The organism is Larkinella soli (assembly GCF_003703975.1).
GTDB classification, from domain to species: Bacteria; Bacteroidota; Bacteroidia; order Cytophagales; family Spirosomataceae; genus Larkinella; species Larkinella soli.
The window spans coordinates 167,344-224,486 of the sequence record NZ_QTJY01000005.1 but is presented as its reverse complement, the minus strand read 5'-3'; the positions used below and the strand labels follow the sequence as shown (position 1 = coordinate 224,486).

Genomic DNA, 57,143 nt, shown 5'->3' with positions numbered 1-57,143 from the left:
TCCACGTTGGTGACGCCCCGCTTCTTCATGGCTTCGACGGTATTCGTCGTGTTGAAGGGGAAAACCAGATTGTCGGCGTCGCCGTGGTACAGGCGCATCCGGGCTTTGGGCGCCCAGTCGTGGATGTCGTTGTCTTTGACCGCATCCAGGAAGCCTTTGTCCGTGCCGTCGTTGACGGCTTTCCTGAACGAATCCGTAAAGATGTCGCTGATGCTGACGTTGATGTCGACGTTACGGCCTTTCTCCTGCACCTGGGTGGCATAAGGCTCCTTCAGGTAGTAGCTCATCGGCCGGTTCAGCTTATACAGGTCGTTATAGGTGAGCATGGTCCACAGATACAGGCGGTTATAGCTGCTGATGCCGTGGGTCTTCTCGTTGATGATGTATTTCATGAAGGCCGGCTTGTCGTAGGCCCCCGAACCGATGCTCGACCCCCGCAGATTGAACTCGGCCGGAAATTCCTCCTCGATCTTTTTGTGCAGGGCCATCGTCGCGAAACCGCCTTCCGAGTAACCGGTCAGAAACAGCCGATCGTCGGTTTTGACGCCGGTTTCTTTCATAAATTCTTTGGCGGCCCGGATCATGTCCAGCGAAGCCGTCGCCAGACCTTCGCGGTGTTCGTAGGTATGCGGCAGATTTTTGGATTCGCCGTAACCGATGTAGTCGGGGCAGATCAGGATGAAGCCGAGTGAGGCAAACAGGGTGCCGGCATAAGCCGCATCGCTGTTAGGACCGAAGTTCGAGGGGGCGTCGGCATCGCTGGAGATGGTGCCGTGCTGCTGGCTCACCATCGGGAGCGCCGTCGGAGCATCCGGCACCAGGAGGACGCCGGATGCCTTGATGGCCGTGCCGTCCGGGTGTTTCGTATTGTAAACGATTTTATGAACCTTGATTCCGTACCGAACCAGAAACGACAGGGCCGGGTTGATCTGCTGGACCTGTTGAGCCATCTGGTCCCGTGTGAAGGTCCTGATCGTCGTATGACTGACGAGGTAAGGGTCCTGCTGCTGAGGATCGGGGTCTTGCCCGGCTTTCTGACAACCGGACAAAAAAGCCGTCGTCGACATGATCAGCGACAACAGAAACTCCTTGCGAGTAAACTTCATGAATTCGTTGGAAATTAGATTTCTGGAAGAAAACCGGCCCTGTCGGAACAGACGCGGCTATTTTTCTAACAACGTTGAAGCCGGCTAAGTTCGTGTTCGTTAAAGCCTTTCTTCAAACAATTTTAAAATTCGTTTATACTCATCCATCCAGCTCGTAGGCTCGACAAATCCATGATCCTCCAGCGGGTAGGAAGCCAGCTCCCAGTTCTCCTTTTTCAACTCGATCAGCCGCTGCGTGAGCCGCACCACATCCTGGTAATGCACGTTCACGTCGACCATACCGTGGCAGATGAGGAGGTGCCCCTTCAGGCCGTCGGCGAAGTAAATCGGTGAACTCCGGCGGTAGGCCAGACTGTCGGTGAAAGGCTCGTTCAGGATGCTGCTCGTGTAGCCGTGGTTGTAGGCGGCCCAGTCCGTGACGGGGCGCAGGGCGGCACCGGCGGCAAATACCGGGTCGCCCGAAGGCAGCTTCTGCGTGAACATCGCCATCAGCGTAATAAAGCCGCCGTAGGAGCCGCCGTAAATCCCGATGCGTTTCTCGTCCACACCCTGCGTCTGCACCAGCCAGCGGGCCGCGTCGACGTTATCGGTCAGGTCCTTGCCGCCCATGTGCCGGTAGATGCCCGTCCGCCAGTCGCGGCCGTAGCCGGAGCTGGCCCGGTAGTCGATGTCCAGCACGGTATAGCCCTTGTCGGCCAGCAGGTTATGGAACATATATTCCCGGAAATACTGGCTCCACCATTTGTGGGCGTTCTGAAGATAACCAGCCCCGTGGACAAACACGACGGCTTTGCCGTTCGGCCGGGCGGGTTTGTACAGCCGCCCGTAGATGGTCTGTCCGTCGCGGGCCGGGATGGTCACCACGGCGGGGTCGCGCCAGGGGTAGGCCAGAAATTCCGGCGTCAGGGAACTCGTCAGCCGGGTCGGTTCGCCGGCAGCCGGCGTTCCCTTTCTATCCGTGCGAAGCTCCGAAATGTATAACTCCCAGGGCTTGTTGCTGTACGAATACCGGATTGCCAGACGGGTTTCGTCGGGCGACAGGGTCACGTCGTTGGCGCCGGTCAGGGTCGTCAGCTTCAGCCGTTCCCCACCGGTCACCGGCATCCGGTAAAAATGCTGTTCGCCGGGATGCACCTCGTTGGTGGTCAGGTAGAAGTACTTTTTGTCCCTCGACAACTGAATCTGCTGAATCTCGAATTTTCCTTTCGTCAGTTGCTTTTTGGCGCCGGTGGCGACGTCGACGGTATAGACGTGCGAGTAGCCGTCGGCTTCCGACTGGTAGTAGAACGTCCGGTTATCGGGCAGAAAACCGACCGAGCCGGTCGAGAAGCCGAAGCCCATGCCGGGGCCGGCGATCCAGGCTTCGTCCCGCTGGCGGTCCAGCAGTTTCAGCCCGCGGGTGGCGGGGTCGAGCAGCATGAGCCAGCGGTCCTTGTTGTCGGCCGAGCGAATCACGACCACCGCATATTTGCTGTCTTCCGACCAGACCGGGCCGTTGATGAACACCCGGCGCAGGGTCGAGTCGGTGGTTTTCTTCACCGTATCGGTTGGCGCTTCGGGGGCGGACGGTCCTCCCTTGGCGCTGCGGCCGGTAGAAGTGGTCGGGCGGTGGCCGGCGGTCCGGGCATAATCCGGCAGATCCCGGATGCCCGGTATGTCTTTGGTCGGCACCGGCTGGATCGTATCCCGCTGAATATCATAGACAAAAAACTCGTAAGTGGCCGCCGGAGCGCCGACTTTCGTACGGGCCGGCAGATCTTCCGTAAAACCGGACTCGGTGACGTAGCTCGGCACGCCGGCGGTTTTGGCACCCTGGGCGGCTTTGACAAGCGTAAAAGTCACGAACCGGCCGTCGGGGCTGAGGTGCGGGTTCATCACCGTGCGCCCGTCGGTGAAGAACTGCTTCGGGCGTTTGGGCTGTTCGGCTTTGGTGATCTTCTCGGCTTCGTCCTTTTTCTCCTTCCGTTCCTTCAGCACGTCGAACAGGCTCAGCTGCTCGCGTTTGAGCCAGGCTTCCTGCTCGCTGGGCTTGGGGGTGGCTTTTTTCGGGCCGGTGTCGAGGTAGGTGACCTGCGTTAGTTCGCCGGTGGCGAGCGAGAGGGTGAAGAGGTTATTGGACCGGGTAAAAACCACCTGCCGCTCGTCTCCGCTGAAAGCCGGGGCCGTTTCCCGCTCCACGGTATTGGTCAGCCGGCGGGGCGCTGCGCCTTTCGCCGGGCGGGTGTCGAGCAGAAACAGGTCGCCGTCTTTTTCGTACAGTTTCAGGGTACGGGCGCGGTTATAGGCTCCGCCGGTGGCCGGGGGGAGGAGCCGGCGTTCCGGAAAGGTCACCTTCAACGGTTTACGGTCGGCAGACAGGTCGATTTTATACAGCGAATCGCCTTTCGCTTTTTCGGGATTCCATTTGAAGTAGATCGTCCGGGAGTCTTCCGACCAGAAAATATCCGAGGGCGAGGTGCCGATCCATCCCTTCGGATCCTGCATGATCTTTTCAACGGTGAGCGAGGGCGTCTGGGCCGACCCGGTCAGGGCCAGCAGGCAGCCCAGGCCCGTAAAAAACTGTTTCATTGATGAATGGGTATTCGGTCGATAACAAACCCTGAAATTAGCGAGAAAAACCGAGAATCCGGGATTCGGTTACGACAACGTCCGTGGGTTCCTTTTCCAGTTGCCGCAGCCGGCGATACGCCAGCCAGACGTAGGCCCCGACGCAGCCGACCGTGGCGACTTCCAGCAGGTATTCCACCAGCCGGAGTCCGGTGTCGATCTGCCCGAAGGAGTTGAAAAACGGCTGGTCGAGGTAGACGAACACGAACGGCTGGATCACCACCAGCAGGTTGACGGCCAGCAGCAGCCCGATCCGGCGGCCGTCGTTCAGCGGGGTGAGTTCGAAGATGACGGCGATGAGGTAGATAAAGACGTAATACGCCATCGCGCTCGGCTGAAGCAGCATGAACAGGCCGAACGCGACGATCCAGACGGACGGAAAAGCCGCAGCATACGGAAGGTTTCGAAACCGGTAGCCGGTGGCGCTCAGCAGGCCGATGGTTGCCAGGGCGGCCACCCAGTTCATGGTTTTGAGCGGAATTTCGTTGAAGAAGACGCCGATCAGCGGGCGCAGGACGGTGGAAAGGTTGGGAGAGAAAGGCAACTCTCCGTGCTGCACCGGCATCAGAAACAGCCAGCCCATCAGCGCGTACAGGATGACCAGCGCCGGAATGCCGGGCAGGGCCAGCCCGGCAATCCAGCGAATTTTATCTTTCAGCAGAAAAAAGACCGGAAAGGCGATCATCACGAAGGTCAGTTTCAGCGTCAATAGGGCCACGGCCATGATCAGACCGATGGAAAGACCGGCGCCCTTGCCCGACTGACCCCGCCGGCGGGCGACCCCCATCGTCAGCAGCCCGAACAGCCACAGGGCGATGTCTTCCTGCCCGCCGAGCAGACAGATCACCAGCGGAGCCGGCAGAATCAGATACAGGATTGCCAGCAGGATAGCCTCGGGGTTGTGTGTCCGGTAATACCGGTAGGTAAGCCAGACCGTCGTTCCCTCCACCAGCAGCATCAGCAGCACGATGGCTTTCGGGCTGTGCCAGAGCCACAGCGGCACGGCAATCAGGTACGAAAACAGTGGAGCGTGAAAGGACCAGAAGTCCCGGTAAACCATCTGACCCTCCAGGGCTTTGGTGGCTTTTTCGTAAAAGAACGGGACGTCGTTGCGGGGCAGTTCATCGAGAACCAGGTAGATCAGGATGAACGGAATCAGTCTGAAAACGGTGAAGGTAAGTCCCAGAACCGAGTCCTCCCGGGCCTGCACATACGCCAGAACCGCCGACCGAAACCGGACGAACAACAACACGAGAAGGGTCAGAAGCAGGGAAACGGCAACTTTCGCGGCAAAAACCAGAACAACGGGCGTCATGAAAACCGGGGTCAGACTAAATTTTCCGTCTGCAAGTTACAAAATCCGGGAAAGCCACCATTTTTGTATTATTGGTAAAAATTTATGCTGTACGTCATTCACGCTTACGACTACACCGACGAGCAGGCGCTCGACCGCCGGATGGCGGTTCGCCCCCGGCACTTCGATGGTGCCCGCTCCCTGAAAGCCCAGGGCCATTTCATTCTCGGAGGGGCTCTGCTCGACCCCGCCGGTAAAATGATCGGATCGATGATGCTCCTGGACTTCGAAAACGAAGCCCAGCTCGACGACTGGCTTCAGAATGAGGTCTACGTAACGGGAAAGGTCTGGGAACGCATCGACATCAAACCGTTCCGCCAGGCCGACATCTGAATGCTTTGACCGAAACTCCGGTCCGCCGGGTAACATTGCCGGGCGGTTTTCGTGCCGTCGGCGGTTTATAACGTATGATGAAGATACAAGCTGCGATATTTGACATGGACGGCCTGCTGGTGGACTCCGAGCCGCACTGGCGTGAGGTAGAGATCGAGGTGTTCAGAACGGTAGGGCTGGAGATGACCGAGGAGATGTGCAAGTGGACGACCGGGATGCCTACCGATGCCGTGGTACGGTACTGGCACGAACGGCATCCCTGGAACAACCGCAGCCTCGACGAGGTGAACGAGGAGATCATTCAGAAAGCCTTCGAGCGGATCGGCCTGTATGCCGGACCCATGCCGGGCGTTCCGGCCATCCTGGACCTTTTCCGGGAGCGGGGCGTTCCGATGGCGGTGGCTTCGGCCTCGCCCATGCACCTGATCGAGAAGGTGCTCGACCGGCTGAACATCCGGTCGTATTTTACCCTGTGGCACTCGGCCACCCTCGAAAAACGCAACAAGCCCTGGCCTGACGTCTACCTGGGAACGGCCCGGCAGCTTGGCGTCGAACCGGAGTGGTGTCTGGCCTTCGAGGATTCCGGAAACGGTCTGAAATCGGCTTCGGCCGCCGGAATGATCACCGTAGCCGTTCCCGCCGATTATGAATACGACGACCCGAAATTCGACCTTGCCGCGTATAAGATTCCATCCCTGAAAACCTTTGATGCTTCTGCCCTGGACAACCTGGAAGTTCAGGTGTCGACGGCCGGTTCCAACTAAAAAGCCCCAACTTGCATGCCTATCCGCCTTTACCAACTCGACGCGTTTACCGACCATCTTTTCGGTGGAAACCCGGCCGCCGTCTGCCCCCTGTCCGAGTGGCTCCCCGACGAAACGATGCAGACCATTGCGGCCGAAAACAACCTGGCTGAAACGGCTTTCTATGTGCCGACGGAAACCGGCTACCACATCCGCTGGTTTACGCCGACCGTCGAAGTGGACCTCTGCGGACACGCCACCCTGGCGACGGCCTATGTAATCTTCTACCTCGAAAAATCGTCGGATCAGGACACCGTGTCGCTGGACTCCCGGAGCGGGGTGCTGCGCGTCCGGCGCGAAGGCGACTGGCTGATTCTGGATTTCCCGGCCGACAGCACCCACCTGGCCATTCAGCCGCCCGCGCTGGAAACCAGCCTGGGAGATATCAAACCGGTGGAAGTCCTGAAGGGGAAGACGGATTATCTGATCGTGCTCGAACAGCAGCAGCAGGTACTGGACCTCAAACCCGATTTTTATGAGTTGTCGACAATCCCGGCCCGGGGCGTCATCGTTACGGCACCCGGCGATGCTTCGGCTGAAGATGCGGTCGATTTCGTCTCCCGGTTTTTTGCCCCGCAGTCGGGCATCGACGAGGACCCCGTCACCGGCTCGGCGCACACGACGCTGGTTCCATACTGGGCCGAGAAGCTGGACAAAACCGTACTGACGGCCCGGCAGGTATCCAGACGGGGCGGTTTCCTGCGCTGCAAACTCATTGCGCAGGAAGCGGGCCCGGCACGCGTCGAAATCGGCGGTCAGGTGCGGCTGTACCTGACGGGCGAAATTTCCCTGTAATCGAAAGAATCCGGCCCCTACAGACCCTCCTCAACGGAGGGTTTGCCGGGGCCGTTGAGCAATAGGAATATGCTCATCGCCCACAGATTGATCGCGGGCATGGCTCCTTTGTAGGTGTCGCCGATAGCGATATGGCCCAGCAGCAGGGCGAAACTGAAATTGATGAACAGAATGACGGCGGCCCAGCGCGTCCAGAGGCCGATGATGATCAGGATTGCCCCCAGAAATTCCGCATAGGCCGACAGCGCAGCGCTCAGGATCGGAAACGGAAACCCCAGACTTTGTAACCATTCGGCATACCCCGGAATACCTTCGGCGGGATGGAGGGCCGTATGCCCGGCTGCGTCGATCAGTTCATAGCCAAAGGCCAGCCGGAGCAGGAAGGGAGCGTAAGCCCGATAACGATGAAGGGTCGTAAACAAGCGGTTCATGCAGCAGAAGATTCCGGCCGGAAGGGTTAGGTGGCAAATGGGATTTTTACAAATATAGACCGATTGCTCAAAGGTTTTGAAATGATATTTGTAATTATTCTAAATAGATTATACATTTGCAGGGCAATGTTGAAAGCGCCATGAACGAGTTCGTCGAAAATCTGACTTTATCTTCTCCTTTTGCGGAAAATACCCGGGAACCGGGCACAAATCCCTTTCTTGGAGAGTCTTGCTGCGTCCTGAAAAAGTGCTGCAAAAAATGGAAGAAAAAAGGCAAGCACTGTAAAAAATGTCCTGATAATTAAGACGGTTGTCCTCTGTCTTCACTGATTTTCTGCCGCTCGCTTCAAAGCCGGGCTAAATTTATTTCAATTTTGCGGTATGGACATCCGCTATGAAATTTTTGCCGGTTTGCCGTCCGGGCCGCTTCTGGACGGTTTGCTTTCCCTCCATCTTCAGATTTTTCAGGGCCCGGCCCGGGACCACCTGCTCGAAGAGTACCAGAGTAATCTTTCCCGAAATCTTCTGACCATCCTGGCGCTTTCCGGGGACACGGTAGCGGGCTATAAAATGGGTTACCAGCGAAAAAAAGGCCACTTCTACAGCTGGCTGGGCTGCGTCTCCCCCGACTTTCGGCGGCTCGGCATCGGCGGCCGGCTCATGCAGCTTCAGCACGACTACTGCCGGGAAAACGGCTTTCATACCATCCGGACCCACACCCGCAACCAGTGGCGCGATATGCTGGTGCTGAACATCCGTCACGGTTTCGACGTCGTCGGCACGATTACTACCTCCGGCGCCCACACGACCATCGTTCTGGAAAAGCGGCTTTGAAACTTTGTGCCCCCGGGAATTGTAATTCCGGTAATGCACCTGTATCTCCACATACCGTTTTGCCGGCAGGCCTGCCACTACTGTGATTTTCATTTCAGTACCGACCTGAAACCCAAAACCGCGCTGGTCGAGGCCCTCTGCCGGGAGATCGGACTCCGGAAGGATTATCTGCCGACCAACCGACTGGAAACCATCTACTTCGGTGGCGGCACGCCCTCTCTGCTGACGGAAGCCGAACTGGCGCAGATCTTCGAAACCATTCACCGGCATTTTACCGTGGCCGTCGATGCGGAAATTACGCTGGAAGCCAACCCGGATGATCTGGTTCGGAGCGCGTCCGGGCCGGACCCGATGGGACGGTTTCGGAAGTACGCCAACCGCCTGAGCATCGGTATCCAGTCGTTTCACGAGCCGCACCTGCGGCTGATGAACCGCGCCCATACGGCCGCCGAAGCCGAATCCTGCGTGCAGCGGGCACGGGAGGCCGGTTTCGACAACCTCACCATCGACCTGATCTACGGCGTTCCGGCCGGGGGCCACGACATCTGGAAAACCGATCTGGACAAGGCCATCGCCCTCGACGTGCCGCATATTTCTTCTTATTGCCTGACCATCGAACCGGGGACGGTGTTTGGCAACTGGCTGTCCAAAGGGCGGCTGAATGCACCGGACGATGCATTTGGGGCCGAGGAGTTCAACCTGCTCGTTGAAGCGCTGACGGCGGCCGGCTATGAGCAGTATGAGATTTCCAACTTTGCCCGGCCGGGGATGGAAGCCCGGCACAACAGCAGCTACTGGAAACGCCGGCCCTACCTCGGCATCGGCCCCAGCGCCCACTCGTTCAACGGCCTGAGCCGCCAGTACAACATCGCCAACAACGCCCGTTACATTCGCAGCCTTCAGAAAGGGGAAATCCCGGCGACGGTGGAGGAACTGTCGCGGGCCGACCAGGTGAACGATTACCTGCTCACGAGCCTGCGCACGAAATGGGGCTGCGACCTGACCGAACTGACCCTGCTGGCAGGAACCGATTTTCAGGCGCTCCGCCGAAAGGAACTGAACCGGCTGTACGGCCAGGGCTGGCTCGCCCTCGATGACCGAACCCTGCGGCTGACCGAAGCCGGCAAGCTTTTCGCCGACCGGGTGGCCGCCGATCTCTTCGTGATGACGGACGACTGAACCCGCAGGCCGTCGGATAAATAATCTTTTAACGCAAACCGGATGCCTTGTTACTAATTAGTCTTGGCTATTTTTGCGTTTAATGAATACTCCTCGTCCGGTCAATCGCTTGCGTTCGCCTACATCACATTCGGTTTCCGCCCGTTCGGGTCGTTCTTCCCGCTCCGGGTCCTATCTCCGCCGGCAGCCCTGGCTGCAACGGGCGCTGTGGCTGATTTTTAAGGTGTTTCTGCTTCTGTTTCTGACCTCTTTCGGCTGGGTGGTTCTGTTGAAATACCTTCCGGTGTCGTTTACGCCCCTGATGATTTCCCGGAAGATCGAAGCGATGGGCAGCGAACAAAGCACACGGATTTACAAGGACTGGACTTCCTACGAAGATCTTTCGAAAGAAGCCGCGCTGGCGGTAGTGGCCTCCGAGGATCAGGCGTTCCCCGTACACTGGGGGTTCGATTTCGACGAAATTCAGGACGCCATCAAGGAGAACCGGGTCCGCAAACGCCCCCGGGGCGCCAGCACCATCTCGCAGCAGGTTGCCAAGAACGTTTTTCTCTGGACCGGGCGGAGTTACCTCCGGAAAGGGCTGGAAGCCTATTTCACTTTTCTGATCGAACTGATCTGGGGGAAGGAGCGGATTCTGGAGGTGTATCTGAACGTGGCGGAAACCGGCCCGCTAACGTTCGGTTTCGAAGCCGCATCCCGGCGGTATTATGGCCATTCGGCCAAAACCCTGTCGCGGCAGGAGGCCGCCCGCATTGCCGCCGTGCTGCCCAATCCGCGGCTGTTTTCCATTAAAAAGCCCTCCCCCTATATTCAGCGGAGAACCCGCCAGATTGCCCGCCAGATGCGGCTTTTGGGGGGGCAATCTTACCTCAGGAATTTGTAGTTACTGATTTTATAATTACATTTATTAATTGAAATTCTCAGGGCTTGTCATTGCGTTAGCCAATCAAATTTTACTATTTAGTTAGTAGTTGGTTTTCCGGTAAAATCAGGCAGTAAGTTTCAGAAGCTTCGTAGCCGGGGAAGTTTTTCGTGGGATGCAAATGAAGCTTTCACCTGTGCGATGACCGATATTTTGGACGTAACTTGAACTGACAGAACAATTCATGCCACAATCCGACCGGCAACTTAATCTTCCTTCGGTGCAACGAAAAATCTCCGTCATTATCGTGGACGACGATGAGGACGACCGGCATTTCATTCTCCGGGCCTTTCAGAACGTCGGTGCCAAACACCAGGTGATGCAGTTCGAAGACGGCGAGGAACTGCTCAACTTTCTGACGAAGGGAGAAGATGTCGAAGAAAAAGTAGCGAAATGCGGATTGATCATTCTGGACGTCAATATGCACCGGATCAGCGGGATTGAAGTGCTTCAGGTCATCAAAAGCAATCCGCTTTTAAGGCATATTCCCACCGTCATGTTATCGACTTCCATCGAGGAGGACCTGGTGCAGAAAGCGTACAGTAAAGGGGCGAACGGATACCTGCAGAAGCCCAATCTGATGGACGATTACAATCACCTCGTGATCAGTATGCAGACCTGCTTTCTGGAGGTGCCGAGCGTTCGCTGGTCCAAACTGGCGTAGCGGTTTTTATTTAGAATAACTCCGTCGACGGGTCCCAGAACAACGTTTTGAACGATTCGACGCGATCATCTTCCACCCTCACCCCTTCGGCTTCAAGCAATTCCTGCATCGCCGTCGGGCTTCCAAAGAACAGCTTTCCGGACAGCACTCCGACCCGGTTGACCACACGGTGGGCCGGCACGTCCCGGCCGTGGGCGGCATTCATCGCCCAGCCCACCATCCGGGCGCCGGCCCGCAGACCGAGGTAGCGCGCAATCGCTCCGTAGGTGGTCACCCGGCCGGGCGGAACCAGCCGGACCACGGCGTACACCTCCTCGAAGTAATCGCCCTGCCTCATGCCGGTTTACCGCGTTCCCCCGACGGGTTTGCCCTCGATATCTTCCACCAGCTGGTCATACCATTCGCTCCCGTACATCCGGATCAGGGGCTCTTTCAGGAATTTGTATACTTCGACACCCAGTTCCTGACCAAAGCTACAGGCCGGGCTGCAGATGGGCCAGCGGTCGTAATTCAGGGCGTGAAAACTTTCGTATTTGGTGATTCGGATGGGATAAAGGTGGCAGGAGATGGGTTTCTTGAAGTCAATCCTGCCGTCGTTGTATGCCTGTTCGATGCCGCATTTCAGAATGCCTCGTTCGTCGTAGTTCGCAAAAACGCATTCACGCCCGCCGATGGTCGTGGTTACATAGCCGCCTTCACCGTCGGATTCATACAATCCCTGTTGTTCGATGGCTTCGACGCCTGCGGGCAGCAGATAGGGTTTCACCTGCGGATATACCTGCTCCAGCACCGCCAGTTCGGATTTTTCCAGCGGTGCCCCCAGATCACCCTCCACGCAGCAGGCGCCCTTGCACTTCTCCAGGTTACAGACGAAAAACTTTTCGGCTACATCGTCGCTGATGCAGGTATTGTCGATCAGTATCATTGGTAATTCAGCCTCCTGCCGCCTAAACAGCCTTTATTTCTTGATGATTTTCAATTGCTGACCTACCTTAACGCCATCCTCGTTCAACTGGTTCCAGTTGCGGATCTGTTCTATGGTGACGCCGTATTGTTTCGAAATCCGGAATATGTTTTCACCCTTCTGAACGGTATGGTAGACAATCTCCTCCCCGACGAGGGCCCCGCTCGAACTGGCCGTGCCGCTGCCGGCGGAGCCGGTTTTGGCGGTGTTCCGGGCTACCTCAGCTTCAGCCCCCCTGATCAGGAGCGACTGCCCGACGGACAGCCTGTCGTTCTGGCTCAGGTTGTTCCAGGCCAGCAGTTCGTCTACGGTGACACTGTAGAGCCGGGAAATGCTGTAATACGTCTGACCGGCCTCTACCTTGTGCATCAGCGAGCGGTCGGCCGTGCTTTTGGCCGGCGCCGGACGGGTCGTTTCCGGGCGGGGAGCTGTGGTCCGGGTCGGTTCGGCCGGTTTTTCGGCCGGGGTTACCACGACGGTTCTCCTGGTGGTGGTCGTCGGAGCCGGATCGGCCGTTTCCTCTTCGAGAGGTTGTTGAACCGGTGCCGGTTTCACTTCCTCCGGTCGTACGACGGTCGGTTGCGAAGGCTTCGCGGGGGCCGGCGTCGTGGCGGCATAATCGGGAGCCGGCTGGCCTTCCGGGCGCACGATCACCACCCGCTGGGTGTTACTGCCGGTTGACGAACTGACCGAAGGCTGCGTCGTGGCGGGAACTTCGGCCGGCCGGCCGGCCGGGGGCGCTCCGGCCGCGACCCGGCTGTCGGCCGGAGCCGGTTTTTCGGGAGCCGGGGCGGACGACGAAGGGGTCGTTTCCACCAGCTTGGGACTGTACATTTTGCGCTCGGACGCGTTTTTCGGGATGGTACCGGCCGGCCGGCCGGTCGGGGCGGTTGCACCCACCCGCGTGTCGCCGGCATCGGTATCGTTTTGAGCGATAGTCGGTTGCGAAGACCGTGACGGGGCCGGGGTCCGGATGATCTCGACGGGCTGGTTGCGCGGACGTTTTTCACGAAGCCACATCACCCGGCCTACCTGAAGCCGCTGGTTTCGGTCCAAACGGTTATACCGCAGGAGCTTTTTCAGCCGCAGGCCGTACATCTGCGAAATGCTTCGGTTGGTTTCGCCTTCCCGGACGTTGTGGCGCGCGACGGCGGCTTTCCGCATCTTTTTCGCCAGGTAATACACTTCCCCTTCCATGACGGGGTCGTTGTCGCTCATGTCGTTGTACCGCAGGAAGCTCGCCATACTGATGCGGGCCTTGCGGGCCAGCGTAGCGGCATTGTCGCCCTTCAGCGCCTGAATACCGGGCAGACCGTTGATTTCGTAGAGCACCACATCCGGTTTGCCGCGCGTATAGTTGACTTTCCGCAGGATCGGATAGCCCGTATCGTTCCGTCGGGTCGCGTCGGCCTGGGCGATTTCCGCCGGCCGGGTCTGGCTGACCGTCCGGAACCGCTGCCGCAGCGTCGCCACCTGATCGGGCGCCACCGGAACAGCCAGCACGTAATCCTTGTCCGAAGGAATCTGATCACCCAGAATCCAGCGGTTGTATTTCCGCACTTCCAGTTCGTCCACCTTCAGTTCGTCGGCGATCTGCGCCACCCTTTTGCCGCTGCCGAGGGGATATTCGACGAGGGCGACGGTGTTGGCGGTCCGGTAGGCGGGCAGGGCGGTCTCCAGCGCGATCTTGTGGGCGAAGAAGCGGAGAATGTACCGGTCGGTGCGGTCGGTGAGGGTGATTTCCTGGGCATTGACCCAATCCGGCGGAACGAGTTTGCTGATACCGCCGGTGCCGAGGTAATAGGAATACAGCGAGGATACCCAGTTGTTGTAGACGGTGTTGTTGCGTTTCAGGTATTTGGCGGCTCCGCGCGTGGCGGCTACGATGCTTTTTCGCTCGTCTACCTCGTCATCGACCCGCAGGCCGTGGTCGGTGGCGGTTTCCTTCTTGAACTGCCAGTAGCCCACGGCCGTCGAGGACGAGACGGCGTCGGGTGTCAGGGAGCTTTCCTGCACGGCGAGGTATTTGAAATCGGTCGGGACCTGCTCGTCCTGCAGGATGGTTTCGATGAGCGGGAAATACAGGACGACGCGGTCGAGTTTGGCCTCCCAGTATTTCCGGTTGGACTGAATCAGGGAAGCAATGTCCTGCTGGATGATGCGACGGGCCCCGTTGTCGATGCGGACGTTCAGGTCGGCGAAGCGGATGGTTGAAGGAACCTCAGGGAGAGTCTGAGCAAAACCGAACTGGACAACAAGGCTGGTTAAAACGAAAAGAAACAGGGTCTGAAACCTCTTTTTCATACGGGTGTTTAACATTTGTAAATCATCATCAATCCATCACGTACCGGCAGCAACACGTGTTCGGTGCGGGCGTCTTCGTGAACCTTGCGGTTGAAGTCCAGCACCACCTGGGTGTCTTTGTCGGGTTTACGGTCCGTCGTCTGCACGACTTTACCGCTCCACAGCACATTATCCGCTAAAATGATGCCACCCGGCCGGACCTTGTCGAAAACCAGGTCATAATACAGTCCGTAACTGACTTTGTCGGCATCGATAAAGACGAGGTCGAACGTCTCGTCGAGGGTCGGGATGATTTCGGCGGCCTGTCCCAGCCGGAGGTCGATTTTCGGCCCGAGGGGCGACTGCTCCCAGTACGACCGGGCGAAGGTTTCCAGTTCTTCGTTGTTGTCGAGCGTGATGAGCCGTCCGTCGTCCGTCAGTCCTTCGGCCAGACAGAGTGCCGAATAGCCCGTATACGTACCGATTTCCAGAATCCGGCGGGGCCGGAGCATGCGGGAGATCATCGACAGGATGCGGCCCTGGAGGTGCCCGGACAGCATTCGGGGCCGCATCACCCGGGCATGAGTGTTTCGATTCAGTTGTCGTAGCAGATCGCTTTCGGCCGAAGTGTGGGCTTCAGCATAGGCAAGCAGTTCGGGTGGGAGAAAATCCATGCCGGGTAACAGAGGATTCGCAATTGTACTTAAAGCGAAATAGTAAGCGGTTTTGGTATATGATCAGACACAGAATACACCGATTTACAGAGATTTTTATTGAAATCCTCGTATTCGGTCAAAAATAATCCGGCAGTCAGGTCGGCGCCGGGCTTATTCCGGTTCGGGCAGGAAGATGAGGTGACTCAGCTGGTTCTCGTCGAACATCTCGTTGGCCAGGTCCTGAAGCTGGGCGGCATCGACCTGTCGGATTTCGGCAAAAATTTCGGGGAGGGAATCTACTTTTCCGGTGTCCAGAATGCTCTTCGCCATCATCAGCATAAAGCTCTGGTTGCTCTCCTCGGACATGGCCAGCTGGCCCATCAGCTGCTCCCGGGTATGGTGGAGCTGGGTGGCGGTCAGCGGTTTTTCGCGCAGCACCTTCAGTTCTTTATGAATCTGCTGAACGCTCCGTTCGAGGTTCTTCTGGTCGGTGCCGAAATAGATGCCCAGGAAGCCGGTATCCAGGAAGGGCGTATAGCTGGCTTCGATGGAGTAGACCAGACCATATTTTTCCCTCAGGTTCATGTTCAGACGGCTGTTCATGCCGGGTCCGCCGAGCAGGTTGACCAGCATGAAGAACGGCAGCCGGCGCGGGTCCGGCAGGGCATAGGAGGGCCGTCCGACGGCATACTGGGCCTGCGTAATGGGCCGTTCGACCGTAACGCGCTGGGGTTCGTAGTGATCCGGGGCCTGTCGCTTTCGTTCGGAGGTCAGGCGCGGGACGTCGCTGAAGTACTTTTCCGCCACTTTTTTCACTTTGCTGAACGGCCAGTTGCTGACGGAGGCAAATACCACCCGTTCGGTATCCAGATTCTCGCCGATGAAGTGCTGAAGCTGTTCCCGGGTGAAGGAGCGGACGGTTTCGGGCGTGCCGAGGATGTTGCCGCCCAGCGGGTGATTCCGGAAAACCACCTGGTCGAAGTCGTCCTGAAGGGCGTCTTCGGGCGAGTCGTAGTACATCGCCATTTCTTCCAGGATGACGCTGCGTTCCTTCTCGATCTGTTTCTCCGGAAAAACCGAGTGAAAGGCAATGTCGGCCAGCAGTTCAGTGGCTTTTTCGAAATGCAGCCCCAGCACCGACGCGTGAAAACAGACCTTTTCCTTGGTGGTGTAGGCGTTCAGTTCCCCCCCGACGGTTTCGAGCCGGTTTATGATATGAAAGGATTTTCTTTTCTTCGTGCCCTTAAAGGCCATATGCTCCCAGAAGTGGGCCAGGCCCTGCTGGTGGGGCTGCTCGTCCCGGCTGCCGATGTCGAGCATTATACCGCAGTGAGCAATCTGCGTGTGCGGTATCTGTTTGTGAACGATCCGGATGCCGTTCGGTAAGGTATGTACTTCGTAATCTTCCATTCGTAAGGAACCCTACCCTTCGCAGAGGGTCAATAGACAAAAATGCCTGCCTGAGCAGACGGTTTTACGCCGGTCCGGCGGTTGCGCATATCATTTTAAGAACTAAATTTAATCGAAGAAAATTTCATCACAAGGCAGAGCCGGAAGGTTTCTTCGCAGGGAGAAAATATTCCCTTCCTTTTTCCTTCCTGTCTCTACCGGCACCCAGGCATGAAACAACCGCAACGGTTTTTAATTATTCAGACGGCTTTTATCGGCGACGTTATTCTGGCGACGTCCCTTATTGAGAAACTACGGTACCATTTTCCCGACGCGACGATCGATTTTCTTCTTCGGAAAGGCAATGAGGGCCTGCTTCAAACCCACCCGCTGCTGAATGAAGTGCTGGTCTGGGACAAAAAGAAAGAAAAATATGCCGGCCTGCTCCGGCTGTCGAAAGAGATCCGCCGGCGTCGGTACGATACGATCATCAACCTGCAGCGGTTTGGAGCGACGGGCCTGCTGACGGCTTTTTCCGGCGCCGGAGAAACCATCGGTTTCGACAAAAACCCGTTCGCCCGGGCCTTCACCCGGACCGTTCGTCACCGCATCGAACCCGGTGTGCACGAAGTGGACCGGAATACGGCCCTCGTCAGCGGCTTTACCAACCAGCAGGTATTCCGGCCGAAACTTTACCCCTCGCCGGCCGACCTGGACCTGGTCCGGACCTATCAGAACGGACCTTATATCTGTCTGGCGCCGACCTCGGTCTGGTTCACCAAGCAGTATCCGGAAGAAAAGTGGGTTGATTTCATCCGGGAGGTTCCGGGCGACCTGACCGTTTATCTGCTGGGGGCGCCCTCCGACGTCGACGCCTGCGAACGCATCCGCCGGGCCGCCGGTCGGGAGCAGGTGGTGAATCTGGCCGGCCGGCTGCCCCTGCTGGCTTCAGCCGCGCTGATGGCGGGGGCGCGGATGAATTTCGTCAACGATTCGGCTCCGCTGCACCTGGCCTCGTCGGTCAATGCGCCGACCACGGCCGTCTTCTGCTCGACCGTTCCGCAGTTCGGATTCGGGCCGCTGGCCGACGACGCCTTCGTGGTCGAGATCGAAGAAATACTCGAATGCCGACCCTGTAATCTGCACGGCCGGAAAGCCTGCCCGCTCGGCCATTTTCAGTGTGCCCGCGGCATCCGGACCGATCAGTTGCTGGCCTCGCTGCGAGACTGATTCAAACCACACGCGCATCTCGCTCGTTCTTTATGGAAATGATATGATTTGCGGAGTTATGATGGATTTGAATGAGGGCCTTCGATTGATTTACCAGCAACTGGCGGGCTGGTCCAAAGCCGGGATCATTTACCTGCCCCGGATCGGACTGGCGCTGGTGGTATTTCTGGTATTCAGTTTCATCGCCCGCTATTTTCGCCGTCTGGTCGTCCGGGGTTTCGACCGGTTCAGCGACAACATGTCGCTGATCAACCTGACCGGAACCGTTTCACAGACCCTCGTGACGGCCGTAGGGCTGTTCTTCGCTCTGGGCATTCTGGGGCTGGACAAGACGGTGGCTTCGCTGCTGGCCGGGGCCGGAGTCATTGCGCTGGCCATCGGGTTCGCCTTTCAGGACCTGACCGCCAACTTCATCTCCGGAACGATCATCGCCCTGCAGCGCCCGATCCAGGTCGGCGATCTGGTCGAAACCAACGGCTTCGTCGGACAGGTACTTACGGTAAAGCTGCGTTCCATCGTGCTCGATAACTTTGCCGGCCAGACCATTGAGATTCCCAGTAAGGACGTCTTCCAGAAACCCATCATCAACTATTCCCGCACCGGCCTGCGCCGGATTGAACTGAATTGTGGCGTTTCCTACATCGACGATTTGGGCAAGGCGCAGAAAACGGCCGTCGGTGCCGTCAGGGCGCTGCCGTTCATCCGGAAAGATAAACCCGTCGAGATGCACTACAAGGGCTTCACGCTCGACATGATCCAGTTTCTGGTCTGGTTCTGGATCGACCCGGCCAAGACCGACTCGGCGCGGGCCTTAAGCGAAGCCGTCAAAGCCGTTAAAACGGCTTTCGACCAGAACGATCTGCTGATGATGTTCCCTCCGCACACCTTCGATCTGAAAAAGCGGAAAGAGCAGGAACTGAAAGTGGACAGCCCCGAATAAAAGCCGTTCGAAGGCCGGCTTTCAGTAGGTTTCGTATTCGTATTCTTCCGAAATGGTTTCGTTTCCGGCTTCGACCTTCCGGACCGGCAGGTTATTGTCGTAGACGTAGCGGTAGGCGCTGACCAGCGGTTTTGCCGTCGTGCCGGCCTCAACATTGGTGGTGGTCATCCGGACGCAGTTGTTCTTCGACCAGCCGTTCTGATCGAAAACCGGGTAATTGGCCATGCGGTAGGGATTGGGCTTGTCGTCGTATTCGTAGCTGATCTTCCGAATGATGGTATTGCTGGCGTTACCGGCTTGCAGCGCAACCGTCGTGGACGTTTCTTCCGCCAGATTGCCCTGGCCGTCGTACCGGTACTCGCTGGTCGTCATGCTGACGGGCGTCGCGCTGATGAGGCCGCTCCGGACGCCGTAGGAATACCGTCGGCGGCCGGTGATCTGGCCGGCGGGGTTATAGAGAAGGGAGTCGGTATAAAACAAGGCTTTAGCCGGTATTTCCGGAGAGCTTCCCTGCCGCAGCACGTACCGTTCCTTCCGGGCCAGACGGCCGTCGGTGCCGTAAACGAAGGTCTCGGCGTAGCCGTAGTTCCAGGGAGCCTCCGGGTGGAGGTAGCGCAGGGAATAGCTCGTCAGCCTGCCGCCGGTGCCGTAACTCTGCCGGATCTGACCGAAAGGGGTGCTTTTCCGGCTCAGGTCTTCCTTGATGAGTTTTCCCTCGGTATCGTAGTAAAACTGCCGGATGCTGCCGTCCGGGTAGGTGATTTTTTTCAGCCGGCTGCGGACGGCGGACGACTGGGCAACGGTAAATCCAACAAGAATGAGATTGAGTATGAAGGAGTAAAAGAGACTTCTACGCATAGCGTCGGAACAGATATTTCGGTTGGCAAGATACTCACAAAAACTATGCCCATAAAAAAAGCCACCCTTTTTAAGAGTGGCTTTCCCGGTACTTATCAGATTTAGGTTTTACGGTATTGCTCGATGATTTTGTAGAGGGCCTTTTGTTTCTCCAGTTCGGGGAAAAAGTCGAACAGGAGAATATGACGGTCGTAATTGAGCGTCAGGGCGGTCTCCAGGTTGAGCAGGGCCTCGCGGTAATATCCCGCATGGATCAGATAGACGGCGGCCCGGTAATACAGGTCGGCTTCTTCGGGAAGCTCGTCGATGCCCGTCTGCACGATCTCGTTGGCCCGGGTGAAGTTACCCTGGTCGAACATCACCAGCGACCACTGGAGGTAGACGTCCACGTTGGTCGGATCGAGTTCGACCGCCTTTTCGAACGCTTCGACGCTGGATACGCCGTTGCCGAGCTTGTATTCGGTTTCGGCGAGGGCCAGCCAGTATTCGGCGTTCTTATCGTTCAGTTTCAGCGCTTTCCGCAGAAACGGGATCGATTCGTGCCATTTTCCCAGTTCGCTCAGGCAGACGCCGATGCCGTAATAGCCTTCGTCCCAGAGGTTGTCGAGCCGCACGGCGTCGCGGTATTTGGTGATGGCTTCACCGTACCGGCCCTGTTTTTCCAGGCTGGTGCCCAGGTAGCAGAAGGTTTCCGGGGTGGCTTCCTCGTGTTTCAGGGTGTTCCGGTAAGCCTCCTCGGCCTTGATGAACTGCCCCAGATTCATGTAGGTATTGCCCAGATTGAAATAGGCCGATGCAAAATCCTCCTTGATGATGGTCGCGTAATCGTAGGCTTCGGCGGCCTCGGCGTAGCGGTTCAGCTTGCTGTAGGCGATGCCGATGTTATACCAGGCGTTGTGCGAATACGGGTCGCGGTCGATCAGTTGCTGATAATAACCCAGGCTGTTTTCCAGTTCGCCCAGCAGATCCAGGCAGAAGGCCAGTTCATACAGGGCGTTTTCATTGTTGATATTGCAATGAATGGATTTCTTATAGCTCTCGATCGCCTGATCGTATTTCCCCCAGTTTTGATAACTCTGTCCTATCTGAAAATAAATGTCGTCTTTTTCGTCCGCCGTTTCCAGCATATCCTCCAGAATCGAAACCGATTGCTCGTAATTCCCGGCCAGGTTGCAGATGGTCCCCTGCATGTACTGAATATCGGGATCGCTCGGATTGTAGAGGGCTGCTTTATCGAGGAGTTCCAGGGCCAGGTCGTACTTGCCGTTGTTGGCCAGCAGCTGGGCCTTATCCAGCATTAATTCCAGAGAGTAGGGGAAGTTTTCAAGTCCGGCATCGCAGGCTTTCATGGCTTTATCCAGATCGCCTTCTTCCATGTAATGTTCAACCATCTGTTCATAGACATCCAGATCGAAGAACTGGGTTTCCTTGCCGTCCAGCATTTTTTCAAACCGCTGGATTGACGCTTTTATTTCGCTTTCTCTTTCCTCAAACTCTTGCTCCATATTCACTTCGTCACAGGGGTTACGTGTCCGAAATGCAGAATACACGCCCGTTGTCGGCCTGTAAATGCAGTAGAAATATACAAATAATATTCCGATTCGCAACTTTTCCGGCAAAAAAAGGAAGCTACCGGAAATGCCCGGTTTTTCCGCGAAAAACCGGCTTTTTGCCCTTCGGATCGAGCCGGTCTACCGACCGTTTCGACGGCTGAAAAAAGCGCTGATCCGCTGGATGGTTTCGTCGATCGGACGGTACCGGAACGGCGTCATTTTTTCAATTTTACGACCCTCATACTGGTACGAACTTGACGCCGACCGGGCGGTTTCCCGCGTGATCAGCGGGGGCTTTCCGGTGAGCCGGGACCGCAGGGCTTCCAGCGGCCACAGCAGCCGCGTCAACCCCGGCGACACCCGGATCGACGGGCGTTTCCGGCCGAATGCGTCCGCCACTTTATTGAAAAATACCTGATAAGGCATCGTGGCGGCATTCAGCAGAAAGCGTTCGGCCGTCAGCTCACTCTGCATCAGCAGATAGAGAGCGTCGGCCACATCCCGGACGTCGACCAGCCCGGCGGTCCCGGCCGGATAAAACGGCCGTTCGTCCCAGGCATATTTGAACAGCTGGGTACTGCTCCGGCTCCAGTCGCCTTCACCCAGCACCAGCGTCGGGTTGACGATCACCGCATCCAGCCCTTCGGCCATGCCGCGCCAGACTTCCAGTTCGGCGCGGTACTTGGTTTTACCATAAAACGAATTGTTCGGCGAATCTTCCCAACGTTGTTCTTCCGAGATAACAACCGGGCCATCGGTTTTAATTCCCTTCCGCGCCGGACGGCCCAGCGCGGCAATGGAACTGACGAACCCGAGCTTCCGGACGCCTTCGCCGAGACAGACGTTCACGACGTTGGCCGTACCTTCCACATTGACCTTTTCCATCCGGTCACGGTCTTTCGGCGAATAGGAAATGATGGCGGCCGCGTGAATCAGGTCGAGCGGCCCCCGGCTGCGCAGCTCCCGGACGGCGTCTTCCAGCGACGGTATATCGAGAATGTCGCCCTCATAAAAGGTAACGCGTTCGCGGACGTCGTCGAGGAGGCTCAGGTCACTTTCGGCCCGCCGGAGCGCAGCCACGGGATGCCCGGCCTCCAGATAACGCCGGACCAGGTGGCTGCCGATAAGGCCATTGGCGCCGGTAATGAGGACCATATTGTGTTCGTTTAGCCCGGAAAGCATGGGATTCTATAGTGAAGGAAGCGGGCTATGCTTACTTTTGCAGCGGCAAGATAGCGGGAACTTCCGTTTGTTAAACTTAAAAGTCGCCAACAACTTCCTATTATGCCATTAGACAATCCGCAACGGTATACCGTCACCGCGGCCCTGATTTATGCCAATGGCCCGATCCACATCGGGCACATTGCCGGCTGCTACCTGCCCGCCGACATCTATGTGCGCTACCTGCGTGCGACGGGCCGCGATGTGGCCTTCGTCAGCGGCACCGACGAACACGGCGTACCGATTACCATCCGCGCCCAGAAGGAGGGAATTACGCCCCGGCAGGTCGTGGATAAATACTACGTGCAGATCAAAAAGGCGTTCGAGGAATTCGGCATCTCGTTCGATATCTACTCCCGGACCTCGAAACCGATTCACCACCAGACCTCGCAGGAAATCTTCCTGAACCTGTATAACAGCGGGAACTTCACCGAGGAGGTCACCCAGCAGTATTACGACGAAACCGCGAAGCAGTTCCTCGCCGACCGGTATATCGTGGGCGTCTGCCCGGTTTGCGGCAACGAAAACGCCTACGGCGACCAGTGCGAACGCTGCGGTTCGACGCTGAGTCCCACGGAACTGAAGGAGCCGCTGCGGTCGATGCTCTCCGGTTCGAAGCCGGTGCTGAAGGAAACCAAAAACTGGTATCTGCCCCTCGACCGGATGCAGCCCCGCATTGAAGAATACGTCAACAGCCATCCGGAATGGAAGTCCAACGTGGCCGGCCAGTGTCAGTCCTGGCTGAAGGAGGGTCTGAAACCCCGCGCCATGACCCGCGACCTCGACTGGGGGATCAGGGTGCCGCTGCCCGACACCGAAGGCAAGGTGCTGTATGTCTGGTTCGACGCCCCCATCGGGTACATCTCCATGACCAAGGAGTGGGCCGAACAGCAGGGCCGCGACTGGGAACTGTACTGGCGCGACAAAGACACCAAACTGGTACACTTCATCGGGAAGGACAACATCGTGTTCCACTGCATCATCTTCCCGGCCATGCTCATGCACGAAGGCAGTTACATCCTGCCCGACAACGTGCCGGCCAACGAGTTCATGAACCTGGAGGGCGACAAGATTTCCACCTCCCGCAACTGGGCCGTCTGGCTGCACGAGTACCTGGAAGAGTTTCCGGGCAAGCAGGATGTGCTGCGCTATGTGCTGGCGGCCAACGCCCCCGAGACGAAAGACAGCGAGTTTACCTGGAAGGACTTTCAGGGCCGCAACAACAGCGAGCTGGTCGGGATTTTCGGCAACTTCGTCAACCGGGCGGTGGTGCTGACGCAGAAATTCTGCGACGGAAAGGTGCCGGTGAAGGACGACCTGACGGAGACCGATCAGGCGGTGCTGGATGAGTTGGCCCAGTACCCGGACCGCATCGGGCAGGCCATCGAGCAGTACCGGTTCCGGGAAGCGCTGACCCACCTGATCGACCTGGCGCGGCTGGGGAACAAGTATCTGGCCGAAACCGAGCCCTGGAAAGTGATCAAGACCGATCCGCTCCGGGTCAACACGGTCCTGAACATCGCCCTCCAGATTACGGCCAACCTCAGCATCGTCTGCGAACCGTTCCTGCCTTTCACGGCCGGGCGGCTGCGTACCATGCTGAACCTGGAAAAACTGCACGTGACGCATACCGGCTGGATCAACGCCGGCAAAGGGGACCTGCTGCCCGAAGGACACCCACTGGGCGAGGCCGCCCTGCTGTTCGAAAAACTGGAGGATCAGGTGATCAGCCAGCAAATCAATAAGTTACACGAAGCCAAACGCATGAACGAACTGGCCGTCAAAACCGTACCGGAAGCCAAACCGGAGATTCAATACGACGATTTTGCAAAAATGGACATCCGGATCGGCACCATTGTCGAAGCCGAGCGGGTTCCAAAAAGTGACAAACTCCTGAAGCTGAAGGTCGACGACGGCACGGGCCGGCGTCAGATTCTGAGCGGGATCGCCAAACATTTCACGCCCGAGGAGGTCATCGGCAAACAGGTAACGTTTCTGGCCAACCTGGCTCCCCGGAAGATGATGGGGCTGGAATCGCAGGGCATGATCCTGATGGCCGAAGACCGCGACGGCAGCCTGTCGCTGATCGGACCGGGCAAAGCCGTCTGGAACGGCGGAACCGTTTCCTGAGCCGGAAGCGAACGAAAACAAAAAGCCGGAACCGCTCCACAGCAGTTCCGGCTTTTTTGCTCAAAGCGTAAAAAAGATAAAGCCTCCCGATCATTGCGAGAGGCTTTATACTGACTATTCCTAAACCCTTAACCTTTTCTATTTGAAAAACTAACTGTTCCTGATTTCCGTTTCGTCTGCGCTCAACTCCGGTAGAACTTTTGAGTATCCGGTCCTGTGCTTTCCGAACCTTCACATTACTTAAGACGCAGAAACCGGTCGGAAGTAACGCGTTGCAATCAGGTTTCGTAATTATAACAGTTCAATTCCTGATTTTGTTCAATTGCCCTGCGTTCAAAGGACAATGCAAATATCGGAAGAAATTTCAAGAGTGCAAATCCAATTTTATGAAGGAAGGGCAGCGAAAGTCCAGTAGCGTATTGATAAATAGTATGTTACCACCGTCAATTACCCCCGAACCGGCATGAAATTGAAACAAAATACTATAAAACGGACAATTCTGCCAAATGAAATTTTATTCTGGCAAAATCGAAAGTTCTTCAAAATGTTCTATTATTGGTTGAAAAAATTCATCGTATGCTGAATGCCGGAAGTACAAAAACTAATTACCGCATCACCCGCCCGATCAAGGACTTCCGGAAGTTTTTCAAATTCCTGATCCGGAAACTTCCCCAGTACGAAATCAACCTGACGACCTTTTGAAAAATTACTGCCGATGCCGAAACGCAAGCGGGCATACTCCTGGGTGCCGAGGACCTCGTCTATATTCCGCAAACCGTTATGACCGCCGGGTGACCCTTTGGCCCGCAGCCGGATCTTTTCGAACGGAAGGTCTTTATCATCAGTGACCACCAGCAGGTTTTCGACCGGAATATCGTGCTGTTTCAGGTAATACAGCACCGCCCGGCCGCTGAGATTCATATAGGTGGTCGGTTTGATCAGGTGGATGATTTTTCCCTTATGCCGCCACTCGGCGGTGTAGGCCAGACGGCTCATCGTAAAATCGAAGCCGTATTGGGCGGCCAGGCGGTCCAGCACCATAAAACCGGCGTTGTGGCGGGTCAGTATGTATTCCGGCCCGATGTTGCCGAGTCCGGCGATCAGAAATTTCATAATTGGCAAAACAGTTTGCGGAACGGATTCCTTATGGGTACGCAAATTTCCGACAAAGGTTTAAAGAAAAAAACGAACCGCTTTCGGCAAACTGCAGGTCGAAGCCGTATTTTTAGCCCATGAACCAGAAACGTCTCATCCTCGCCAGTCCGCTGCTGGAGATCGTGATCAGCCGGTTGTGCCAGGAATTGATCGAAAAACACCAGGACTTTTCCGACACGGTGGTGCTGGGCATGCAGCCCCGGGGCATCTACTTCGCCGAGCGGGTGGCCCGCGAACTGGCCCGCACCCTCCAGAAAGATATTCCGCTCGGGTACCTCGACGCCACGTTTTACCGGGATGATTTCCGCCGGCGCGAATCCCCGCTGCGGCCCAATACGACGAATGTTCCCTTCCTGATCGAAAATAAAAAGGTGATTCTGATCGACGACGTCATCTCGACCGGCCGCATGGTCCGGGCAGCCCTCGATGCCATGACGGCTTTCGGCCGGCCCCGCTGCGTCGAACTGCTGGTTCTGATCGATCGTCGGTATAACCGCGACCTTCCCATCAAACCCGACTACACCGGCAAACGGGTCAATACCCTCGAATCCCAGCGCGTGCTGGTCGAATGGACCGAACAGGGCGCCGAAACCGATCGCATCTGGCTGATGGAGTGAGGGTTAAGTTTAGGGGTTAAGGAATTGGGGAGTTGGGCAGGTGCGGGTTGGGATTGTCAGAGCGCCGGCAACCCGGTCCCGACCAGGCTGCTTTGTCATCCCACCCATTTTTGTCATCCCGAGGAACGAGGGACCTTGCGGCTGAATAACCGGTCACCATGAGCGCCGAAGAATAAGATCCCTCGTTCCTCGGGATGACAAACGCTCATACTCCTCAACTCAAAAATTCCCAAACTTTTTTCACCAGGCCGTAGGGGGAAGGCGGGGAACGTGTGTCTTAGCAGCAAACAACGACAAATACGGTACCATCAATTGCTATGACGACCATGAAAATTTCAACCATTCTCTCCGCATTTTTCATTCTTGTTCTGGTTACACTGACCTCCTGCGACTACGACCGGATCGGTCCCTATGAGGAAGATGACCGCACCTACGGCCTGACCAATTTCGACCGGCTCGATATCGGCAGCGCTTTCAACATTAAAGTGGAACAGGGCAGCGCCTTCCGGGTCGAAGCCCGCGGCAACCGCAACGACCTCGACGATCTGGAAATCTACACCAGCAATGGCACCCTCCACGCGCAGTTCCGCAGAAACCGCTCCCGGCGTCGGTATGATCTTTACATCAACATCACCATGCCCACCCTGCGGGGCGTCGAGTTTTCGGGTGCCTCCCGCTCCACGATCGACGGTTTCCAGGGACTTCGTGAACTGGACATTACGCTCACCGGCGCTTCCAAATCAACCGTGGACGTGGCCGCCGACCGGCTGAACTTCGATCTCTCCGGTGCATCGGACCTCGACATCAGCGGAGGCACCGGCCTCCTGCGGGGTGAGCTGTCGGGCGCCAGCAGCCTGTACGCCTTTGAATTTCCGGTGGACGAGGCCGAACTCGACCTGTCGGGTGCCAGCTCGGCCCGGGTACGGGTGGCTAAACGTCTGGATGTGACCGCCAGCGGAGCCAGCAACGTTCGTTATCGGGGTACGCCCGAACTACGCTCCCGCCTGTCCGGCTCCAGTTCGGTGACAAAGGATTAACCGGCTCCGACGGGTTTTGTTGAACCAGCCACACCTCTGAAATTGCCCCGGCTTTTCTATCAAAACATTCCGATATTCCGGGCGTTTTGGTAGAAAAGCTTTTTTATGTCCTCCCTTGCCCCCACCACCGTTCGGAAATTCAGTCAGGACCAGGAGCCTGAAGACCGCCCCGACCTGCTGGCCGTGGAAGAACCACTCGAAATCCGGCTCGGCTACGGGCCGGTCGGGGAGCGGATGCAGCGGAGCCTTTCCGTCACCATGCGAACGCCCGGCCACGACGAAGAACTGGCCCTGGGCTATCTCTTCAATGAGCAGATCATCCGGACGCCCGATCAGGTGGTTTCCGTGCGGCATTGCGTTTCCGATGCCGACAAGAAAGGCAACGTCCTGCGGGTGGAACTTCAGCCCGACCGCCCCGTCGACTGGACGATGCTGGAACGGAATGGGTACACCTCGTCGAGCTGCGGACTCTGCGGCAAAACCTCCATCGAAGCCGTTCAGGCTTCCGGCCTGGAACCGCTTTCCGCAGCCTTTTCCATTAATTCTGAACGGATTCACGGCTTACCGGAAAAACTCCGGCAGGCGCAGCGGGCCTTTGCCTATACCGGCGGGCTGCACGCGGCCGCCCTGTTCGACGGCGAAGGCCGGATCGTACTCGTGCGGGAGGATATCGGGCGGCATAATGCGCTCGACAAGCTGATCGGGGCCGCTTTCTGGCAGGGTCGGACGCCACTGGCCTCCTTTGGCGTGCTGGTCAGCGGGCGGGTCGGTTTCGAACTGGTGCAGAAGTGCTGGACGGCGGGTGTCCCTTTGCTGGCGGCCGTCGGCGCGCCGTCGAGTCTGGCGGTGGAGATGGCGACGGAGGCCGGAATGACCCTGCTTGGTTTCGTTCGTGATAATCGATTTAATTGCTATTCGATGCCCGACCGGCTTTTGGAGGTCGGCAAACGCTATGAAGAAAATTGGTCCTGATACCCTAACCGGTCTGAAAATTACGAAACCGCAGGAAACCGCGGCCGGTCTGGAAGCCGTTGTGGTGTCGTTCCGGCACGTTTTCGGCCATACCGACCTGATCCGGGGCTGGAAGGCCCTGGCTCACCTGAATCAGAAAGACGGGTACGACTGCCCGTCCTGCGCCTGGCCCGACCCCGACGATCATCGCTCGGCCGTCGCCGAATACTGTGAAAACGGCGCCAAAGCCGTGGCCGACGAGGTCATGACCCGCCATACGGCCTCGCCGGTTCTGTTCCAGCGGTATTCGGTGGAGGAACTTTTGAAAAAAGACGATCTCTGGCTCGGGCAGCAGGGCCGGCTGACGCAGCCGATGGTGATCCGGAAAGGAGCGACACACTATGAACCCATCGGCTGGGAGGAGGCTTTTCAGCTCATCGCCGACCACCTCAACGCGCTGGAGTCGCCCGACGAAGCGGTTTTTTATACCTCCGGCCGCACCAGCAACGAAGCGGCTTTCCTGTATCAACTCTTTGTTCGTCAGTACGGTACCAACAACCTGCCCGACTGCTCGAACATGTGCCACGAGTCCACCAGTGTGGCGCTGGCCGAAACCATCGGGCTGGGCAAGGCGTCCATCAAATACGAGGATTTCGAGAAAGCCGAGGTAATCATGATCATGGGGCAGAACCCCGGCACCAATGCGCCCCGGATGCTGACGCCCCTCGAACAGGCCAAACGCAACGGCGCGACCCTCATCGCCGTCAACCCGCTGGTCGAGACGGGGCTGGTGGCATTCAAGTATCCGCAAAGCCCCCGCGATATGCTGCTGGGCGGGCAGAAACTGACCGACCTGTATCTCCAGGTCCGGATCAATACCGATCTGGCGTTTCTGAAAGCCGTCGCCAAACTGCTGCTGGAGGAGGAACGGAATGCCCCCGGACGGGTGCTGGACCCGGACTATATCCGAAATTATACGACTGGTTATCAGTCATTTATTGATGATCTGGACCGGTATGAGGTCGCCGATCTGGCCGAACAATGCGGTCTTTCGGTGGATCAGATCCGGCAGGCGGTCGATCTGATGAAGTATAAAAAGAAGATCATCATCTGCTGGGCAATGGGACTGACCCAGCACCGCAATGCCGTCCAGACCATCCGCGAAGTCATCAACGTGCTGCTGATGAAGGGCAGCATCGGCATCGAGGGCGGGGGTGCCGGGCCGATCCGCGGCCACAGCAACGTGCAGGGCGACCGCACCATGGGCATCTGGGAACGCCCGAAACCCGAATTTCTGGACCGGCTCCGGGAGGTGTTCGGCTTCGAGCCTCCCCGCCAACCGGGTTTCAGCACCGTCGAAGCCGTGAAGGCCATGCACGAAGGCCGGGCGAAGGTGTTCTTCGGCATGGGCGGGAATTTCCTGATGGCCGTGTCGGATACGAACTACACCGCCGAAGCCCTTCAGCGCTGCCGCCTGACCGTTCAGGTATCCACCAAGCTGAACCGGAGCCACCTCATTCACGGCGAGACGGCGCTGATTCTGCCCTGCCTCGGCCGCTCCGACCGCGACACCCAGGCGTCCGGCGATCAGTTCGTCAGCTGCGAGGCCACGACCGGTGTCGTGCAGCCGTCGAGGGGGAGGCTCGAACCGGTTTCAGCCCACCTGAAAAGTGAACCCGCCATCGTGGCCGGTCTGGCCGAAGCGGTTTTCCGGAACCGCCCCGAAAAATTGAACTGGAATGCGCTGGCGTCCGATTACGACCGGATCCGGGCCCTGATCGAGAAGACCATTCCCGGTTTCGAGCGGTATAACGAGCGGGTTCGCCAACCCGGAGGTTTCTATCTGCCCAACGGGCCCCGCGAACGCCGGTTCACCACCGCCGACGGCAAGGCGCATTTTTCGGTCAATACCCCGACGGCCCACGCCCTGAAGCCGGGCGAACTGCTGCTGATGACCATCCGGAGCCACGACCAGTTCAACACGACCATCTACGGGCGGGAAGACCGCTACCGGGGCGTTCATAACGAGCGCCGGGTAGTGTTCATGAACGCCGACGACATCGCGGCCCTCGGTTTTCAGCCGCAGCAGGTGGTCAGTCTGCACAGCCGGTATGACGGGCAGGTGCGGACGGCCGAACGGTTCGTCATCGTTCCCTACAACATCCCGCGCGGTTGTGCCGCGGCTTATTTCCCCGAAACGAACGTGCTGATCCCCATCGACAGCGTGGCCGAGGGCAGTCTGACGCCGACCTCCAAGTCCATCGTCATTTCGGTGTCTCCTTTCGAAACTGTACCTGCTTGATATTGACCAGGTTCAGTACATATAGCCGGTTGCGGAAGACGAAATACAGGTCGTGTTCGCCGGTGGTTGGGCGCAGGAGCAGTACCTGCTCGGCCCAGTTGTCGCGTTGGCCGGTGACCGGCACGTCCAGCTCACCGATGATCTCCCCGGTGGGGCTGTCGAGCCGGACCTCGATGCGGGAGCCGTTCACTTCCGTCGCCAGCTGAAAAGCCACGGCGCTGATGTCGGTCAGGTCGATTTTGCGCACCATGACGTAGCCGGCCTTGTGGACGTCCGTGATGATGTCCCGGCGCTGTACTTCATAATTTCCGTCGAAATCCTGCGCCGTCAGCACCGGCGACCGCAGCACGACCGTCGACTGCCGGGTCAGCGGGCGGGCGGTTCTGCTTCCTTTGTCGGTATAACGGGCCGTCAGGATGTAGGTGCCGGCCCCGTTCGGTTCGGTATCGAACTGCCCCTGCTGCGGCAGCGGTTTTTCGGATTTCTGATCGGTCAGCGAAAAGATGTAGCGGACCATCTCGTTGGCTACCTCGGCCGACAGCTGCGGGTGGGCGCTCATGTTCACCTGGCCCCACTCGCCGGACCCGCCCCGGATGATCTTATCACCCAGCCGCTCCACCACGTTCGGGTCGGCCTTGCGGGGTCGATACCGCTCGGCGATGGCCTGAAAACTCGGCCCGACCGACTTCTCCTTCAGGGCGTGGCAGCCCTTGCAGTCGTTTTCCTCGATCCAGGTTGCCCCGCGGTGGTACGGCGACAGCACTTCGCCTTTTTCGGAGAAGGAGAGGGTTTTTCGGGTCGGGAGATAAGTCAGCCGTACCTGAACGTCTTCCGGCCGCACCGGACCGTCTTCCGCGTCTTCTACCTTCACCTGATACGAAACCGCCGGTCCGTAAAGCAAGCCTTTCTGTTCCAGTTGGATAGACACTTTCGGGGGTGCGTTGCCCACGCTTATGCTCGTGGCGGCTTCGGAGCGGGCACCGGCCTGGTCGACGACGGCCACCTTCACGCGGTAGTTTCCCGGTTTCTGAAACGTGTAGTCCAGTTCGGCGGTGTTGGCGCCGACGGGTTTGCCGTTGACGGTCCAGCGGTACGAAATCCGGTCGCCCTTGTCGTAATCCAGAGAGTTGCGGGCGGAAAACCGGGTCGGCAGCGGGGCGGCCCCGGCGTCGGTTCCGGTTTCCAGCCGGGCGATGGGCGGACGGTTGCCCGGGATGTATTCGATCCGGACGAGCCGCGAATCCCGGTTTCCGCCCCAAAGCGCCCCGAATTCCAGCAGATACAGCGCCCCGTCCGGCCCGAATTTCATGCTGATCGGCTTCCGGAACGTCGTCGACGGCATGAACGATTCGATGGTTTTCAGTTTCTTCTGATCGTCGAACGAGACTACCTTCAGCCAGTTGCGCATCCACTCGCCCAAAAACAATTTCCGGTCGAACCAGGCTGGAAACTTGATGGGAGAGGGGTTGGCCGGATCGAAATAATAGATCGGGCCTGCCACCAGCGTCCGGCCTCCGGCCCCCAAATCCGGCCATTCAGGCGACACGTCGTAGGGATACCACAGAAAAGCCGGGGTGGCCGGGGGCAGGTCCCGGCGGCCGGTATTGTTCGCCGAGAGGTTGACCGGGTTCTGCGGGTCATACCGGAACAGCACCGAGTCGCGGTCGAAGTCCACCCGGGCATACGGCTCGTTGGGGCCGATGAAAAACGGCCAGCCGTGATTGCCGGCCTGCCGGGCCTGATTCAGTTCGTCGTAGCCGCGGGGGCCGCGCGGGTCGTCGTCGCTGGCGTCGGGGCCGATTTCGCTCCAGTAGACCAGGTCGGTATCGCGGTCGACGGTGACCTGAAACGGGTTGCGGCAGCCCATGATGTAGATTTCCGGGCGGGTCAGGCCGTCGGCGGCTTCGGCGAACAGGTTGCCTTTCGGGATCGTGTAGCTGCCGTCGGGTTCGGGATGGATGCGCAGGATTTTGCCCCGCAGGTCGTTGGTGTTGCCCGCCGACCGCTGGGCGTCGAACATCTCGCGGCCGGCGCGGTCGTCGGAGGGCGAATAATTCGTGCCGAACGGATTGGTATTGTCGCCGGTGGTCAGGTACAGATTGCCGTGCCGGTCGAAGGTCATGCTGCCGCCTGAATGGCAGCAGGCCCAGGTGTCGGGCACTTCCAGCATCGGCTTTTCGGTGGACCGGTCGAGCGTGTCGCCCCGCAGCGTAAACCGCGACAGCAGGTTGACCTGCTTCCGGCTTTTGGGGGCATAATAGAGGTAGAGATGCCGGTTTTGTGAAAAGTTCGGGTCGAGGCCGATGGCCTGAAGCATGGCTTCGGAGGATTGCACGTCCAGCTTCCCGATGCGCCGGGTTTCTCTGGTTTTCGGGCGGTACAAGTAGAGTTCGCCCCCGTGGCCGATCAGATAGACGTCTCCGTTCGGGGCGATGTCGAGGCCGACGAGGTCGCGGAGGTCGCCGGTCAGGTCGATTTTGCGGAAGCGGTGTTCGTCCGGGGCTTCTTCGGCGGTAGTGCCGTCCCGGCGGAAGGCGGTGGTCAGGAAACCCACCAGCAGCACCGGCAGGAGAAAGCGGAAACGGTTCATGAGAGGTTCAGGGATCGGTTTCCAAATGTAACCCAAACCGAACTTTTTTGAAACCGAGTCGTTTCTTTGCGTATTGATTCTACCACTCATCCCTTTTCTATGTCAACCGTATTACTGACCGGTGCCACCGGCGGGCTGGGCCGGGCCGTGACCCGCCACCTGCTCGATGCCGGACACCGGGTGCTGGCTACCCACGAACCGAATTCCACCCTCGATAAGCAGGAAAACCTCTTTTCCTATGAACTCGATTTAACCGACGAAATTGCCTGCCGCGCCCTCATCGGCAAACTGGCGACCGAACACGGTGCCATCGATGCCGCGGTGCTGCTGGTCGGCGGGTTTGCCATGGGGTCGATCTCCGAGACGGATTACGCGGCCGTCGAACACCAGATCAACCTGAATTTCCGCACCACCTACCAGGTGGTTCGTCCGGTATTCGATCAGATGGCGGGGCGGCCCGAGGGCGGGCGGTTCGTGCTGGTCGGCGCCCGGCCGGCCCTGGTCCCGGAAGCCGGGCAGCACATGGTGGCCTACGCCCTGTCGAAATCGCTGGTGATCCACCTTTCCGAAATCATCAATGCGGCCGGAAAGGCCAAGAACATCGTCTCCACGGTGATCGTGCCGAGTACGATCGACACCCCCGCCAACCGGCAGGCCATGCCCGAGGTCGATCCGGCCAAATGGGTCGCCCCGGACGACATCGCCGAGCTAATCAATTTTGTAACCTTCGGGCCGGGCAGTATGCTCCGGGAGTCGGTGCTGAAAGTGTATAACCGCGCCTGACCGACCAGATAACCGGTTTTGCAGGAGCAAAAGGTTGGCGGCCGGCGCGAAATTTTGTAACTTGCTGGGAATGATTTACGATAACCACAATCGTCCGATTACGTATCTGCGGCTGGCCGTCACCGACCGGTGCAACCTGCGGTGTTTCTACTGTATGCCGGAGGAGGGGATCAACTACCTGCCGAAGCAGCACCTGCTCACCTATGAGGAGATGGAGCGGCTGGTGCGGGTACTGGCGCGGCTGGGCGTATCGAAAGTCCGGATCACCGGCGGAGAACCCTTCGTGCGCAACGGACTGATGGATTTTCTGTGGCGTCTGAAAGCCGTCGAGGGCCTGCACGAACTGCATATTACCACCAACGGTGTGCTGACGGCTCCGCTCGTGCCGGAACTGGTGCGGATGGGGATCGGTTCGGTCAACCTCAGCATCGATACCCTGGACCGGGAGCGGTTTCGGACCATCACCCGACGCGACGAACTGCCCGCCGTCCGCCGGACGCTCGACGCCCTGCTGGAACACCGGGTTCCGGTCAAGCTGAACGCCGTGGTGATGGAGGGCAAGAACATCGAGGACCTGCCCGCGCTGGCCGAACTGACACGGCACCACCCCGTCGAGGTGCGGTTCATCGAGGAAATGCCGTTCAATGGGGAAGGCAGCCACTACCCGGTGCTGCACTGGACCCACCAGCGTATTCTGGAGGAATTGCAGTCGTTGTATCCCGGTCTGGAGAAAGTCGCCGATGCCCCGTTTTCCACCTCGACGCATTACCGGATTCCCGGCTACGAGGGCACCATCGGCATCATTGCCGCCTTCACCCGGACGTTCTGCGGCACCTGCAACCGCATCCGGCTGACGGCCCAGGGCACTCTGAAAACCTGTCTATACGACAATGGCGTGCTCGACGTGCGCGCCCTGCTGCGTTCCGGCGCCGATGATGCCGAACTAACGGCGGCCTTCCTGAAAGCCTTCGCCCACCGGCCCAAAAACGGCTTCGAAGCCGAGCGTCACCGCAGCCCGGTGACGGAGTCCATGTCAACCATCGGCGGATAAAATGAACGAACTGCTGCTGATTCTGGGGGCCGCCGGCCTGCTGGTCGGACTGGCGGGGGCGGTATTGCCGCTGCCGGGGCCGCCCCTGAGCTATGCCGGTCTGCTGTGTCTTCACTACTCGAACTATGCGGAATTCGGCACTACGATTCTCGTCAGCCTGGGGCTGGCGACGGCCGTCGTGGCCGTGCTGGATTATTACGTGCCGATCTGGGGAACGCAGCGGTTCGGCGGAACGAAATACGGAAGCTGGGGCACCGCCATCGGCGTGGTGGCCGGCTTTTTCGTGATTCCCGGCGTCGGGTTGTTCCTCGGCGCGTTTCTGGGGGCGCTGATCGGGGAACTGATCGGCGGGGCACCCTTTCAAAATGCTCTGAAAGCCGCTTTCGGTTCGTTCGTCGGCTTCCTGGCCGGCATCGTCATGAAGGTGATTCTCTGTCTGGTGATGATTGTCTATGCCGCCATCGAGGTAGGCGAATACTTCGTCCTTTAAGCTTCTGTAAGCAATGATATAAAACGAAAAGCCGACCTGCTGAGGTCGGCTTTTCGTTTATTCAGGCATGCTGCCGGTCGTGAATACCCTCGCGGATTTCCTCGATCATTTTGCGGTTGAAGGCCGGAATGTCGTCCGGTTTACGGCTTGTCACCAGTCCCTGGTCCGTCACGACCTCTTCGTCCACCCAGTCGGCCCCGGCGTTGCGCAGGTCGGTTGTGATGGAGGGATAGGAGGTCATCCGGCGACCCCGCACCACATCGGCCTCGATCAGCAGGATCGGGGCGTGGCAAATGGCGGCCACGGGCTTATGGGCTTCAAAAAAGTGCCGCACGAACTCGACCGCTTTCCGTTCCATCCGCAGCTGATCGGGGTTCAGGATCCCGCCCGGAAGAAGCAGCGCATCGTACGCTTCGGGCCGGGCCTGATCGAGCGGTACATCGATCGGAAACGACTGGCCCCAGTCTTTCGTATCCCATCCCTTCACCTCACCGCCGTTCGGGGCAATCAGGTGCGTTTCCGCCCCGGCTTCCTGTAAAGCCTTCCTCGGTTCGGTCATTTCGACCTGTTCGAAGCCGTCGGTCAGCAGAATCGCCACCTTCTTTCCCTGCAATCTTTGCTGATTTTCCATCGTTACCTGAAGCATTTGGTTCCACTTAGGGTAACTACGGCAGCGCGGAGAAGGTTACTGGATATTATTGTTCATACAGAAGAAGTTATCGGGGTCGTACTTCTTTTTCAGGATGGACAGGTGCTGGTAATTAGGGCCGTAGGCGGTTTTGACCCGCCGGCCGCTTTCCTCCGAATCCAAGTGATTGACATACACCCCGCTGGTGTGGGGTTCGATCCGTTTCCAGAAACCCCGTACCCAGTCGATATGGGTAGGCGCTTCGGCCGGGTCGATCCACTGGGCCACGATGTCGAAATCCCACTGATCCTGCCGCAGGCCGAACGCCATTTTTCCGGCCGGTACGCGCGTTGCCTGCCCTTTGATGTGGAAAAAGAGAACAAAGCCGTAGGGAGTCGTCATCCGGGCGGCTTCCCCGACCACGGTATCGATCACCGTATCGTCGATTTCCGGCAGGTTGCCCGACTTCCAGTAGCGGTGAAGGCCCGGCTTCGTGGCCTCGTCGAACATGGATTGATGTTGAAGGTAGGGGATTTCCCCGATCAGGTCGGCGATGGGGGTACCGAATGCCCGCAGCGGCTTCAGGTGCGCTTCGCCCTCCGACAACGGCCCGAACCAGCCCGCAATCAGGGCAATGACCGGCATCCCGTCGGGCGTGTTGAGCAGACCGCAGAAGACCATCAGTTCGTCGGGCTGGTTGCGGGCAAACTCGCGGTAGAACCGCAGCACCTCCCGGGCCTCGCTTTGCGGGTGGAGCACCATGCCGCCCAGAATCGTCGGGCCAACGGGATGCAGCCGGTATTCGAAGGACGTGACGATGCCGTAATTGCCGCCCCCGCCCCGAATGGCCCAGAACAGGTCCGGATTCTCGGTTTCGGAAGCCGTCTGGAGCTGCCCGTCGGCCGTTACGATGTCGACCGAGAGCAGGTTGTCGCAGGCCAGGCCGTGTTTGCCCATCAGCCAGCCCAGCCCACCGCCCAGCGTCAGGCCGGCAATGCCGGTATGCGAAACGGTTCCGCCGGTGGTAGCCAGCCCGTAGCGCTGGGTTTCCCGGTCCAGCTCGCTCCAGAGAACGCCGGCTCCGGCGCGGGCGGTCCTTCGGTCCGGGTTGACGAGGATGAGCTTCATCGGCGACAGGTCGATCATCAGCCCGCTGTCGCAGACGGCATTCCCGGCGATGTTGTGCCCGCCCCCGCGGACGGAAACCAGCATACCGTGTTTACGGGCAAACCGGACCGCCTGGACCACGTCGCTGGAGTCGGTGCAGCGGGCAATCAGGGCGGGTCGTTTGTCGATCATCTGGTTCCAGACGCTGCGGGCCTGGTCGTAATCGGCATCGTCGGGGCCGAGGAGATCCCCTTTGAAGGTGGCCTTCAATTCGGCAGCGGTATCGCCGGAGGGCGACCCGGTAAGAAGCGTACCTGACTGATCCATGTGATTAAGTAGTTTAGAGGTAGGACGATAGGAAAAAGGAAAAGTGAATCAGGTTGAACGGTGGGCCTATACGAAAATGGGCGAAGAGGCCGGCAGGGAGGTGAAATAACTCTCGGCTTTATCGAATCCCATCTCCAGCATCCTCCGCATTCGGGCCGGGTCGAAGGTCAGACCGCCCTCTCCCCCGAACTCGTCGGAGGAGAGATTGACGTCCGGGCGGATTTCGTGCAGCTTCACCAGCGGCCGACCCGCCAGCGGGTTCGGGGCGCTGAGGAAACTCCCGGCAATGACCGCCGGGCTTACTCCGCTCAGGGCCAGACTGTTTTTAACGGCGTCGAGATACAGGTTGACCTGCGCCATGAACTTCGGCAGCCGGTAATCGTTCTGGCCGACGTCCGAGCCGAAAGTGTCGATCGTGAAGCCGAGGATTTCGGTCGCTTTGGTCAGAAAATCCGTGGCAAATACATTCTGATCGGCTTTGGGAGCCATCGAAATGGCAACGACCTCCGTGGCACCGTTGTCGGCCACCACCTGAATGGGGGTATTTTCCCGGACGCCCCCGTCGCAGAACTGTTCTTCTCCCCGCCGGAAAACGTCGATCGGCTGCATATAAATGGGCTGACAGGAGGAGGCCAGCATGGCCCGCTGGAGTTCCGTGGCGGTGGAGATTCTTTCGATCCGGTAAAACTCCGACGAAGCCGCCGGCTGGTTGGTGAAATGGACCAGTTCCTGGGTCTGAAGCGATACGCCCGACAGAAACAGCCGTTTCGGTGAAGTGAGCACCATCGTCGCCAGAGTGGGCGTCAGATTGCGTTCGATGAGCCGCAGCAGGGGCGTGGCGTCGTGGATGGAAATATCGGTCAGAATACGGCCGAAGCTGTGCTTGTTCAGCACGTCCTGATCGCGGGTGGTCGTATAGATTTTTTCGAGCAGGTCGATTTCTCCGAGCAGCGCCAGCGGGCTGATGAGTGCGCCCGTGCTGGTGCCGCTGTACAGGTCGAAGCTGTCGACCGGGCGAATATTTTCGTGGATGTATTTGAGGACCCCGACCGCAAACGCGCCTTTGGACCCTCCGCCACTAATGACGATGGCTTTCATGATGAAACCGGATTAACGTACGTCGACAGGATTGGAGCGAATGTCTTTCGGGATCGGTTCGCGGAACAGATGGTAGGCCAGTCCGATCTGGAACCAGTTGGCCCGGTAGTGAAGGTCGCGTCGGTAGTTCAGGGAAAGGATGAGGAGTTCGGCCAGATCGGCGTGAAAACCAGCACCCAGCAGCTGCTGTCGGTCGGTTCCGAAGAGATAATCGGCGGAAAGATGCAGGTTGCCCGTATCGGCCGTGAACACCTTGCCGAGCGAAGCCACCTTCAGCGCCAGTTTGGGGCCGGCCAGCCCGTAGAGCGTTTTGGCTGAAAAGAAGCCGCCCGCCGTCACGCCCGCCCGGAGCCGACCGTCCACCATCCTGAATTGCGGAGAGAGGCTCAGCTGAGCCACATACAGTTCCGGAGCGGCCCCGGCTTTGATGAAGCCCTGCGAGAATTCCAGCGGGATCACCCATTTTTCGTTGAAATTCTGCCCGCTTGCCCGAAATGTGAATGAAAGCAAAAGGCAGAGCAGCATGGTCCTTCCCATGGGGTCAGGGGGTTAAGAGTACCTTATCGCATGGCAAAAGCTTTGACTTACAGCTCATTGAAGATAAGCTGTTCCGGTATGGCATCCAACGGTTATTGAGCAGGCGGTCAGGTCTGCCGGATTCAGGTGGTTTCGGTTGAATCGAATAAATCACCGGCCAGGTATTTCATGCCGGAGTCGCAGGCCACGGCCACGACCGTATGCCCCGGCCCGAGTTCCTGCCCCAGCCGGACGGCGGCCAGAATGTTGAGGCCGCTCGATATGCCCGCAAAAATGCCTTCCTCGCGGGCCAGACGGCGGGCCATGTCCCGGGCCTCCGACTCCTCGACGGTTCTGACTTCATCGTAAGCGGTTGAGGAAAGCAGGGGCGGAACGATGCCGATGGCGATTCCCTCAACGCGGTGCGGGCCGGGCCGGGCCTCCGACAGAAGGGGCGCCGAAGCCGGTTCCAGCGCCACCACGCGGGTCGTTTGCCCGGCTTCGCGCAGGGCCGTCGAAACGCCCATCAACATCCCGGCGGTGCCGACGGCCGCACAGAAAGCGTCGATGGGGCGGTTGAGCTGGGCCAGAAGTTCTTCGCCGATGCGCCGGTACCCCCGGATGGAGTTCGGGTTGTTGATCTGGTCCGTAAAAAAAGCGTCCGGGCGCTGGGCCAGCTCACGGGCGCGTTCCCGCATGGTCGGAATCAGGTCCGGGGTGATTTTCCTGCCCTGGCTCGGCACGATGACCAGATCGGCCCCGAAGGCCCGCATCGTCCGGAGCTTTTCCGGCGCGAAGGCGTCCGAGGTAACGACCTGAAAACGATAGCCTTTGACGGCACAAACGAAGGCCAGAGACGTTCCGGTGCTGCCGCCGGTGCATTCCACGACGGTCATTCCCGGCTTCAGGGCACCGCTTCGTTCGGCCTCCCCGATCATCGCCATCGCCATGCGGTCCTTGTAGGAACCGGTCGGGTTATAATATTCGAGTTTGACGAAGACCTCGGCACTGTCCGGCCCGACCACCTTGTTCAGACGGACGACAGGCGTGTTACCGATGGCCTGCAGGGCATCGTCTGCAACGGAAAAGGGGGAACGGGTAGTTGAAAGCATAGCGGAGAAGGCCGGGTATGCCGGCAAGTTACATCAGCTTCCGGCGGAAGTCAATCCCCAGAAATGGGGACGGGGAGGTCAGCGGAGTCGTTAACAGTTGAAAGGCAGAAAAAGGCGGTGCCGACCGGGTTGCCGGTGCAACCATAATCCCCATCCGCTCCATTTGGCACCCTACCGGTTTTGTCGTCAGCCCATTTTTGGCCTCCAGGTTCTTTTTTGTCATCCCGAGGAACGAGGGATCTTGTGGCACGGCGTTCAGGTAGATGGGGTGCCGAAGGGAGGACCACCCCCCGCCCCCTCCTGTTTTAGGAGGGGGAGTGCTCCGCCAGTTCCCAATGATTGCGAAGCCACCCCCTCCTTAGCAAGGAGGGGGCCGGGGGGTGGTCTCCGGCCGCTGGAGGAAGTTTGTGGCTACGCATGCCCCATCTACCTGAGTGCCGTGCCACAGGGTCCCTCGTTCCTCGGGATGACAAAAGAACCTGGAGGCCAAAACCGGATGGGAGGACAAAAGGCCCGGATGACAGAAGAACGTGGCAATTCAGGGGGCGTAAAAAGGGGAGAGGCTGTGCTTTGCCGGATGGAAATCCCCGCAGCGCACAGCCTCTCCGTAGTTGACGGCCTCTTCCGGCCTTATTTCTCCTGCTTGAATACCTTCACCATGAACACGCTCTCCTGAATTTTCTTGATCTGTTCCTTTCGGGGGAGTTTGGCCAGGCCGTTTTTCCGGCTCATCCGGATCGGAGAGCCCTTGAGGGAGTCGGTCGGGATGCCGGAAATCGTGCGGAACAGAACATCGGTTTTAATGGCGAAGGTCGCGCCTTCCGTCGAGGTCTGTTTTCCGCTGATGATGCCGATAACGTTCCCTTTCTCATCCAGCAGCGGGCCTCCCGAGTTACCCGGGTTCACACTGATGGCCACCTGGTAGGCGGTGGAGTCTCCGCGATAGCCGGTCTGGGAGCTCAGGTAGCCTTCGCCGTACACCACTTCGTCGCGGGGAAAGCCGAGCGTAAAGACCCGTTCGCCCAGATCCGACGGGCCGGCTTCGAACCCGTAAGGCAGGGCCGTTCTGGCCCGGAAGGAACTGTCGTCACGCACCTGAAGAATCGCCAGGTCGTAGGCTTTATTGGTATAAACCACCTTGGCTTTGTAAATATCGCCCTTCGTGCTCTGGATGTACACCGAGTCGGCGTCCTGCACGATGTGGGTATTGGTGACCAGATAACCGTCCGGCGACAGCAGGAAGCTCGATCCGGCTACCTGCCCCGGGTTCATCTGTAACGCCCGTTCGCGGGCGTTCAGATCCTGAAGAATGGCGTTCTGCGAGCGACGGATCGCCTGCAGGTCCCGGCGCAGCATGCTGTATTGCTCCTGTTGCTTGTGGCTCGACTGATATTGCCGCATGAGCATCAGGGTTCCGAAGGTGGTGAAGACGGCAACGGAGGCCGCCACGGCCAGGATCGGACGGTAGGTCTGCCAGAGCTGCCGGACGCGTCCCTTCCGGGCGGGTTCCTCCGCCGGCGCGGACGCTTCCTGTGCTTCCTGACGAACGGCTTCCATGTCCAGCTCGGCGTGTATCCGGTTCAGGCGTTTCCGGAAGTCCGTACGCTGACCATACAACCGCATGGCCCGGGCCAGCTGCTGCTGGTCGCGCGCCCGCTGATCCAGAATCGGGTCCGACCGGCGCAGCGTCTCGAATTCGAGCCGTTCCGTTTCGGTCAGTTCATCCCGGAGCCATTTGTCAATCCAGTCGGTGAATTTCTGTTCGTCCATGTTACCTCTCCTCCTTATAAACCGAGAAGAACAACCGTTTAAGCCGCATCAGGCATTTGTATTTCTGCGTTTTGGCGTTATCGGTGTTCGTGTAACCAAATTTGTCCGTAATGTCCTGCATCGACAGATGCCGGATGTAAAAGTCTTCGAGCAGCGTCCGGCAGGGTTCGCCCAGGCGGTCGAGCGAGTCGGCCATCAGGCTGAATTGTCGGTCGCGGGCGTGGTGATCGGTCAGATCATCGTCCACGTCGGCCAGGTTTTCCTGATCGATCAGGCCGCTGCCGTTCCGGCTGCGCTTCGACAACTGCTTGAGCCACAGCCGGCGGCTGACCGAGTACAGGTACGTTTTCAGCTGGCAGTGCAGTTCTAGCGACCCTTCCGAAACCTTTTCGTACAACACGATCAGGGCTTCCTGATAAATGTCCTTGGCGTCGTCTTCCGAGCCGCTGTTGTTCAGGATCAGGTGCAGCACCATCGGAAAGTACCGTTTGTACAGTTCTGCCAGCACGGCATCCGAACCATCCGCCAAGCCAACAAGCAAACGGGCGTCGTCAGATCGGGCGTCGTTGCGCCGGGCGTCGTTACGCTCATTGTCAGAAGGATGCAGATGCTTCGGACCTCTCATTCGGTTCTCTCATTGCTTAATACGAATCCTGCGAAAATGTAACCCAAAAAAAAATTTAAAAATTCTTTCATTCCGGCGGGTTACCTATCGGCTTTTGCGGTATTAAAGTTGGGAATTTTTCAACACTTAAACTTTCTTATATTCATGAAACGTATTCTGAAATCTGCATTGTTCGTTATGACGATGGTTTCTTTGGCTGCTGCCTGCAACTCTAAAAAATCAGAGGATTCTGCAGCAACCACTACTGATTCAACTGCCATGTCTTCTGACTCAGCCATGATGTCATCCGACACCACGATGGCTACCGACAGCGCAGCTGCTGACTCTGCTCGCTAATTCGTAGTAAAGCTATAACGCTGAAAGCCGTCCAATCTGGGCGGCTTTCGTGTTTTAAAGGCATCTTTTCCGAAAGACCCTACCGCCCGCCCTGCACAATACTTAAAACCTTTTGGTCGTAATAAGAATTAATACAAGGATATATTCGGGTCCGGAAGGGCCTCCTTCTACCTCTTTTGACATGAACCAAAGGTTTGTACCCTGGAAACCGATCTTTCTGCTGATTACCGCTACCATCGGGCTGTCCGCCTGTGAAAAGGAAACCATCGACGGCGAATACACCAATCCGGTGCTGATCGGCCAGCAGTACGACAGCAGCGGCTTTGTTTACAATTCTGACATAGTGGCTCCCCTCGCGGACCAGCTGGACCGGCTGACCGCCGAGATGCAGAGAGGCCGCAACCGGGGCGAGTTCGTTTCGGAGGAGACGCTCCGGAGCCTCTTTTCGGAAGGTGGCCTGAGTCTGGAGACGGTTACGACGCCGTATTATACCAGCCGGCTCACGGCCGACAACGGCTATTTTGCCGAGCTTTCCAAAGCCGCCGGGGGCAACTTTTTTCCCTTCGACCGCAGCCGGGAGGGGGGCGTCTACGGCAATTACCTCTTCGACGAATACGGCGTGGAAATGGAGCAGCTCATCGAAAAAGGACTGTATACGGCGGCTTTGTATAACTACGCCACCTCGCTGACTAACGGCACGTTACGCGCTCCGAACGCCGACCAGCTTCTGTTCCTTTACGGGGCCAATCCGGAATTTGTCAACAGCGATAACCCCGCCCTGCACCGCAGCCCCGACCGCCGGCTGGCCGGGTATGCGGCCCAGCGGGACAAGGGGGACAACACCGGCTTCTATTTTCAGAACCGGGAAGCCTTCATTTCGCTTCAGACGGCTCTGAACCGGGGCGAAAAATACGCCCAGCAACGCGATGAGGCCGTAACGACGATCAAACAGAACTGGGAGAAAGCCTCGGCCGCCACGGTCATTCATCAGCTGCATCGGGTGATCGGATTCCTGGAGAACGGGACCACCAGCGACACCGCCCGGTCGGAAGCCCTGCACCTGCTCAGCGAGGCCGCCGGGCTGCTGCACGGCTGGCGAATGATCGACGCGAAGAACCGCACGATCACCGACGCGCAGATCGACGAGGTGCTGGCCCTGATGAACATTCCCTACGATCAGGCGGCTTCGGCCTACCGGTTCGTCACCCACTCCTCCGAAGACCTGCCGAAGCTGACCCAGGCCATCGGGCGGATTCAGGCGGTATACGGCTTCAGCCCGCAGGATGTCGAGGATTTTCGCCGAAACTGGGTGGCCGAGCAGAACCGCTGAGATCAGCCGGCCGCCGGAACGCTCAGGCCGATGGTAAACTCCGTCCAGCCGTCGGGCCCGGTTTTCAGGGAGAACGGGAAACCGTGGTTGAGCAGAATCTCGCGGGTGAGGGTAAGCCCGATGCCCTGACCGTCGGGTTTAGTGCTGAAAAATGGGTTGAACATACTGGTTTCCAGCTCCGGCAGGATGGGTTTGCCGTTGTCGCGAACGACCAGCCGGCTCGCGGACAGCGCTACCTCGACCGTCTGGCCGGCGGTGCAGGCTTCGACGGCATTCTTGATGATGTTGACCAGCACCTGCTCGATCTGTTCGACGTCGACGGCTTTCAGGACCGGCTCGCCCGCCGAATGGAACCGGAACACAAGGCCCTTGCTTTCGGCCAGCGGCTGCATCAGCCGGGAGACGTTCCGCACCACTTCGTCCAGATCGGCCGGTCGCTTCTGCGGCTGCGGCAGCCGGACCACGTCGGCAAACCGGCGCATGAAGTGGTTGAGCCGGTCATTGCGCTCGATAGCCACCTCCAGGGCGTTCTTCACGTCCTGCTCTTCCGGGGCGTCCAGATAGGAGCGCGTCACGTCCAGGATGGAGTTGATGGCCCCGATGGAGTTGTTGACCTCGTGGGCCATCATCCGGATGACTTTCCCGTAAGCCTTTTTCTCGGTTTCCAGAATTTCGCTGGTTAGTTCTTCGAGCAGCAGAAAGGAGCGCCGGAACCCCCGGTCCATGAAGTGGGAACGCAGCACGCGATAGGTCTCCACCCCGGTGCTTTTCAGGATTCTGGTATCCTCCTCGGTCGGGTCGGTCAGCTGCCGCAGCAGCGGGTGGTCGATGTCGGTGAGGGCTTTGCCCAGCAGTTGGTCGGGCGGCAGTTGCAGCAGCTCGACGGCCTTCGGATTGACCGACGCAATGCGCTCGTCGAAGTCGAAGATCAGGGTGGCGATGGGGGAGGCCTCGATTAACTTTTCCAGGAAAAACTGCTGTTCCATCTGTTTGGTGCGTTCCTGACGCAGTTGGTCGATCATCAGGTTATAAACGTCGATCAGGCCGTCCACCTCCCGCTGGCCGGTTGGGACGAATTTGATCGTAAAGTCCTTGTCTTTAATGGCTTCGATACCGGAGGAAATGAACTGGGACGGCCGGCCGAAGGCCTGATAGATCTGGTAAGCGACCGCCACCGACAGCAGCACCAGCACCTCGCTGGTAATGAAAAGAAGCTGGTTTTCCCTAAGCCATCTGAAAATCAGAAAGATCAGCGCTCCGTGGATAATCAGGATGTACAGCAGGTATCGGGTACGAAGGGAAAGTTTCATCGGCTAAAGATAGGCCCCCGGACGCAATCGTTCAATCCGCGGTTCCATCGTAGGGAATCCCGAATTTGTCGAGCCGCCGGTAAAGCGCGAACCGGGTGATGCCCAGCGCCCGGGCGACTTTGGAAACCCGGTTGTTGTAATACTCCATCGCCCGCCGGATCATCTGGTGTTCCAGTTCCTCCAGGGTGATAGTGCCGACTTCGGGCAGCGACCCCGCCCCCGCCGGCCCGGATCGCTGGGTGACGTGTTTCTGGAAATCGCTCACTTCCAGTTCGTCCCGGATCGACAGCAGCACGGCCCGCTCCACGATGTTTTTCAACTGCCGGATGTTGCCGGGCAGGGCCAGGTTCCGCAGCCATTTCCGGGCCGCCGGGCTGACGTGCAGATCCGGACGTTCATAGATGGTTTTCAGGTTGTCGACGAAGTAATTGACCAGCGCCGGGATGTCGTCGGGCCGTTCGCGCAGGGCGGGCAGCCGGACGGTGATCAGGTTGATCCGGTAAAACAGGTCTTCCCGGAACGTGCCCCGGGCCACCATGTCTTCGAGGTTGCGGTTGGTAGCGCAGATGACCCGCACATCGACGGTCTTGCTGCGGCTGCTGCCGAGCGGCTCAAAGGTGCGGTCCTGCAGCACCCGCAGCAGTTTGACCTGGCTGGCGGGGTCGAGGTCCCCGATTTCGTCCAGAAAAATACTGCCCTTGTTGGCCAGCTCGAAGCGCCCGGCGCGGTCGGATTTGGCGTCGGTGAAGGCGCCCTTGACGTGGCCGAACAGTTCGCTTTCAAACAGGGTCGAGGAAATACCGCCGAGGTTGACCTTCACGAAGGGTTTGCTCCGCCGGCGGCTGTTCTGGTGGACGGCCTCGGCGATCAGTTCCTTGCCGGTGCCGCTCTCCCCGGTAATCAGTACCGGCGCGTCGGTGGGTGCCACCCGGCCGATGGTTTCCAGGATGTCGAGCAGTTTGGGATCTTCGCCGACGATGTGCTCGAACTGGAACTGCTGGTCGAGTTTCCGGCGGCCCGGCGAGCGGCCGGTGTCGGCAGGCTGCTGCGTCAGGTTCAGCAGCGTCCGGACCGATTGCAACAGGTATTCGTTCTGCCAGGGTTTGGTGATGAAGTCCTTTGCGCCGGCCTTCATGCCCTGTACGGCCAGGTCGATGGTGCCCCAGCCGGTGATCAGAATGATCGGGATGGCCGGATGCCGGCCCCGGATGGCGGTCAGCAGCTTCATGCCCTCCACGCCCGACGTCTCGATGGAGAAGTTCAGGTCCAGCAGAATCAGTTTCGTCTCTTCGGCTTCGAGGGCCGCGAATGCTTCGGTGGGCGAGCCGGCAGTCCTGACGGCAAAGCCTTCCCGGCGAAGCAGCAGCGAGAGCGAGGTCTGAACGGCAATATCGTCGTCGATGATCAGGAGCATTAGCCGGAGGAGAAATAAATAACGAATATCGACTATTGAACGCGAAATAACGAATACTGAAATCGCGCTGGTCCGGCGTTGCGGAGCCACTTCGCTATTCAATATTCGCTATTCATGATTAATTAATCAATTATTCTTCATGTAATGCCACGGCCGGCTGAATCAGGGCGGCCTGGCGGCTGGGGAACAGGGCGCAGGCGGTGACCAGGCCGTAGATCACCACCGTTGAAAGGGCGATGGCCGTCAGATAGATGCCTGCTTCCACATCGAAGACGTTCATGAGCGGAAACTGTAAGGCAAACAGAAACCCGATCAGCAGGCCGAAGGTGGCCAGCACCCAGATTTCACCGATGAACTGCGACGAGATGCCGCTGCCGGTGGCGCCGAGCGCCCGGCGCAACCCGATCTCACCCCGTCGCCGGGCGATGCTCAGGTTCAGGACGCCGAACAGGCCGAGGGCCACGTTGATCAGCAGGAAGCTGGACACGATGCCGAAGATGATGACCGGCACGAGCGTGAGGTTGTGCCGGTTTTTGCGGGAATCGGTCAGGTAGTTGACTTCCACGCTCCAGTCATCTACCATTGTGGTGACGGCTTTCACCATTTTGGCTTCGAAGGCCGCATCGGTTCCCGGTTTCACCCGAATCAGCAGGGTCGAATGCCAGGCACTTTTCGCGTCCATTAGCTCGAACACGGCCGGGTTGTCGGACATGTATTCACCCTTCGACTTGAAGGTGTTGACCACGCCGAATACCTTATACCGGTCGCTGAGAACCCTGCCCAGCGGATTTTCGTCCCCGAACAGCTCGTCCTTCGCCTTCCGGTTGAGGACGATCGGCGTGTATTTCCCGACACTGTCGGCATTGCGGAACCAGCGGCCGGCGACGACCGGGATGTTCAGCGTTTTGGCGAAGTTCTCGTCGGTGGTGAAAAAGTCGGCGAGCGTCTTGCGTTTCCCGTAGTCGATCCGGTTGTTCGACGTATTGGCCGAGAAGGGAAAGTTGCCGCTCATGCGCGTGGCCGCTTCAACTTCCGGGAACGCTTCCACACGGTCGAGAATCCGTTGTATTTTTTCGGCGACCTGCGTCGTGTCCTGGTTGTTGTTCAGGAGAACGGCCCAGGCGTTTTCGTATTCGAAGCCGAGGGGCTGGTTGTAGTTCCGGACGTTGATGACGATCAGCGACGTCAGCCCGAACAGCACCATGAACGCAGCCCAGATTTCGACCAGCAGGAGGGCGTGGGCTTTTTTCTTGTTCCAGATCAGTTTTAAAAGATGACGAATCATATGCGCAGGATGGTTTGGGGTCAGGATTTGAGAGCTTCGGCAATGTTCAGTTTCGACATCCGGAAAGCCGGCACGACGCCCGACAGCAGTCCGAACACCAGGCAGACCAGAATGCTGACGGCAAAGACGGTCAGGTTGATGGTCAGGTCGGCGTAGGCGATCCAGCCGCTGGTGTTGATGAAGTGGATGATGATCAGCGTAAACAGCAGGGCGATAGCCCCTCCGATGAACGTAATGAAGATGTTCTCGACGATGAACTGCCACAGCAGCGTTTTCACCGGCGCGCCGAAGGCCTTCCGGATGCCGATCTCCGACGCCCGCTCCATGATCCGGCTGACGTTGACGTTCACGAGGTTGATGGCGGGAAGGCCCATCAGCATAAGCATGATAAAGGCGATGATGCCGAAGAAGATGGTTTTCAGACCCTTATTTCCGTCCAGGATGGTCCCGACGAATCCTTCCAGATACGGTTCGCTTTTTACTTCAAGCACTGAGAACTTGAACCCGTTCTCAACGGTCGGAAGCGGAATACGGTCGATCTTCGACTGAAACTCCTCCTGAATCTGCGGGAAATCGGAGCGGTCTTTCGCCAGGACCACGGCCACATATCCACCCCGCATGCCGCCGTTCTGGTAGTTGCTCTTGGGGGCGGTATACGGGAAATAGACGTCGGCGTAGCTGTAGATTCGCGTCACCGGACTGCCCCGAACGACGCCGATGACCCGGTAATGGATGTTTTCGATTTCGATGTCTTTCCCCACGACGGGTTCGGTTTCGGACCCGAAATACTGCCGCTCCAGGTCGTCGGTGATCACGGCCACATGGTCGCTGTTGGCGATATTCTGTTCGTTGTAGGGCTTGCCTTCCAGAAACTCGAACTCCATCACCCGCCAGAAATCGGCGTCGGTGTATTTGGTGCTGAGCTTGATTTTCTGCGAGCCGACGTAGGCGTTCGAGCTGTTCAGGAAGGTCAGGATCGTTACCCGCTCGGCGGTTTTGAGCGATTTGGCGTAATCCGTCAGAAATTTGAAGCTCATCGGCCCCTTATTCTGAAAGGTTCGGCTCGAATCGGTCTGCGTCAGGAACTGGATGTACAGGGAGCGGTCGCGCCGGGTTTCGGGGTAATGGGTCCCGAACAGGTGGTCGAGAAACGAGGTCAGCACCATCAGCACCGTCAGGGTCAGACTGATGCCGAAAAGGGTGATGAAGGTGTAGAACGGATGCCGCAGCAGCACCTTCCAGGCGATTTTAATATAGTTCGTCAGCATTTGTCATTCAACAATTCAATCATTCAACAACTCAATCATTTACAACACTTGCGTGCCGTCGAAAAGCCGCACGAGCCGGTGTGTGCGTTTGGCCATGGCCTCGTCGTGCGTGACCATCACGATGGTGGTGCCGTCGTTGTTCAGCGTCTGGAGGATGTTCATGATCTCATTGCCCATGCCGCTGTCGAGGTTGCCGGTCGGTTCGTCGGCCAGGATGATTTCGGGGTTGCCCACGATGGCCCGGGCGATGGCGACGCGCTGCTTCTGCCCGCCCGATAGTTGCTTGGGGAAGTGCTTCACCCGGTTGCTCAGACCCACTTTTTCGAGGGCATCCTTCGCGTACGACTGCCGGGGCTTGCCGTTGGCCGAGCGATACAGCAGCGGAATTTCCACGTTATCGAGAACGGTCAGGTCGTTGATGAGGTGAAAGCTCTGGAAGATGAAACCGATCTTCCGGTTGCGGATGCGGGCCAGTTCCTTGTCGCGGTATTGGCCGATGCGCTCGCCGTCCAGCTCGACGGTGCCTTTCGACGGCTCGTCGAGCAGCCCCATGATGTTGAGAAGGGTACTTTTTCCGCAGCCCGACGGCCCCATGATGGACACGAACTCGCCCTTGCGGATGTTGAGGTTGATGTTGTTCAGCGCCAGCGTCTCGATGCTGCTGGTGCGGTACACTTTTTCGATGTTCTGGAGGGTAATCATGTCAGTATGTTATTTTTTCGTTGCGTTCAAAATCATACAGGGTCAGCAGCCGGATGCTATAAAACGACTGCCAGTAGTCGCGTAGAGCCAGGATGGCGTCGCGTCGGGCGCGGTCTTTCTCCTGGGTGGCGATGCCGAGGTCCGTCACGCTCAGGTCGCTCAGGATGAAGCGGTTCTGGGCGATGCGATACCGTTCCTGCGCAATGCGGTCGGCTTCGGCGGTGAGCTTCACCTGCTGGGAGAGCATTTTCAGCAGCGTCACCTGGGTATAGATGGCCTGCTCGAAAGTCAGTTTATCCTGCTCGACCGACTGTCTGGCAAACTGCTGGTTGGCCCGGGCGGTTTCGGTGCGGGCCTGGGCGCGGCCCCAGGTCATGATCGGCAGTACGAACTGGATTTCGACGTATTCCCGGTCCTGCGGACGCACGTACACGTCGCCGAAATGAGCGCCCCGGTTGGAAAGACCGAAAGCCGCGTTGAGGGTGGCATTCAGGCCGTTATCCTTCCGGGCCTTGTCGACGTCGCGCTGGGCTTCGAGTAGCCGCCGGCGGAAGGCGATGGCGTCGGAGCGGTTGGAAAGCGCTTCGCTCAGGGCTTTCTTTACGTCCACCTCCAGATCGAGGGTTCGTTCCGGCACCGCCAGCTCCGGCAGCCGTTCCTGACGCAGGCCCATGTAGGAGCGCAGGCTCAGCGACGCCACCTCGGCATTCTGCCGCGCCGACGCGTAATCCTTCTGCGCCGTCAGCACGCTCAGTTGCAGCTGCAACAGGTCATTCTGCGAGATTTTCCCGAGTTCCAGCTTGTGCCGGGCAATCCTGAACAGGGTATCGTTGTTGCTCAGGTTTTTCTCGGCGATCTGGAGATTCACCTGGGCGACGAGCAGGTCGAAATAATAACCCGTGGCGTCGAGAGCCACCTTCTCCATGCCTTCGATGAACTGCTGGTTGCCTTCCTCGTATTTCAGCGGCTCGATCTTCCGGTCCCACCGCATCGGGTTGAACTGGAACAGCGGCTGCGTCAGGCCCACGGCAAACGGAATGCCGTTATAAAGCGTATTGCTGCGCTGAAAATCATCGAACCGCTGGAGCTGCTTCTGCACGAAGATCGACCCGCCCGTCAGGGTGATGTTCTGGCTCAGTGAGAGGTTCACCAGCGAGTTGTTGTTGGAAACCCGCTGGAAGATGAGCGTGCCGTCGGGCTGCGTCACCGGCGTGTAGGAGCGGGTGAAGTTGGGCAGGGAGCCGTCGAGGCTCAGCTGCGGCCGGAAACCCGCCACAAAAGAGCGGTATTTCCAGTAGTTGGTCTGCTTCAGCGTGGCCGCCTGTTTGGAGGCAATCGACTGCTGCTTCGCCATTGCCACCACGTCTTCCAGCGTCAGCACCGGCGGCTGAGCCGAAACCGTCAGACCGATCAGCAGGAAACCGATTGTAAAGATTGCTTTCATCCGACCGTTTCCGTTAATCCGTGATGGTTATTTCTTCGAGGTGTTCGTATTGGCTGAGGTCGGTGATGATGACCTTCTCGCCGGGCTGAATACCGTTCCGGATTTCCACAAAGTCGAAGTTCGACAGGCCGACCTCCACCTCCCGGCGCCGGGCGACGCCCCCTTTGTCCAGCACGTAGACGAACTGCTTCTTCTTGCCCTTGAAAGCCGGCCCGTTGGCGACCCGCACGGCCCGCGCCGTGCGGCTGGTAACGACGAACACCTCTACCTTCATGGCGGGCCGCAGCGAAGCGTGCCGGTTGTTGTCGAGCTGGACCACGAACCGCATCGTGCCATTCTGCACCGACGGTTTTACCTGCGTGATCAGCCCGCGCAGGCTGGTTTCGTTCACCTTCACGATCACCGGCAGGCCGGTTTTAACCTGGTCGGCGTAGATGTCAGAGCAGGAGCCCTCGATCCGGAAACTGCCCAGATCGGCCAGCCGGACCAGCATTTCGCCTTCGTTGACGGCCGAGCCGATGTTTTCGTTCACCCAGGTCAGCACGCCCGCCCGGTCGGCGACGATATCGGCCTGCCGCAGTTTGTGTTCCAGTTCCCGCAGGTTCTTTTCTTCGATCTGGGCCTGGAGGGTCGTTTCCTTCAGGCTCGCGCCCATCGACTGCCGGTTGTAGGTCAGGTCGTTTTCGAGTTTTTTCTTCTCCAGTTCGGCGATCCGCAGCTTGTCTTCGGCCTGGGTGACGTCTTCCAGCGTGCGCCCGCCCACTTTCTGAAGCCGTTTCGTGTCTTCAATTTCAGCCTTCAGTCGGCTGATGTTGAGGGATTTGATCTGGTCGTCGGCTTCGGCATCGAAGAGGTTTTTGTTCAGCTTCATGCGCAGCTGGTCGATGCCGTTGCGTTTGAGGGCGAGCTGGTCTTTCAGCTTTTCATACTCGATCTCCGACAGAGATTTGTCGAGGTCGAGGATGGCCTGTCCGGGTTTGACCTGGGTGCCCGGGGGGAGCAGGACCCGGCGGATGCTGGCCCGGATGGGGCTGGTAATGATCTGTTCGTAGGCCGGGATCACCTCGCCGGTGGCGTTGAAGCTGTTTTCGACCGGGCCGGTTTCCGCCACGGCCGTCCGGATGCGGGCGGCCTCGACGGAGGTCTTCAGCACGTTCCGGAAAAACAGCAGCACGACGACCACGGCCGCCAGGATCAGGGCGACGACGACATACGTGCGGTTGCGGTTTCGGGTGACCAGCTCGGGGGCGAGTTCTCTGTCCATTTGTTGTTTACTTTTGACATCCATAAGCCAAAAGGCATGCCAGAGGATATAGCGCTGGTAATTAATGAGTTAACTGAGAAAGGTGCTTGAAAAAGTGTGCGATTTCGCACAGCCTGTGCGAAAGGGAACGGCGGGATCGTGCGGTTTTGACGGGCTTGCAAAAGTGAATCGAATTACCGAATTTTCATTGATCCGAATTTCCTGAACCATGAACCGTCCGCTTGTCTTCGCAAACCGTCTGTTACAGGCCGGTCTTCTGTTTGTCCTGCTCTCGGCCTGCCGACCGGATCGGGAAAAGGCCGATCCGGTGCCGGACGAAAAGCCGCAGATTCTGGAGATGCACATCGACGGCATCCCGGACGACCGCATCCGCATCGACCGGACGCTGAATGAGATTACGGTAGATTTACCGGATCGCTTCGGAGCTGCGCTCCTGCGGCCGTCCTTCCGCCTGACGGCCAATGCCCGGCTTATGTCCAGAGTCGGGGCAGGCTACGAAGCCGGTTTTGATGCCATCGACCTGAACGCCACGGCCGAAAACCGGTATTTTATCGGCGCAGCCCCGTCCGGTCAGGCAGAGAGTGTTCCGGCCGGTACCGTCACCGAATACCGGCTTACCCTGCGCTCCACCGGCCGCCTGGCGATCCGGCTGGTGCCCGAACCCGGTTTCGACACCTGGAAAATCGGCGACCCGGACGGGTTTCTGCTTTCGGCCGAAAATATCTATGATGGAGTGCCGGACATGAAGCTGGTGCTGACGCCGAAGGACGTGCCGGGGGCGGAGCCGCAGGTGATCGAAAGCAGCGCCGTAGCGCAGTACATCACGGACGCCGGTATCCGCCATACCCAATATCCGGTGCTGCTGCGGGTCCGGGTTCCGGAGGCCCTCGCCCTCCGGCCCGGAAGGTATGCCCTCGAACTTCAGAAAGCCGGCGGACGGTCGGCGGTATCTCCCGACCTGCTGCAAGTAAGGAAGGGCACTGTTCGTCTGGGCACCGAGCCGTATTCTCTACTCCCGGCGCGCTCGGTGGCGGGGGAAGAGGTAGGTTTAAGTGGGATCAATCTGTTTGAAAACGCCGGTACGGAAATCGAACTGAAGCACTTCGACGGCACAACCCTCCGGCGACGGCCGACCCGCTTTTCGCCCGACGGGCGGCAACTGACCTTTAGGCCGGGAGCCGGCATCCCGCCGGGGCATTACGTCATTCGGGTGCTTGAAAACGGCCTTCCGGCCTCTACCTGCTACCGACTGGCCGTTACCCGGACAGCCGACCAGCCGTATGTGATCGGTTTCGGGAACGTCAACGATCGGACCTTTGCGGCCTCCGACGGTTTCTGCGACCCGAACAACCCGATGTTTATCGTCCGCAATGCCGCCGACGGGGGCGTCTTTCAGCTAACACTGCACACGAAACCCATCCGGACGCGCGACATCCGCACGATCCTGAAGCTCCTGCCGGTGGGTCGGAGCGGGCCGGAAATCGAGATGACGTTCGCCGTGTCGGTCTATACCGACGCGGTTCTGTCCGACTACACCGCCCAGGTCCGTTTCCCGGAAACGATACCGCCGGGGCTCTATCGTTTCCGGGTTGCGGTTACGGACGCCGGGACCGGACAAACCCTCGAAACCGAACGATTCGAACGGGTGATCGATATCCGGTAGGCCGCCGGTTTTACTTCTTCTCCGCCAGCTGCACGGTTTTGACGTCGACGGTAATTTCTTTCAGCCGTTTGGCTACGTTTTCGGGCATGGATTCCTGGAAACGGCCGCCGAGGTGCTTCGCCAGGAATTTCTCCGCGGCCGCGAGCATCGCCATGTTGTTGACGGGCCGGGCGAATCCGTGGCCTTCGTCGGGGGCGAGCAGGTACTCGACCGGGAAGCCGCGTTCCCGCAGGGCAATCACGATCTGGTCGGACTCGGCCTTGTTGACGCGCGGGTCGTTGGCCCCCTGCACCACCATCAGCGGAGACTTGATCTTATCGGCCGAGTTCAGGGGCGACTGCCGCATCAGCTGGGCCTTGCCTTCGGGCGTGTTGGGGTCGCCCATGCGTTCGTAGAACGTTTTGCGGACCGATTCCCAGTAGGGCGGAATGGCGTTCAGCAGGGTGATGATGTTGGACGGAGGCACGATGGCGACCCCGGCCGCATACAGGTCGGGCGTGAAGGCCAGACCGGCCAGCGTGGCGTAGCCGCCGTAGGAGCCGCCCATGATGCCGATGCGTTTGGGGTCCGCGATGCCCTGCTGAATCAGGTACTTGACGCCCCAGGTGATGTCGTCCTGCATTTTTTCGCCCCACTGCTTGTTGCCGGCGTTCAGGAATTTTTTGCCGAAACCGGTCGAGGACCGGAAGTTCATCGACAGGACGGCATAACCCCGGTTGGCCAGAAACTGGTGGAGGGAATTGTAGCCCCAGTTGTCGCGGCCCCACGGACCGCCGTGCGGTACGATCACCGTCGGCAGGTTTTTGTGTTCGAGGCCCTTCGGCAGGGTCAGGTAGCCCGGGATGTCCAGACCGTCCGACGACTTATACCGCACCGGCGTCATCATGGCCAGATCGTTGATCGGCAGCTTCGGGCGGGGGCGGTATTGAAAGGTTAGCTCCTTGGTTTTGCGGTCGAACAGAAAGGTGGCGCCGGGGTCGGTGTCGCTCGTGGCCGAGAGCAGCCAGAACCGCTCGTCGGCCGTGGAGGAGCCGAAGTAAATATCGACGCCGGGCAGTTCTTTCCGGATTTCCTCGAAGTCTTTTTCATACGTCTTGTCTTTCCAGTACCGGCGCAGACGGTCGTCGACGTAGGTCGTAAAAATCGGTTCTTTCGTCAATTCAGAGAGGGCGATGCCGTCGAAATCCACCCGGCGCATCGGATCGCTCTCCACCAGTCGCTCCTTCATCGACACCGGGTCCATCAGCATCAGCTGCGTCAGGTCCAGGTCGCCCTTATTGGTGACGAGATAAAACCGCTGGTTGTCTTTGTGGAAGCCGACCGGATAGCTGGATTCGAAAATATTGGTCGAATAGATTTTCGTCATGCCGGTATCGTCGACCCGCAGGATTTCCGAGCTGCCGTCGGGGGCGTTGCGCGTCGCCAGCCGGAGCTTGTCGTTCCAGTCGAACACCCAGCCGGTGATGCGGTCGTCGTTCTGGCGGACGAGCGTTTTCTCGCCGGTGGTCAGGTTCAGTCTGTAGAGATCGTGCCAGGCTTTGTCGCGGTTGTTCAGGCCGATGTACAGCGCGTTGGGGTCGGTTTTCGGGACGTTGTAGATCACCGCCCGGACGCCCTGCGCATCGGTCAGGTTGCGGGCCGCCGGCACGTCCTGCCCGGTTTTGAGCGGCTCGGCGGGGTTGACGGCGTAAATATTGAAGTTCTCGTTTCCGCCCTTGTCCTGCACATACAGCACGTACTTCCCGTCGCGCGACCAGAAATAGTTGCCGATCGGGCGGGTCGTATCGGAGGTGACCGGTTTGGCGGCCGTAAACGGTTCTTCGCGTTTCTTGACCCAGACGTTGCGCGTGCCCTTATACGGTTTGATGAAAGACATATAGACCCCGTCGGGCGAGAGTCTGGCGCCGGTAATTTCCGGGTCGCCGAAAATCAGCTGGCGGTCGATGAGGGCCGGCATCTGGGCGGTGGCCGCCGATGCCAGTGCCAACCACACGGCAACGCAAAGGAAGGGTAATTTTTTCATGGACTCACAAAGTGAAATGTTGACGAAGTAAGTTAAAAAAAAGCACGGACAAATCTGTCCGCGCTTTCGGGTGACTACTATGGATTAGGGTGAATTACGCACCAACCCGGTTCGTGGTGAGCGACGGCATGAAGTCCGCTACGTCGACGCCGAGGCCCTGGGCGATGGAAAGCCCCAGCTGCACGTCGGCGCGGAAGAAGTGGCAGAGCTGCCGGTTGATGATGTCCGACTTCTTCGGCCCTTCGATGCCCTTCATGCTGCCCACGATGTTCTGGACGAGGTGCAGCCGGTCGACGTCGTTCATCACCTTGCGGTAGAGCCAGCCCGGCTGGGTGTAGTGGTCGTCTTCGCCCGGCGCATTGCGGTCGAACCAGTCGGCCAGCGTCGATTCGAGCGTCTGGGCCGGCTCCCGGTACGACGGGTCGGCCCGGATGCTGTCGAACGAGTTGGGCCAGTAGTTGGGCGAGCTGCCGCCGTTTCCGTCGACCCGCATGGCGCCGTCACGCTGATAGTTGTTGACCGCGAACGGGCAGCGGTTGACCGGAATCTGCTCGTAATTGGCCCCCAGGCGGTAGCGGTGGGCATCCGGGTAGGAAAGCAGCCGTCCCTGGAGCATCTTGTCGGGCGAGTAGCCGATGCCGTCGACGATGTGGGCCGGGGCAAAAGCCGACTGCTCCACCTCGGCGAAGTAGT

Annotated in this window: 50 protein-coding genes (2 of these 50 only partly in view); 20 read left to right on the top strand and 30 right to left on the bottom strand. The window is 58.7% G+C overall.

Features of this window, described 5'->3' with window-relative positions; translation table 11 throughout:
- The 3 genes from DX909_RS14740 to DX909_RS14730 all read right to left on the bottom strand — a co-directional run.
- Nucleotides 1-1,106, bottom strand: partial view of an alpha/beta hydrolase family protein gene (locus DX909_RS14740; RefSeq protein WP_128545947.1) — the 5' portion only. Its footprint begins 88 nt before the window's first position; the window shows 1,106 of its 1,194 coding nt (coding positions 1-1,106); its start codon is at nucleotides 1,104-1,106; the stop codon falls past the left edge of the window.
- A gap of 99 nt (nucleotides 1,107-1,205) precedes the next feature.
- A complete protein-coding gene (locus DX909_RS14735) occupies nucleotides 1,206-3,674 on the bottom strand; it encodes an alpha/beta fold hydrolase (RefSeq protein ID WP_128545946.1) in 2,469 nt (822 codons plus the stop codon).
- Between the two features lie 37 nt (nucleotides 3,675-3,711).
- Entirely contained in the window at nucleotides 3,712-5,028 is a 1,317-nt protein-coding gene (locus DX909_RS14730) for a hypothetical protein (protein WP_128545945.1), read from the bottom strand.
- Between the two features lie 84 nt (nucleotides 5,029-5,112).
- On the opposite strand from DX909_RS14730, the gene DX909_RS14725 reads away from it, so the two are divergent.
- The 3 genes from DX909_RS14725 (at nucleotide 5,113) to DX909_RS14715 (ending at nucleotide 6,998) form a co-directional block, all read left to right on the top strand.
- Nucleotides 5,113-5,400 carry a YciI family protein gene (locus DX909_RS14725; protein ID WP_128545944.1) on the top strand — a complete coding sequence of 96 codons (288 nt, stop codon included), beginning with the start codon at nucleotides 5,113-5,115 and terminating at the stop codon, nucleotides 5,398-5,400.
- 74 nt (nucleotides 5,401-5,474) lie between these two features.
- Entirely contained in the window at nucleotides 5,475-6,164 is a 690-nt protein-coding gene (gene hxpB / locus DX909_RS14720; protein WP_229311048.1) for a hexitol phosphatase HxpB, read from the top strand.
- A gap of 15 nt (nucleotides 6,165-6,179) precedes the next feature.
- The gene (locus DX909_RS14715) at nucleotides 6,180-6,998 is read left to right on the top strand and encodes a PhzF family protein (RefSeq protein WP_128545943.1); all 819 of its coding nucleotides are present in this window, start codon (nucleotides 6,180-6,182) and stop codon (nucleotides 6,996-6,998) included.
- Between the two features lie 17 nt (nucleotides 6,999-7,015).
- Here DX909_RS14715 and DX909_RS14710 read toward each other — a convergent pair whose 3' ends face one another.
- The gene (locus DX909_RS14710; protein WP_128545942.1) at nucleotides 7,016-7,429 is read right to left on the bottom strand and encodes a DoxX family protein; all 414 of its coding nucleotides are present in this window, start codon (nucleotides 7,427-7,429) and stop codon (nucleotides 7,016-7,018) included.
- 381 nt (nucleotides 7,430-7,810) lie between these two features.
- On the opposite strand from DX909_RS14710, the gene DX909_RS14705 reads away from it, so the two are divergent.
- The 4 genes from DX909_RS14705 to DX909_RS14690 all read left to right on the top strand — a co-directional run bounded on the left by DX909_RS14705 (nucleotide 7,811) and on the right by DX909_RS14690 (nucleotide 11,028).
- Nucleotides 7,811-8,263 (top strand): GNAT family N-acetyltransferase, encoded by a 453-nt coding sequence (locus tag DX909_RS14705; RefSeq protein WP_128545941.1) that lies wholly within the window; start codon nucleotides 7,811-7,813, stop codon nucleotides 8,261-8,263.
- Nucleotides 8,264-8,296: 33 nt separating this feature from the next.
- Nucleotides 8,297-9,442 carry a radical SAM family heme chaperone HemW gene (gene hemW, locus DX909_RS14700; protein ID WP_128545940.1) on the top strand — a complete coding sequence of 382 codons (1,146 nt, stop codon included), beginning with the start codon at nucleotides 8,297-8,299 and terminating at the stop codon, nucleotides 9,440-9,442.
- Nucleotides 9,443-9,551: 109 nt separating this feature from the next.
- Nucleotides 9,552-10,325, top strand: coding sequence for a monofunctional biosynthetic peptidoglycan transglycosylase (gene mtgA, locus DX909_RS14695; RefSeq protein WP_374755863.1), 774 nt, complete (start codon nucleotides 9,552-9,554; stop codon nucleotides 10,323-10,325).
- Between the two features lie 259 nt (nucleotides 10,326-10,584).
- Nucleotides 10,585-11,028 (top strand): response regulator, encoded by a 444-nt coding sequence (locus tag DX909_RS14690; protein ID WP_164851287.1) that lies wholly within the window; start codon nucleotides 10,585-10,587, stop codon nucleotides 11,026-11,028.
- Between the two features lie 10 nt (nucleotides 11,029-11,038).
- On the opposite strand, the gene DX909_RS14685 is transcribed toward DX909_RS14690, so the two are convergent.
- From DX909_RS14685 to DX909_RS14665, 5 genes are all read right to left on the bottom strand, one after another.
- Entirely contained in the window at nucleotides 11,039-11,365 is a 327-nt protein-coding gene (locus DX909_RS14685; protein WP_128545937.1) for an MGMT family protein, read from the bottom strand.
- Between the two features lie 6 nt (nucleotides 11,366-11,371).
- Nucleotides 11,372-11,953, bottom strand: coding sequence for a DUF3109 family protein (locus DX909_RS14680; protein WP_128545936.1), 582 nt, complete (start codon nucleotides 11,951-11,953; stop codon nucleotides 11,372-11,374).
- Between the two features lie 33 nt (nucleotides 11,954-11,986).
- Nucleotides 11,987-14,296, bottom strand: a complete 2,310-nt coding sequence (locus tag DX909_RS14675; RefSeq protein ID WP_128545935.1) for a LysM peptidoglycan-binding domain-containing protein — start codon at nucleotides 14,294-14,296, stop codon at nucleotides 11,987-11,989.
- An 8-nt stretch (nucleotides 14,297-14,304) separates the two neighbouring features.
- A complete protein-coding gene (locus tag DX909_RS14670) occupies nucleotides 14,305-14,949 on the bottom strand; it encodes an O-methyltransferase (protein ID WP_128545934.1) in 645 nt (214 codons plus the stop codon).
- Between the two features lie 153 nt (nucleotides 14,950-15,102).
- On the bottom strand, nucleotides 15,103-16,341 hold the full coding sequence (locus DX909_RS14665) for a M16 family metallopeptidase (protein ID WP_128545933.1): 1,239 nt from the start codon (nucleotides 16,339-16,341) through the stop codon (nucleotides 15,103-15,105).
- A gap of 210 nt (nucleotides 16,342-16,551) precedes the next feature.
- Here DX909_RS14665 and DX909_RS14660 point away from each other — a divergent pair, with 210 nt between their 5' ends.
- Both DX909_RS14660 and DX909_RS14655 read left to right on the top strand, forming a co-directional pair.
- Complete coding sequence (locus tag DX909_RS14660) at nucleotides 16,552-17,550, top strand: glycosyltransferase family 9 protein (RefSeq protein ID WP_128545932.1); 999 nt, start codon at nucleotides 16,552-16,554, stop codon at nucleotides 17,548-17,550.
- A 58-nt stretch (nucleotides 17,551-17,608) separates the two neighbouring features.
- Entirely contained in the window at nucleotides 17,609-18,490 is an 882-nt protein-coding gene (locus DX909_RS14655) for a mechanosensitive ion channel family protein (RefSeq protein ID WP_128545931.1), read from the top strand.
- A 21-nt stretch (nucleotides 18,491-18,511) separates the two neighbouring features.
- Here DX909_RS14655 and DX909_RS14650 read toward each other — a convergent pair whose 3' ends face one another.
- The 3 genes from DX909_RS14650 to DX909_RS14640 all read right to left on the bottom strand — a co-directional run bounded on the left by DX909_RS14650 (nucleotide 18,512) and on the right by DX909_RS14640 (nucleotide 22,083).
- On the bottom strand, nucleotides 18,512-19,348 hold the full coding sequence (locus DX909_RS14650; protein WP_128545930.1) for a hypothetical protein: 837 nt from the start codon (nucleotides 19,346-19,348) through the stop codon (nucleotides 18,512-18,514).
- A gap of 101 nt (nucleotides 19,349-19,449) precedes the next feature.
- Nucleotides 19,450-20,853 carry a tetratricopeptide repeat protein gene (locus DX909_RS14645; RefSeq protein ID WP_128545929.1) on the bottom strand — a complete coding sequence of 468 codons (1,404 nt, stop codon included), beginning with the start codon at nucleotides 20,851-20,853 and terminating at the stop codon, nucleotides 19,450-19,452.
- 186 nt (nucleotides 20,854-21,039) lie between these two features.
- Nucleotides 21,040-22,083 carry an SDR family NAD(P)-dependent oxidoreductase gene (locus tag DX909_RS14640; protein ID WP_128545928.1) on the bottom strand — a complete coding sequence of 348 codons (1,044 nt, stop codon included), beginning with the start codon at nucleotides 22,081-22,083 and terminating at the stop codon, nucleotides 21,040-21,042.
- 102 nt (nucleotides 22,084-22,185) lie between these two features.
- Between DX909_RS14640 and metG the strand changes: the two genes are divergently transcribed.
- Nucleotides 22,186-24,252, top strand: a complete 2,067-nt coding sequence (gene metG / locus DX909_RS14635; RefSeq protein ID WP_128545927.1) for a methionine--tRNA ligase — start codon at nucleotides 22,186-22,188, stop codon at nucleotides 24,250-24,252.
- Between the two features lie 552 nt (nucleotides 24,253-24,804).
- Here the strand turns inward: metG and pth are convergent.
- A complete protein-coding gene (gene pth / locus DX909_RS14630) occupies nucleotides 24,805-25,365 on the bottom strand; it encodes an aminoacyl-tRNA hydrolase (RefSeq protein WP_128545926.1) in 561 nt (186 codons plus the stop codon).
- Nucleotides 25,366-25,484: 119 nt separating this feature from the next.
- Here pth and pyrR point away from each other — a divergent pair, with 119 nt between their 5' ends.
- The 4 genes from pyrR (at nucleotide 25,485) to DX909_RS14610 (ending at nucleotide 30,314) form a co-directional block, all read left to right on the top strand.
- Complete coding sequence (gene pyrR, locus DX909_RS14625) at nucleotides 25,485-26,024, top strand: bifunctional pyr operon transcriptional regulator/uracil phosphoribosyltransferase PyrR (RefSeq protein WP_128545925.1); 540 nt, start codon at nucleotides 25,485-25,487, stop codon at nucleotides 26,022-26,024.
- Nucleotides 26,025-26,350: 326 nt separating this feature from the next.
- A complete protein-coding gene (locus DX909_RS14620) occupies nucleotides 26,351-27,061 on the top strand; it encodes a head GIN domain-containing protein (protein ID WP_128545924.1) in 711 nt (236 codons plus the stop codon).
- A gap of 105 nt (nucleotides 27,062-27,166) precedes the next feature.
- Nucleotides 27,167-28,033 (top strand): formate dehydrogenase accessory sulfurtransferase FdhD, encoded by an 867-nt coding sequence (fdhD, locus tag DX909_RS14615; RefSeq protein ID WP_128545923.1) that lies wholly within the window; start codon nucleotides 27,167-27,169, stop codon nucleotides 28,031-28,033.
- The gene (locus DX909_RS14610) at nucleotides 28,014-30,314 is read left to right on the top strand and encodes an FdhF/YdeP family oxidoreductase (RefSeq protein ID WP_128545922.1); all 2,301 of its coding nucleotides are present in this window, start codon (nucleotides 28,014-28,016) and stop codon (nucleotides 30,312-30,314) included. Before fdhD ends, DX909_RS14610 begins: the two co-directional genes overlap by 20 nt.
- On the opposite strand, the gene DX909_RS14605 is transcribed toward DX909_RS14610, so the two are convergent.
- A complete protein-coding gene (locus tag DX909_RS14605) occupies nucleotides 30,277-32,904 on the bottom strand; it encodes a PQQ-dependent sugar dehydrogenase (RefSeq protein WP_164851286.1) in 2,628 nt (875 codons plus the stop codon). The genes DX909_RS14610 and DX909_RS14605 overlap by 38 nt on opposite strands.
- Nucleotides 32,905-33,003: 99 nt before the next feature.
- Between DX909_RS14605 and DX909_RS14600 the strand changes: the two genes are divergently transcribed.
- The 3 genes from DX909_RS14600 (at nucleotide 33,004) to DX909_RS14590 (ending at nucleotide 35,228) form a co-directional block, all read left to right on the top strand.
- Nucleotides 33,004-33,687 (top strand): SDR family NAD(P)-dependent oxidoreductase, encoded by a 684-nt coding sequence (locus DX909_RS14600; protein ID WP_128545920.1) that lies wholly within the window; start codon nucleotides 33,004-33,006, stop codon nucleotides 33,685-33,687.
- A 70-nt stretch (nucleotides 33,688-33,757) separates the two neighbouring features.
- The gene (moaA, locus tag DX909_RS14595) at nucleotides 33,758-34,738 is read left to right on the top strand and encodes a GTP 3',8-cyclase MoaA (RefSeq protein WP_128545919.1); all 981 of its coding nucleotides are present in this window, start codon (nucleotides 33,758-33,760) and stop codon (nucleotides 34,736-34,738) included.
- Nucleotide 34,739: 1 nt separating this feature from the next.
- Entirely contained in the window at nucleotides 34,740-35,228 is a 489-nt protein-coding gene (locus DX909_RS14590) for a DUF456 domain-containing protein (protein ID WP_128545918.1), read from the top strand.
- Between the two features lie 61 nt (nucleotides 35,229-35,289).
- On the opposite strand, the gene DX909_RS14585 is transcribed toward DX909_RS14590, so the two are convergent.
- The 7 genes from DX909_RS14585 to DX909_RS14555 all read right to left on the bottom strand — a co-directional run bounded on the left by DX909_RS14585 (nucleotide 35,290) and on the right by DX909_RS14555 (nucleotide 42,411).
- Entirely contained in the window at nucleotides 35,290-35,859 is a 570-nt protein-coding gene (locus DX909_RS14585) for a type 1 glutamine amidotransferase domain-containing protein (RefSeq protein WP_128545917.1), read from the bottom strand.
- Nucleotides 35,860-35,913: 54 nt separating this feature from the next.
- Entirely contained in the window at nucleotides 35,914-37,290 is a 1,377-nt protein-coding gene (locus DX909_RS14580; protein WP_128545916.1) for an FAD-binding oxidoreductase, read from the bottom strand.
- A gap of 66 nt (nucleotides 37,291-37,356) precedes the next feature.
- The gene (locus DX909_RS14575; protein WP_128545915.1) at nucleotides 37,357-38,388 is read right to left on the bottom strand and encodes a patatin-like phospholipase family protein; all 1,032 of its coding nucleotides are present in this window, start codon (nucleotides 38,386-38,388) and stop codon (nucleotides 37,357-37,359) included.
- Nucleotides 38,389-38,400: 12 nt separating this feature from the next.
- Nucleotides 38,401-38,925: a hypothetical protein gene (locus tag DX909_RS14570; protein ID WP_128545914.1), complete on the bottom strand. Its 525-nt coding sequence runs from the start codon at nucleotides 38,923-38,925 to the stop codon at nucleotides 38,401-38,403.
- Between the two features lie 122 nt (nucleotides 38,926-39,047).
- Nucleotides 39,048-40,016 (bottom strand): PLP-dependent cysteine synthase family protein, encoded by a 969-nt coding sequence (locus tag DX909_RS14565; RefSeq protein ID WP_128545913.1) that lies wholly within the window; start codon nucleotides 40,014-40,016, stop codon nucleotides 39,048-39,050.
- A gap of 630 nt (nucleotides 40,017-40,646) precedes the next feature.
- Nucleotides 40,647-41,786, bottom strand: a complete 1,140-nt coding sequence (locus DX909_RS14560) for a S1 family peptidase (RefSeq protein WP_229311047.1) — start codon at nucleotides 41,784-41,786, stop codon at nucleotides 40,647-40,649.
- Nucleotide 41,787: 1 nt separating this feature from the next.
- Nucleotides 41,788-42,411: an RNA polymerase sigma factor gene (locus DX909_RS14555; protein ID WP_128545912.1), complete on the bottom strand. Its 624-nt coding sequence runs from the start codon at nucleotides 42,409-42,411 to the stop codon at nucleotides 41,788-41,790.
- Between the two features lie 144 nt (nucleotides 42,412-42,555).
- On the opposite strand from DX909_RS14555, the gene DX909_RS14550 reads away from it, so the two are divergent.
- A complete protein-coding gene (locus DX909_RS14550) occupies nucleotides 42,556-42,747 on the top strand; it encodes a hypothetical protein (protein WP_128545911.1) in 192 nt (63 codons plus the stop codon).
- 181 nt (nucleotides 42,748-42,928) lie between these two features.
- Nucleotides 42,929-44,077: a hypothetical protein gene (locus DX909_RS14545; RefSeq protein ID WP_128545910.1), complete on the top strand. Its 1,149-nt coding sequence runs from the start codon at nucleotides 42,929-42,931 to the stop codon at nucleotides 44,075-44,077.
- 2 nt (nucleotides 44,078-44,079) lie between these two features.
- Here DX909_RS14545 and DX909_RS14540 read toward each other — a convergent pair whose 3' ends face one another.
- From DX909_RS14540 to DX909_RS14510, 7 genes are all read right to left on the bottom strand, one after another.
- The gene (locus tag DX909_RS14540) at nucleotides 44,080-45,387 is read right to left on the bottom strand and encodes a sensor histidine kinase (protein WP_128545909.1); all 1,308 of its coding nucleotides are present in this window, start codon (nucleotides 45,385-45,387) and stop codon (nucleotides 44,080-44,082) included.
- A gap of 31 nt (nucleotides 45,388-45,418) precedes the next feature.
- Complete coding sequence (locus DX909_RS14535; RefSeq protein ID WP_128545908.1) at nucleotides 45,419-46,801, bottom strand: sigma-54-dependent transcriptional regulator; 1,383 nt, start codon at nucleotides 46,799-46,801, stop codon at nucleotides 45,419-45,421.
- A gap of 130 nt (nucleotides 46,802-46,931) precedes the next feature.
- On the bottom strand, nucleotides 46,932-48,086 hold the full coding sequence (locus DX909_RS14530; RefSeq protein ID WP_128545907.1) for an ABC transporter permease: 1,155 nt from the start codon (nucleotides 48,084-48,086) through the stop codon (nucleotides 46,932-46,934).
- Between the two features lie 20 nt (nucleotides 48,087-48,106).
- Nucleotides 48,107-49,354 (bottom strand): ABC transporter permease, encoded by a 1,248-nt coding sequence (locus tag DX909_RS14525; RefSeq protein WP_128545906.1) that lies wholly within the window; start codon nucleotides 49,352-49,354, stop codon nucleotides 48,107-48,109.
- Between the two features lie 39 nt (nucleotides 49,355-49,393).
- Nucleotides 49,394-50,056 (bottom strand): ABC transporter ATP-binding protein, encoded by a 663-nt coding sequence (locus DX909_RS14520; protein ID WP_128545905.1) that lies wholly within the window; start codon nucleotides 50,054-50,056, stop codon nucleotides 49,394-49,396.
- A 1-nt stretch (nucleotide 50,057) separates the two neighbouring features.
- A complete protein-coding gene (locus DX909_RS14515) occupies nucleotides 50,058-51,500 on the bottom strand; it encodes a TolC family protein (protein WP_128545904.1) in 1,443 nt (480 codons plus the stop codon).
- 13 nt (nucleotides 51,501-51,513) lie between these two features.
- A complete protein-coding gene (locus tag DX909_RS14510) occupies nucleotides 51,514-52,764 on the bottom strand; it encodes an efflux RND transporter periplasmic adaptor subunit (RefSeq protein WP_128545903.1) in 1,251 nt (416 codons plus the stop codon).
- Between the two features lie 208 nt (nucleotides 52,765-52,972).
- Here DX909_RS14510 and DX909_RS14505 point away from each other — a divergent pair, with 208 nt between their 5' ends.
- Nucleotides 52,973-54,427 carry a Rossmann-fold NAD(P)-binding domain-containing protein gene (locus DX909_RS14505; protein ID WP_128545902.1) on the top strand — a complete coding sequence of 485 codons (1,455 nt, stop codon included), beginning with the start codon at nucleotides 52,973-52,975 and terminating at the stop codon, nucleotides 54,425-54,427.
- 10 nt (nucleotides 54,428-54,437) lie between these two features.
- On the opposite strand, the gene DX909_RS14500 is transcribed toward DX909_RS14505, so the two are convergent.
- The gene (locus tag DX909_RS14500) at nucleotides 54,438-56,450 is read right to left on the bottom strand and encodes a S9 family peptidase (protein ID WP_128545901.1); all 2,013 of its coding nucleotides are present in this window, start codon (nucleotides 56,448-56,450) and stop codon (nucleotides 54,438-54,440) included.
- Between the two features lie 94 nt (nucleotides 56,451-56,544).
- A protein-coding gene (locus DX909_RS14495) for a catalase (RefSeq protein WP_128545900.1) crosses the window boundary here: on the bottom strand, nucleotides 56,545-57,143 show its end. The gene runs 913 nt beyond the window's last position; the window shows 599 of its 1,512 coding nt (coding positions 914-1,512); its start codon lies off the right edge, out of view — the gene reads right to left on this strand; it ends in the stop codon at nucleotides 56,545-56,547.

Coding starts and splice junctions, on each gene's coding strand:
- hxpB (WP_229311048.1), top strand. CDS start 5,475: ATGATGAAGATACAAGCTGCGATATTTGACATGGACGGCCTGCTGGTG.
- DX909_RS14650 (WP_128545930.1), bottom strand. CDS start 19,348: ATGCGTAGAAGTCTCTTTTACTCCTTCATACTCAATCTCATTCTTGTT.
- DX909_RS14675 (WP_128545935.1), bottom strand. CDS start 14,296: ATGAAAAAGAGGTTTCAGACCCTGTTTCTTTTCGTTTTAACCAGCCTT.
- DX909_RS14540 (WP_128545909.1), bottom strand. CDS start 45,387: ATGAAACTTTCCCTTCGTACCCGATACCTGCTGTACATCCTGATTATC.
- DX909_RS14710 (WP_128545942.1), bottom strand. CDS start 7,429: ATGAACCGCTTGTTTACGACCCTTCATCGTTATCGGGCTTACGCTCCC.
- metG (WP_128545927.1), top strand. CDS start 22,186: ATGCCATTAGACAATCCGCAACGGTATACCGTCACCGCGGCCCTGATT.
- DX909_RS14655 (WP_128545931.1), top strand. CDS start 17,609: ATGATGGATTTGAATGAGGGCCTTCGATTGATTTACCAGCAACTGGCG.
- DX909_RS14715 (WP_128545943.1), top strand. CDS start 6,180: ATGCCTATCCGCCTTTACCAACTCGACGCGTTTACCGACCATCTTTTC.
- DX909_RS14535 (WP_128545908.1), bottom strand. CDS start 46,801: ATGCTCCTGATCATCGACGACGATATTGCCGTTCAGACCTCGCTCTCG.
- DX909_RS14670 (WP_128545934.1), bottom strand. CDS start 14,949: ATGGATTTTCTCCCACCCGAACTGCTTGCCTATGCTGAAGCCCACACT.
- DX909_RS14520 (WP_128545905.1), bottom strand. CDS start 50,056: ATGATTACCCTCCAGAACATCGAAAAAGTGTACCGCACCAGCAGCATC.
- DX909_RS14515 (WP_128545904.1), bottom strand. CDS start 51,500: ATGAAAGCAATCTTTACAATCGGTTTCCTGCTGATCGGTCTGACGGTT.
- DX909_RS14580 (WP_128545916.1), bottom strand. CDS start 37,290: ATGGATCAGTCAGGTACGCTTCTTACCGGGTCGCCCTCCGGCGATACC.
- DX909_RS14555 (WP_128545912.1), bottom strand. CDS start 42,411: ATGAGAGGTCCGAAGCATCTGCATCCTTCTGACAATGAGCGTAACGAC.
- pyrR (WP_128545925.1), top strand. CDS start 25,485: ATGAACCAGAAACGTCTCATCCTCGCCAGTCCGCTGCTGGAGATCGTG.
- DX909_RS14585 (WP_128545917.1), bottom strand. CDS start 35,859: ATGGAAAATCAGCAAAGATTGCAGGGAAAGAAGGTGGCGATTCTGCTG.
- DX909_RS14500 (WP_128545901.1), bottom strand. CDS start 56,450: ATGAAAAAATTACCCTTCCTTTGCGTTGCCGTGTGGTTGGCACTGGCA.
- DX909_RS14645 (WP_128545929.1), bottom strand. CDS start 20,853: ATGGAGCAAGAGTTTGAGGAAAGAGAAAGCGAAATAAAAGCGTCAATC.
- DX909_RS14620 (WP_128545924.1), top strand. CDS start 26,351: ATGAAAATTTCAACCATTCTCTCCGCATTTTTCATTCTTGTTCTGGTT.
- DX909_RS14640 (WP_128545928.1), bottom strand. CDS start 22,083: ATGCTTTCCGGGCTAAACGAACACAATATGGTCCTCATTACCGGCGCC.
- hemW (WP_128545940.1), top strand. CDS start 8,297: ATGCACCTGTATCTCCACATACCGTTTTGCCGGCAGGCCTGCCACTAC.
- DX909_RS14680 (WP_128545936.1), bottom strand. CDS start 11,953: ATGATACTGATCGACAATACCTGCATCAGCGACGATGTAGCCGAAAAG.
- fdhD (WP_128545923.1), top strand. CDS start 27,167: ATGTCCTCCCTTGCCCCCACCACCGTTCGGAAATTCAGTCAGGACCAG.
- DX909_RS14545 (WP_128545910.1), top strand. CDS start 42,929: ATGAACCAAAGGTTTGTACCCTGGAAACCGATCTTTCTGCTGATTACC.
- DX909_RS14685 (WP_128545937.1), bottom strand. CDS start 11,365: ATGAGGCAGGGCGATTACTTCGAGGAGGTGTACGCCGTGGTCCGGCTG.
- DX909_RS14660 (WP_128545932.1), top strand. CDS start 16,552: ATGAAACAACCGCAACGGTTTTTAATTATTCAGACGGCTTTTATCGGC.
- DX909_RS14530 (WP_128545907.1), bottom strand. CDS start 48,086: ATGATTCGTCATCTTTTAAAACTGATCTGGAACAAGAAAAAAGCCCAC.
- DX909_RS14525 (WP_128545906.1), bottom strand. CDS start 49,354: ATGCTGACGAACTATATTAAAATCGCCTGGAAGGTGCTGCTGCGGCAT.
- DX909_RS14575 (WP_128545915.1), bottom strand. CDS start 38,388: ATGAAAGCCATCGTCATTAGTGGCGGAGGGTCCAAAGGCGCGTTTGCG.
- DX909_RS14505 (WP_128545902.1), top strand. CDS start 52,973: ATGAACCGTCCGCTTGTCTTCGCAAACCGTCTGTTACAGGCCGGTCTT.
- DX909_RS14590 (WP_128545918.1), top strand. CDS start 34,740: ATGAACGAACTGCTGCTGATTCTGGGGGCCGCCGGCCTGCTGGTCGGA.
- DX909_RS14735 (WP_128545946.1), bottom strand. CDS start 3,674: ATGAAACAGTTTTTTACGGGCCTGGGCTGCCTGCTGGCCCTGACCGGG.
- DX909_RS14605 (WP_164851286.1), bottom strand. CDS start 32,904: ATGAACCGTTTCCGCTTTCTCCTGCCGGTGCTGCTGGTGGGTTTCCTG.
- DX909_RS14665 (WP_128545933.1), bottom strand. CDS start 16,341: ATGGAAGATTACGAAGTACATACCTTACCGAACGGCATCCGGATCGTT.
- DX909_RS14560 (WP_229311047.1), bottom strand. CDS start 41,786: ATGGACGAACAGAAATTCACCGACTGGATTGACAAATGGCTCCGGGAT.
- moaA (WP_128545919.1), top strand. CDS start 33,758: ATGATTTACGATAACCACAATCGTCCGATTACGTATCTGCGGCTGGCC.
- pth (WP_128545926.1), bottom strand. CDS start 25,365: ATGAAATTTCTGATCGCCGGACTCGGCAACATCGGGCCGGAATACATA.
- DX909_RS14550 (WP_128545911.1), top strand. CDS start 42,556: ATGAAACGTATTCTGAAATCTGCATTGTTCGTTATGACGATGGTTTCT.
- DX909_RS14600 (WP_128545920.1), top strand. CDS start 33,004: ATGTCAACCGTATTACTGACCGGTGCCACCGGCGGGCTGGGCCGGGCC.
- DX909_RS14570 (WP_128545914.1), bottom strand. CDS start 38,925: ATGGGAAGGACCATGCTGCTCTGCCTTTTGCTTTCATTCACATTTCGG.
- DX909_RS14730 (WP_128545945.1), bottom strand. CDS start 5,028: ATGACGCCCGTTGTTCTGGTTTTTGCCGCGAAAGTTGCCGTTTCCCTG.
- DX909_RS14565 (WP_128545913.1), bottom strand. CDS start 40,016: ATGCTTTCAACTACCCGTTCCCCCTTTTCCGTTGCAGACGATGCCCTG.
- DX909_RS14725 (WP_128545944.1), top strand. CDS start 5,113: ATGCTGTACGTCATTCACGCTTACGACTACACCGACGAGCAGGCGCTC.
- DX909_RS14510 (WP_128545903.1), bottom strand. CDS start 52,764: ATGGACAGAGAACTCGCCCCCGAGCTGGTCACCCGAAACCGCAACCGC.
- DX909_RS14705 (WP_128545941.1), top strand. CDS start 7,811: ATGGACATCCGCTATGAAATTTTTGCCGGTTTGCCGTCCGGGCCGCTT.
- DX909_RS14610 (WP_128545922.1), top strand. CDS start 28,014: ATGAAGAAAATTGGTCCTGATACCCTAACCGGTCTGAAAATTACGAAA.